At 71.4% G+C, this 55,988-nt stretch carries 55 protein-coding genes and 1 pseudogene (1 of these 56 running past the window's edge); 36 read left to right on the forward strand and 20 right to left on the reverse strand.

Annotated features, from left to right (window positions below):
- From BLS95_RS12130 to BLS95_RS12140, 3 genes are all read left to right on the forward strand, one after another.
- Positions 1–644: TCP-1/cpn60 chaperonin family protein (locus BLS95_RS12130; protein ID WP_281249984.1), on the forward strand; the 644-nt coding region annotated here is incomplete at its 5' end.
- Between the two features lie 148 nt (positions 645–792).
- A complete protein-coding gene (locus BLS95_RS12135; protein WP_090931057.1) occupies positions 793–1,179 on the forward strand; it encodes a nuclear transport factor 2 family protein in 387 nt (128 codons plus the stop codon).
- Between the two features lie 190 nt (positions 1,180–1,369).
- Positions 1,370–3,763, forward strand: coding sequence for an ATP-binding cassette domain-containing protein (locus BLS95_RS12140; protein ID WP_090931058.1), 2,394 nt, complete (start codon positions 1,370–1,372; stop codon positions 3,761–3,763).
- A 16-nt stretch (positions 3,764–3,779) separates the two neighbouring features.
- Here the strand turns inward: BLS95_RS12140 and BLS95_RS12145 are convergent, their stop codons facing one another.
- A complete protein-coding gene (locus BLS95_RS12145; protein WP_090931059.1) occupies positions 3,780–4,808 on the reverse strand; it encodes a winged helix-turn-helix domain-containing protein in 1,029 nt (342 codons plus the stop codon).
- A 622-nt stretch (positions 4,809–5,430) separates the two neighbouring features.
- Positions 5,431–5,889 carry a MerR family transcriptional regulator gene (locus tag BLS95_RS12150; protein WP_090931060.1) on the reverse strand — a complete coding sequence of 153 codons (459 nt, stop codon included), beginning with the start codon at positions 5,887–5,889 and terminating at the stop codon, positions 5,431–5,433.
- 94 nt (positions 5,890–5,983) lie between these two features.
- Between BLS95_RS12150 and BLS95_RS12155 the strand changes: the two genes are divergently transcribed.
- From BLS95_RS12155 to BLS95_RS12170, 4 genes are all read left to right on the forward strand, one after another.
- Entirely contained in the window at positions 5,984–6,712 is a 729-nt protein-coding gene (locus tag BLS95_RS12155; RefSeq protein WP_090931061.1) for a class I SAM-dependent methyltransferase, read from the forward strand.
- Positions 6,713–6,761: 49 nt separating this feature from the next.
- Positions 6,762–7,562: a MerR family transcriptional regulator gene (locus BLS95_RS12160; RefSeq protein WP_090931418.1), complete on the forward strand. Its 801-nt coding sequence runs from the start codon at positions 6,762–6,764 to the stop codon at positions 7,560–7,562.
- Complete coding sequence (locus BLS95_RS12165; protein ID WP_090931062.1) at positions 7,559–8,071, forward strand: hypothetical protein; 513 nt, start codon at positions 7,559–7,561, stop codon at positions 8,069–8,071. Before BLS95_RS12160 ends, BLS95_RS12165 begins: the two co-directional genes overlap by 4 nt.
- Before the next feature lie 76 nt (positions 8,072–8,147).
- Positions 8,148–8,936 carry a class I SAM-dependent methyltransferase gene (locus BLS95_RS12170; protein ID WP_090931063.1) on the forward strand — a complete coding sequence of 263 codons (789 nt, stop codon included), beginning with the start codon at positions 8,148–8,150 and terminating at the stop codon, positions 8,934–8,936.
- On the opposite strand, the gene BLS95_RS12175 is transcribed toward BLS95_RS12170, so the two are convergent.
- Together BLS95_RS12175 and BLS95_RS12180 are read right to left on the reverse strand one after the other, a co-directional pair.
- Positions 8,917–10,974, reverse strand: a complete 2,058-nt coding sequence (locus BLS95_RS12175; protein ID WP_245765001.1) for a SpoIIE family protein phosphatase — start codon at positions 10,972–10,974, stop codon at positions 8,917–8,919. The two genes, BLS95_RS12170 and BLS95_RS12175, sit on opposite strands and share 20 nt — an antisense overlap.
- A gap of 252 nt (positions 10,975–11,226) precedes the next feature.
- Positions 11,227–13,131, reverse strand: coding sequence for a cytochrome P450 (locus tag BLS95_RS12180; RefSeq protein WP_090931065.1), 1,905 nt, complete (start codon positions 13,129–13,131; stop codon positions 11,227–11,229).
- A gap of 267 nt (positions 13,132–13,398) precedes the next feature.
- On the opposite strand from BLS95_RS12180, the gene BLS95_RS12185 reads away from it, so the two are divergent.
- From BLS95_RS12185 to BLS95_RS12205, 5 genes are all read left to right on the forward strand, one after another.
- Positions 13,399–14,058, forward strand: a complete 660-nt coding sequence (locus tag BLS95_RS12185; protein WP_218135721.1) for a zinc-binding dehydrogenase — start codon at positions 13,399–13,401, stop codon at positions 14,056–14,058.
- Between the two features lie 77 nt (positions 14,059–14,135).
- On the forward strand, positions 14,136–14,882 hold the full coding sequence (locus tag BLS95_RS12190) for a group II truncated hemoglobin (protein ID WP_090931066.1): 747 nt from the start codon (positions 14,136–14,138) through the stop codon (positions 14,880–14,882).
- A gap of 63 nt (positions 14,883–14,945) precedes the next feature.
- Positions 14,946–16,115, forward strand: a complete 1,170-nt coding sequence (locus BLS95_RS12195; RefSeq protein WP_090931067.1) for a low temperature requirement protein A — start codon at positions 14,946–14,948, stop codon at positions 16,113–16,115.
- A 127-nt stretch (positions 16,116–16,242) separates the two neighbouring features.
- Positions 16,243–16,482 carry a hypothetical protein gene (locus BLS95_RS56790; RefSeq protein ID WP_090931068.1) on the forward strand — a complete coding sequence of 80 codons (240 nt, stop codon included), beginning with the start codon at positions 16,243–16,245 and terminating at the stop codon, positions 16,480–16,482.
- A gap of 56 nt (positions 16,483–16,538) precedes the next feature.
- Positions 16,539–17,084 (forward strand): hypothetical protein, encoded by a 546-nt coding sequence (locus tag BLS95_RS12205; RefSeq protein WP_090931069.1) that lies wholly within the window; start codon positions 16,539–16,541, stop codon positions 17,082–17,084.
- A gap of 119 nt (positions 17,085–17,203) precedes the next feature.
- On the opposite strand, the gene BLS95_RS12210 is transcribed toward BLS95_RS12205, so the two are convergent.
- The 5 genes from BLS95_RS12210 to BLS95_RS12230 form a co-directional block, all read right to left on the reverse strand.
- Positions 17,204–17,935, reverse strand: a complete 732-nt coding sequence (locus BLS95_RS12210) for an SDR family oxidoreductase (RefSeq protein ID WP_090931070.1) — start codon at positions 17,933–17,935, stop codon at positions 17,204–17,206.
- The gene (locus tag BLS95_RS12215; protein WP_143043677.1) at positions 17,932–18,570 is read right to left on the reverse strand and encodes a MarR family winged helix-turn-helix transcriptional regulator; all 639 of its coding nucleotides are present in this window, start codon (positions 18,568–18,570) and stop codon (positions 17,932–17,934) included. The genes BLS95_RS12210 and BLS95_RS12215 overlap by 4 nt, the downstream gene beginning before the upstream one ends.
- Positions 18,571–18,826: 256 nt before the next feature.
- A complete protein-coding gene (locus BLS95_RS12220; RefSeq protein WP_090931072.1) occupies positions 18,827–20,206 on the reverse strand; it encodes an OmpA family protein in 1,380 nt (459 codons plus the stop codon).
- Positions 20,207–20,570: 364 nt separating this feature from the next.
- Positions 20,571–21,728 (reverse strand): erythromycin esterase family protein, encoded by a 1,158-nt coding sequence (locus BLS95_RS12225; protein ID WP_090931073.1) that lies wholly within the window; start codon positions 21,726–21,728, stop codon positions 20,571–20,573.
- A 116-nt stretch (positions 21,729–21,844) separates the two neighbouring features.
- Positions 21,845–22,864 (reverse strand): ArsR/SmtB family transcription factor, encoded by a 1,020-nt coding sequence (locus BLS95_RS12230; RefSeq protein ID WP_176993154.1) that lies wholly within the window; start codon positions 22,862–22,864, stop codon positions 21,845–21,847.
- 66 nt (positions 22,865–22,930) lie between these two features.
- Here BLS95_RS12230 and BLS95_RS12235 point away from each other — a divergent pair, with 66 nt between their 5' ends.
- Together BLS95_RS12235 and BLS95_RS12240 are read left to right on the forward strand one after the other, a co-directional pair.
- Complete coding sequence (locus tag BLS95_RS12235; RefSeq protein WP_090931074.1) at positions 22,931–24,220, forward strand: MFS transporter; 1,290 nt, start codon at positions 22,931–22,933, stop codon at positions 24,218–24,220.
- Positions 24,221–24,246: 26 nt separating this feature from the next.
- Positions 24,247–24,732, forward strand: a complete 486-nt coding sequence (locus tag BLS95_RS12240; RefSeq protein ID WP_218135722.1) for a S26 family signal peptidase — start codon at positions 24,247–24,249, stop codon at positions 24,730–24,732.
- On the opposite strand, the gene BLS95_RS12245 is transcribed toward BLS95_RS12240, so the two are convergent.
- The 3 genes from BLS95_RS12245 to BLS95_RS54050 form a co-directional block, all read right to left on the reverse strand.
- Positions 24,715–26,559, reverse strand: coding sequence for an ABC transporter ATP-binding protein (locus tag BLS95_RS12245; RefSeq protein ID WP_090931075.1), 1,845 nt, complete (start codon positions 26,557–26,559; stop codon positions 24,715–24,717). The genes BLS95_RS12240 and BLS95_RS12245 overlap by 18 nt on opposite strands.
- Positions 26,556–27,092 (reverse strand): TlpA disulfide reductase family protein, encoded by a 537-nt coding sequence (locus tag BLS95_RS12250; protein ID WP_090931076.1) that lies wholly within the window; start codon positions 27,090–27,092, stop codon positions 26,556–26,558. The genes BLS95_RS12245 and BLS95_RS12250 overlap by 4 nt, the downstream gene beginning before the upstream one ends.
- A gap of 318 nt (positions 27,093–27,410) precedes the next feature.
- Positions 27,411–27,629, reverse strand: coding sequence for a hypothetical protein (locus tag BLS95_RS54050; RefSeq protein ID WP_143043678.1), 219 nt, complete (start codon positions 27,627–27,629; stop codon positions 27,411–27,413).
- Between the two features lie 593 nt (positions 27,630–28,222).
- Between BLS95_RS54050 and BLS95_RS12255 the strand changes: the two genes are divergently transcribed.
- The gene (locus BLS95_RS12255) at positions 28,223–29,659 is read left to right on the forward strand and encodes an AraC-like ligand-binding domain-containing protein (protein ID WP_090931077.1); all 1,437 of its coding nucleotides are present in this window, start codon (positions 28,223–28,225) and stop codon (positions 29,657–29,659) included.
- A gap of 135 nt (positions 29,660–29,794) precedes the next feature.
- On the opposite strand, the gene BLS95_RS12260 is transcribed toward BLS95_RS12255, so the two are convergent.
- Positions 29,795–30,184 carry a MerR family transcriptional regulator gene (locus BLS95_RS12260; protein WP_090931078.1) on the reverse strand — a complete coding sequence of 130 codons (390 nt, stop codon included), beginning with the start codon at positions 30,182–30,184 and terminating at the stop codon, positions 29,795–29,797.
- Positions 30,185–30,263: 79 nt separating this feature from the next.
- On the opposite strand from BLS95_RS12260, the gene BLS95_RS12265 reads away from it, so the two are divergent.
- The 3 genes and pseudogenes from BLS95_RS12265 (at position 30,264) to BLS95_RS12275 (ending at position 34,270) form a co-directional block, all read left to right on the forward strand.
- Positions 30,264–31,448, forward strand: a complete 1,185-nt coding sequence (locus BLS95_RS12265) for an MFS transporter (protein WP_090931079.1) — start codon at positions 30,264–30,266, stop codon at positions 31,446–31,448.
- Positions 31,449–31,813: 365 nt separating this feature from the next.
- Positions 31,814–32,085 (forward strand): annotated as a pseudogene (locus BLS95_RS57765) (GMC oxidoreductase); the annotation flags it as partial.
- A gap of 127 nt (positions 32,086–32,212) precedes the next feature.
- Positions 32,213–34,270: a SpoIIE family protein phosphatase gene (locus tag BLS95_RS12275; protein ID WP_090931080.1), complete on the forward strand. Its 2,058-nt coding sequence runs from the start codon at positions 32,213–32,215 to the stop codon at positions 34,268–34,270.
- A gap of 82 nt (positions 34,271–34,352) precedes the next feature.
- On the opposite strand, the gene BLS95_RS12280 is transcribed toward BLS95_RS12275, so the two are convergent.
- Entirely contained in the window at positions 34,353–34,784 is a 432-nt protein-coding gene (locus BLS95_RS12280) for a nitroreductase family deazaflavin-dependent oxidoreductase (protein ID WP_090931081.1), read from the reverse strand.
- A 471-nt stretch (positions 34,785–35,255) separates the two neighbouring features.
- Between BLS95_RS12280 and BLS95_RS55585 the strand changes: the two genes are divergently transcribed.
- The gene (locus BLS95_RS55585) at positions 35,256–35,435 is read left to right on the forward strand and encodes a hypothetical protein (protein WP_218135723.1); all 180 of its coding nucleotides are present in this window, start codon (positions 35,256–35,258) and stop codon (positions 35,433–35,435) included.
- On the opposite strand, the gene ligA is transcribed toward BLS95_RS55585, so the two are convergent.
- Complete coding sequence (ligA, locus tag BLS95_RS12290; protein ID WP_090931083.1) at positions 35,428–37,506, reverse strand: NAD-dependent DNA ligase LigA; 2,079 nt, start codon at positions 37,504–37,506, stop codon at positions 35,428–35,430. The two genes, BLS95_RS55585 and ligA, sit on opposite strands and share 8 nt — an antisense overlap.
- Before the next feature lie 265 nt (positions 37,507–37,771).
- Here ligA and BLS95_RS58970 point away from each other — a divergent pair, with 265 nt between their 5' ends.
- From BLS95_RS58970 to BLS95_RS12310, 4 genes are read left to right on the forward strand one after another with little or no spacing between them, the layout of a single operon-like run.
- A complete protein-coding gene (locus BLS95_RS58970) occupies positions 37,772–38,410 on the forward strand; it encodes a TetR/AcrR family transcriptional regulator (protein ID WP_090931084.1) in 639 nt (212 codons plus the stop codon).
- Between the two features lie 11 nt (positions 38,411–38,421).
- Entirely contained in the window at positions 38,422–38,688 is a 267-nt protein-coding gene (locus BLS95_RS12300; protein ID WP_245765002.1) for a DUF6204 family protein, read from the forward strand.
- 28 nt (positions 38,689–38,716) lie between these two features.
- Positions 38,717–39,283 carry a helix-turn-helix domain-containing protein gene (locus tag BLS95_RS12305; protein ID WP_090931086.1) on the forward strand — a complete coding sequence of 189 codons (567 nt, stop codon included), beginning with the start codon at positions 38,717–38,719 and terminating at the stop codon, positions 39,281–39,283.
- Positions 39,280–39,837 (forward strand): GNAT family N-acetyltransferase, encoded by a 558-nt coding sequence (locus BLS95_RS12310; RefSeq protein WP_090931087.1) that lies wholly within the window; start codon positions 39,280–39,282, stop codon positions 39,835–39,837. The genes BLS95_RS12305 and BLS95_RS12310 overlap by 4 nt, the downstream gene beginning before the upstream one ends.
- Positions 39,838–39,854: 17 nt before the next feature.
- Here the strand turns inward: BLS95_RS12310 and BLS95_RS12315 are convergent, their stop codons facing one another.
- Positions 39,855–40,850 (reverse strand): aldo/keto reductase, encoded by a 996-nt coding sequence (locus BLS95_RS12315; protein ID WP_090931088.1) that lies wholly within the window; start codon positions 40,848–40,850, stop codon positions 39,855–39,857.
- Positions 40,851–40,960: 110 nt separating this feature from the next.
- On the opposite strand from BLS95_RS12315, the gene BLS95_RS12320 reads away from it, so the two are divergent.
- Positions 40,961–41,515, forward strand: coding sequence for a TetR/AcrR family transcriptional regulator (locus BLS95_RS12320; protein WP_245765003.1), 555 nt, complete (start codon positions 40,961–40,963; stop codon positions 41,513–41,515).
- A gap of 110 nt (positions 41,516–41,625) precedes the next feature.
- Here BLS95_RS12320 and BLS95_RS12325 read toward each other — a convergent pair whose 3' ends face one another.
- Together BLS95_RS12325 and BLS95_RS12330 are read right to left on the reverse strand one after the other, a co-directional pair.
- Positions 41,626–42,297, reverse strand: a complete 672-nt coding sequence (locus tag BLS95_RS12325; protein ID WP_090931090.1) for a TetR/AcrR family transcriptional regulator C-terminal domain-containing protein — start codon at positions 42,295–42,297, stop codon at positions 41,626–41,628.
- A gap of 30 nt (positions 42,298–42,327) precedes the next feature.
- Positions 42,328–43,191 (reverse strand): alpha/beta fold hydrolase, encoded by an 864-nt coding sequence (locus BLS95_RS12330; RefSeq protein ID WP_090931091.1) that lies wholly within the window; start codon positions 43,189–43,191, stop codon positions 42,328–42,330.
- A 365-nt stretch (positions 43,192–43,556) separates the two neighbouring features.
- Here BLS95_RS12330 and BLS95_RS12335 point away from each other — a divergent pair, with 365 nt between their 5' ends.
- From BLS95_RS12335 to BLS95_RS12370, 8 genes are read left to right on the forward strand one after another with little or no spacing between them, the layout of a single operon-like run.
- Positions 43,557–44,165 carry a biotin transporter BioY gene (locus BLS95_RS12335; protein WP_342742699.1) on the forward strand — a complete coding sequence of 203 codons (609 nt, stop codon included), beginning with the start codon at positions 43,557–43,559 and terminating at the stop codon, positions 44,163–44,165.
- Positions 44,166–44,172: 7 nt separating this feature from the next.
- Positions 44,173–45,531: a class I adenylate-forming enzyme family protein gene (locus BLS95_RS12340; protein ID WP_090931092.1), complete on the forward strand. Its 1,359-nt coding sequence runs from the start codon at positions 44,173–44,175 to the stop codon at positions 45,529–45,531.
- Between the two features lies 1 nt (position 45,532).
- Positions 45,533–46,675, forward strand: coding sequence for a thiolase family protein (locus tag BLS95_RS12345; protein ID WP_090931093.1), 1,143 nt, complete (start codon positions 45,533–45,535; stop codon positions 46,673–46,675).
- A 1-nt stretch (position 46,676) separates the two neighbouring features.
- A complete protein-coding gene (locus tag BLS95_RS12350) occupies positions 46,677–47,351 on the forward strand; it encodes an energy-coupling factor ABC transporter ATP-binding protein (protein ID WP_090931094.1) in 675 nt (224 codons plus the stop codon).
- Positions 47,348–47,953: an energy-coupling factor transporter transmembrane component T family protein gene (locus BLS95_RS12355; RefSeq protein WP_090931095.1), complete on the forward strand. Its 606-nt coding sequence runs from the start codon at positions 47,348–47,350 to the stop codon at positions 47,951–47,953. The genes BLS95_RS12350 and BLS95_RS12355 overlap by 4 nt, the downstream gene beginning before the upstream one ends.
- A 60-nt stretch (positions 47,954–48,013) precedes the next feature.
- Positions 48,014–48,391: an ArsR/SmtB family transcription factor gene (locus tag BLS95_RS12360; RefSeq protein WP_090931422.1), complete on the forward strand. Its 378-nt coding sequence runs from the start codon at positions 48,014–48,016 to the stop codon at positions 48,389–48,391.
- The gene (locus BLS95_RS12365) at positions 48,391–49,005 is read left to right on the forward strand and encodes an SRPBCC family protein (protein ID WP_090931096.1); all 615 of its coding nucleotides are present in this window, start codon (positions 48,391–48,393) and stop codon (positions 49,003–49,005) included. Before BLS95_RS12360 ends, BLS95_RS12365 begins: the two co-directional genes overlap by 1 nt.
- A 2-nt stretch (positions 49,006–49,007) precedes the next feature.
- Entirely contained in the window at positions 49,008–49,406 is a 399-nt protein-coding gene (locus tag BLS95_RS12370) for a VOC family protein (protein ID WP_090931097.1), read from the forward strand.
- On the opposite strand, the gene BLS95_RS12375 is transcribed toward BLS95_RS12370, so the two are convergent.
- A complete protein-coding gene (locus BLS95_RS12375) occupies positions 49,393–50,610 on the reverse strand; it encodes an SWIM zinc finger family protein (RefSeq protein WP_090931098.1) in 1,218 nt (405 codons plus the stop codon). The genes BLS95_RS12370 and BLS95_RS12375 overlap by 14 nt on opposite strands.
- Positions 50,607–53,327: a DEAD/DEAH box helicase gene (locus BLS95_RS12380; protein WP_245765004.1), complete on the reverse strand. Its 2,721-nt coding sequence runs from the start codon at positions 53,325–53,327 to the stop codon at positions 50,607–50,609. Before BLS95_RS12380 ends, BLS95_RS12375 begins: the two co-directional genes overlap by 4 nt.
- 102 nt (positions 53,328–53,429) lie before the next feature.
- Here BLS95_RS12380 and BLS95_RS12385 point away from each other — a divergent pair, with 102 nt between their 5' ends.
- The 4 genes in view from BLS95_RS12385 to BLS95_RS12400 are tightly spaced (at most 57 nt apart) and all read left to right on the forward strand, a layout consistent with a single transcriptional unit that may run on beyond the window.
- Positions 53,430–54,047, forward strand: coding sequence for a DedA family protein (locus BLS95_RS12385; protein ID WP_090931100.1), 618 nt, complete (start codon positions 53,430–53,432; stop codon positions 54,045–54,047).
- On the forward strand, positions 54,031–55,131 hold the full coding sequence (locus BLS95_RS12390) for a sensor histidine kinase (protein ID WP_090931101.1): 1,101 nt from the start codon (positions 54,031–54,033) through the stop codon (positions 55,129–55,131). Before BLS95_RS12385 ends, BLS95_RS12390 begins: the two co-directional genes overlap by 17 nt.
- Complete coding sequence (locus tag BLS95_RS12395) at positions 55,122–55,766, forward strand: response regulator (RefSeq protein ID WP_090931102.1); 645 nt, start codon at positions 55,122–55,124, stop codon at positions 55,764–55,766. Before BLS95_RS12390 ends, BLS95_RS12395 begins: the two co-directional genes overlap by 10 nt.
- A gap of 57 nt (positions 55,767–55,823) precedes the next feature.
- Positions 55,824–55,988, forward strand: partial view of an SRPBCC family protein gene (locus tag BLS95_RS12400; protein ID WP_245765005.1) — the beginning only. Its footprint extends 261 nt past the window's final position; only the first 165 of its 426 coding nucleotides appear in the window; its start codon is at positions 55,824–55,826; the stop codon falls past the right edge of the window.

Below are 55,988 nucleotides of genomic sequence, written 5' to 3' on the forward strand. Positions count from 1 at the left end.
CCACGATCGTGGACGGCGCCGGTGACGCCGAGCAGATCTCCGGCCGGGTCAACGAGATCCGCGCCGAGATCGAGCGCACCGACTCCGACTACGACCGGGAGAAGCTCCAGGAGCGGCTGGCCAAGCTGGCCGGTGGCGTGGCCGTGATCAAGGCCGGCGCCGCGACCGAGGTGGAGCTCAAGGAGCGCAAGCACCGCATCGAGGACGCCGTGCGCAACGCGCAGGCGGCCGTCGAGGAGGGCATCGTCCCCGGTGGTGGCGTGGCGCTGCTGCAGGCCGGGGCCAAGGCGTTCGACAAGCTGGAGCTGTCGGGCGACGAGGCCACGGGCGCGGCGATCGTGAAGAAGGCTCTGGAGGAACCGCTCAAGCAGATCGCCGTCAACGCCGGCCTTGAGGGCGGTGTCGTGGTGGAGCGCGTACGCAACCTCACCCCGGGTGAGGGCCTCAACGCCGCTTCCGGCGAATACGTCAACATGTTCGACGCCGGCATCCTCGACCCGGCCAAGGTGACGCGTTCGGCGCTGCAGAACGCCGCGTCCATCGCGGCGCTGTTCCTCACCACCGAGGCGGTCATCGCCGAGAAGCCCGAGAAGACCCCTGCCGCTCCGGCCATGCCGGGTGGCGGCGGCGACCTGGACTTCTGAACGGATCGCCGGCGGGCATCGGGCGGGACCGCGAGAGCATCCTGCGGTCCCGCCCTGGCTCGGTCGGCGAGCGGGCCTTCGCTCTGAGCGGATTCGCCAAGAACGGAACGCGGACCGGCGCGGGTGGTCCAGCCGCCAAGGTGGGAGGATGCCGAACAACGACCACACCGAGAGCCTCCGCGCAGCCGAACGGCGCCTCCAAGCCGCCCAGCTCGCCTCCGACGTCGCCGCCCTCAGCGAGCTGCTGGACGACGCGGTCCTCTTCACCGGACCCGACGGAAAGCTCTACTCGAAGCAGGACGACCTGACGGTGCACGAAAGCGGCCGGCAGGTGCTGACCCGCGTCGAGGAGGAGGACCTGCGGGTGCTGGCCACGGCGCACACCGGTGTCACCTGGTTCCTCGGCACGCTGGAGGGCACCGTCAACGGTCAGCCGCTGACCGCTCGCATGCGCTACACCCGGACCTGGATCCACGACGAGGCAGGGTGGCGGATCATCGCGGCCCACGCGACGTTCCTCACCGACGAGGGCTGAGGCGGCGCTCGACGCCGGGGAGGGATCCGATGCCGGACCGGTCAGGATCGGAGAAGCGCGGGTCAGGGAGTCTCGCCTAGCCTGACTCGGGCGCGACGATTTCCGGTCTCCAGGCTCGACACCTACGAGTCGGTGACCGGTTCGTCGCGTCTGAGACCGCGAAGGCGACCCGCGTACAGATGGAGACACGATGAGCACAGCCACGAGGACGGACACGCAGTCGCCTGCGCTGCACGTTGCCGACAGCCACGACATGATCCGCGTGCACGGCGCCCGCGAGAACAATCTCAAGGACATCAGCGTCGAGATCCCCAAGCGCCGGCTGACGGTGTTCACCGGTGTGTCCGGGTCGGGCAAGAGCTCGCTGGTGTTCGACACGATCGCCGCGGACTCGCAGCGGCTGATCAACGAGACCTACAGCGCCTTCGTCCAGGGTTTCATGCCGACGCTGGCGCGGCCCGAGGTCGACGTGCTCGAAGGGCTGACGACCGCGATCATCGTCGACCAGCAGCGGATGGGGGCCGACCCCCGCTCCACGGTGGGCACCGCCACCGACGTCAACGCGATGCTGCGCATCCTGTTCAGCCGGCTCGGGCAGCCGCACATCGGCTCGCCCAACGCGTTCTCCTTCAACGTCCCTTCGGTGCGAGCGAGCGGCATGGTCACTGTCGAACGCGGCGCCGCCACCAAGGCCGTGCGACAGACCTTCACCCGCGCCGGCGGCATGTGCCCGCGCTGCGAGGGCCGGGGCACGGTCTCCGACATCGACCTCACCCAGCTCTACGACGACTCCAAGTCGCTCGCGGAGGGCGCGTTCACCATCCCCGGCTGGAAGTCGGACAGCTGGTGGACCGTACGCGTCTACGCCGAGTCGGGCTTCCTCGACCCGGACAAGCCGATCCGCGAGTTCACCAAGAAGGAGATGCAGGACTTCCTCTATCGCGAGCCGACCAAGGTGAAGGTCGAGGGCGTCAACCTCACCTACGAGGGGCTGATCCCGAAGATCCACAAGTCGTTCCTGTCCAAGGACAAGGATTCGCTGCAGCCGCACATCCGGGCGTTCGTGGAGCGGGCGGTGACGTTCACCACGTGCCCCGACTGCGGTGGCACCCGGCTCAGCCCGGCGGCGCTGTCGTCGAAGATCGACGGGATCAACATCGCCGACGCCTGCTCGATGCAGATCAGCGACCTGGCCGAATGGGTCCGGGGCCGGGCCGAGCCGTCGGTGGCGCCGCTGCTCACGACGCTTCAGCGCACGCTCGACTCGTTCGTGGAGATCGGGCTGGGCTACCTCTCGCTCGACCGGCCGTCGGGCACGCTGTCGGGCGGCGAGGCACAGCGTACGAAGATGATCCGCCATCTCGGCTCCTCGCTCACCGACACCACCTACGTCTTCGACGAGCCCACCACGGGCCTGCACCCGCATGACATCCAGCGGATGAACGACCTGCTGCTGCGACTGCGGGACAAGGGCAACACCGTGCTCGTCGTGGAGCACGAGCCGGAGACGATCGCGATCGCGGACCACGTCGTCGACCTCGGTCCCGGCGCCGGTTCGGCGGGCGGCACCGTCTGCTTCGAGGGCACCGTCGAGGGGCTGCGGGCCAGCGGCACCACCACCGGCCGCCATCTCGGTGACCGGGCCGCGCTCAAGGAGACGGTGCGCAAGCCCACCGGCGCGCTGGAGATCCGCGGCGCGAGGACGCACAACCTGCGCGAGGTCGACGTCGACATCCCGCTCGGGGTGCTGGTCGTCGTCACCGGTGTCGCCGGCTCGGGCAAGAGCTCGCTCGTGCACGGCTCGATCCCCGCCGGCGCGGGTGTGGTGTCGATCGACCAGGGCGGGATCCGCGGCTCGCGGCGGAGCAACCCGGCCACGTACACCGGGCTGCTCGACCCGATCCGCAAGGCGTTCGCGAAGGCCAACGGCGTGAAGCCGGCGCTGTTCAGCGCCAACTCAGAAGGCGCCTGCCCCAACTGCAACGGCGCCGGCGTCGTCTACACCGACCTGGCGATCATGACGAGTGTCGCCACCACCTGCGAGGAGTGCGAGGGAAAGCGGTTCGAGGCGTCGGTGCTGGACCACCACCTCGGCGGGCGCGACATCAGCGAGGTGCTGGCGATGTCGGTGACGGAGGCCGAGGAGTTCTTCGGCGGCGGCGAGGCGCGCACGCCGGCCGCGCACGCCATCCTCAAGCGGCTCGCCGACGTCGGGCTCGGCTACCTCGCCATCGGCCAGCCGCTCACCACGTTGTCCGGCGGCGAGCGGCAGCGCCTCAAGCTCGCCACCCACATGGCCGACAAGGGCGGCATCTACGTCCTCGACGAGCCGACCACCGGCCTGCACCTCGCCGACGTCGAGCAACTGCTCGGCGTGCTCGATCGGCTCGTCGAGTCCGGCAAGTCGGTCATCGTCGTCGAGCACCACCAGGCGGTCATGGCCCACGCCGACTGGATCATCGACCTCGGACCCGGCGCCGGCCACGACGGCGGCCGGATCGTCTTCGAGGGCACCCCCGCCGACCTCGTCACGGCCCGCTCCACCCGCACCGGCGAACACCTCGCGACCTACGTCGGCGCCTGACCCGCGGCCTCGGCCGTCACACCCGTTCGAGGGTGGCGTCCGGTCCTACGCTTCTACGGTCGCTGAGGATGTCCTGGCCCAGTTCGGTGGGGTAGTGCAGGACGAGGTTGGCCTGGCGGACACTGTCGATCAGGTTGGCCTGGCGCAGGACTCGGGCGTGTTCGCTGGCCGTGGCCAGGGGGACACCGGCGCGGCCGGCCAGTTCGGTGGTGCTGCAGCCCGGGGTCATCGCGACGCAACGCAGGACGTCGGCCCTGGTCCGGCCCAGCAGGGCGGCCAGGGCGTCGGTGCTGGTGACCGCCAGGCCGGATCGGTGCGGCGCGGGATAGACCAGTACGGGCGAGAGCGCCGGGTCGGCCAGGGAGATCGGGGTCCCCCTGCAGAAGTAGGACGGGATGAGCGTCAGCCCTCGCCCGCCTAACTGGATCTCCCGGCTTCCGGCGGGATAGTCGACCTCCAGTACGGGGAACCGCCAGCGCATGTGAGGCGAGAGGGTGGACAGCACCTGCTCCACGCCGCCGTCGGTGAGACCGCGCAGCACGACGGCTCGTTCCCTGGCCAGGGCGCGTTCCACGAACACCCAGTGCGGGGTGAGGACCGCGCGGCAGTAGTCGCTCGCGGCGCGGCTGAGCCGGCGTATCGCCTCGGGGTTCCCGCGGGCCAGGTCGTCCAAGGTGGCGGGCAGGTGGACGTGGGTACGTAGCAGCTCCAGCTCGTCGCGGACCCGGGCTCGGGGGGTGTGCGCGAGCGCCTGGATGGCCTGGTCGGGGCCGCCCTGGGCTTCGATCGGGGTGAGGAAGTCGGGGAAGTACCGGGCCCGGGGGGCCAGCGGGATGAGCGTGGTGCGTACCTGGGTGAGCAGGCCGGCGTCGATGAGTTGCCTGCGGGCCTGGTGCCGCCACTCGGTGATGATCGGGCCGCCGTCATGGGCCTGCAGGCGGTGCAGGCTCCCGACCATTTCCCACGTCAGATCCGCCCGGGGCGCGATGCGGACACGCGCCAGATCCTCCGCGGTGAAGACTATTTTCAGGATCCCCCTGGCCATGTGCCGTCTCCTGTCGTCGTCGCCTTGCTGAATGGCGGTTCGGGTGCCGCCTCGTACGTTGTTCACGCCGCTTTCCCGGCCGGAATGGCGCAGGCCGGGAAAGCGGCTTCCAGGAAATGCGACATTCCTGGGGAAGAGCGCGCGATCACAGCGTCGACTTTCAACGCGGAATGGCAGGGCACCGAATCTCATCAGGCAGGCTTGACCGAACGGTCCGGCCTTCGAGAAAGGCGCCAAGCGGAATAGGGCGGGCTTCTCCTTGCATCAGACACCCCGTCCGAGAAGCACCGTGATCAATGCTGGCACCGGCCCGTTCCTCGCAGCAAGGCAGACCGTCCGGGTGGGACGCTGGGATGACTTCACCCACCGAAGCTGCGGATTCATCACCCCCGCGGGATACGCCGGGGACGTCGCCCAGGGTCGGGCCCGCAGCCGGCGCAGCACGGCGAGCGCCCGGCGGTGGTCGTTGACCGGCGGAGGCGGCCCGAGTCGCGGCGTTCTTCGGGAGTGAGCTTGTCGGTGATTTCCGTGCGGCGGCCGGCGCCCATCATTTCGCGTGACGAGCTCGGGGTCAAAAACGCGGTTCCGCCGTCAGGCGCGAAAGATCCCGCCGAATTTCATATTATTCCGAAATCGGTGGCGCCCAGAGCTGGTCGGCGTCGCCGGCGGCGAGCCGGCCCCGGTAGACGTCGATCTTGTGATCGATGAGCCTGAGGTTCTCCTGCACCTCGGCGAGCTTGGCGCTCACGTCGGCGCGGTGGGCCTCCAGGAGGGCCAGCCGTTCCTGCTCGTTGCCGTGGCCTGCGGAGATGAGCTCGGCGTAGCACCGGATGGTCTTGATCGGCATGCCGGTGGCCCGCAGCTTGGTGCAGACGACGATCCACTGGAGGTCGAACTGGTGATAGCGGCGCCGGCCGCCGGCGGTGCGGCCGACGGGGGTGACGACCAGCCCGGCGCGCTCGTAGTAGCGCAGGGTGTGCACGCTGACCCCGGTGCGGCGAGCCGCCTCGGCGATGCTCAGCCCCGCATCGGGGTCGGAGCCGGCGGGCCCGGAATGCGGCTGGGGCTTGACCTGGAGCATGCTCTAAATCCTATCCTCCGAGCTCACGGGACGTCCTCCTCTCGCCGGTCACGGCCCCCGCGGCCCGATCAGCGGGCCGTGCCATCATGACTTGATGAATGAGACATTTCACCGTCAGCGTTTGTCCTTCGGCGAGGTCGCGGACGCCTATGACAAGGTCCGGCCGTCCTATCCGGCGCAGGCCATGGAGTGGGCGCTGGGCACCGCGCCGGTCAAGGTGATCGATCTGGGGGCGGGGACGGGACTGCTCACCCGGCTGCTGGTGGGGTTGGGGCACGAGGTGACAGCCGTTGAGCCCGATCCGAAGATGCGGGAGAAACTGAGCGAGCGGGTGCCGGGATGCGTCGTCCTCGCAGGGTCGGCGGAAGAGATCCCGCTGGCCGACGGTGTGGCGGACGCCGTCGTCGCCGGCCAGGCGTACCACTGGTTCGACCCCGAGCCCGCGCATGCCGAGGTCGCCCGGGTGCTCCGGCCCGGAGGCGTGTTCGCGCCGCTGTGGAACCTGCGGGACGAGTCGGTCGAGTGGGTGGCCCGGCTCTCCCGGCTCATCCACGAATTCCGGCAGTCGGAGATGGACCGGGTCCTGTCCGGCACGGAATTCGGCGACGCCTTCGGGCCCGTCGAATGCCGTGAGTTCCAGCACAGCCGGCCGCACACACCGGCCTCGCTGCTCGCCCTCGTCCGCTCCCGCTCGTGGTACCTCACCGCGACGCAGGATCGTCGGCAGCAGATGGACGACGCCGTCCGGACCCTCACCGAGGACCTCCCGCCCGCCTTCGACCTGCCGTACGTCACCCGGGTCTACCGCGCCGCCCGGGGCTGACCGCGGGGGAGTGGACTCTGCCCTTGTGGGAGAGTCCATGCTGGTGGGCGTGGACGAAGATCTGCTGCCGATCGGGCAGTTCGCCAGGTTGAGCCGGTTGAGCGTCAAGCAGTTGCGGCACTACGACGAGTTGGGGCTGCTGGTGCCGGCGCACGTGGACGCCCATTCCGGCTACCGCTACTACCGGCGCGCGCAGGCCAGGCAGGCGTTGTCGATCGGGTTGCTGCGCACGCTGGACGTGCCGCTGCCGGTCATCGCCGAGGTCCTGTCCGGTACGGCGGGCGCCCTGGACGGGGTGCGCGCCGGGCTGGAGGCGGAGCTGGAGAGGCGGCGGCGGACGCTGGCGGCGCTGGAGCGGGTGATGGCCGACGGCTTGCCGGCCGTTCCCGTACGGGTGGTCACCGAGCCCGCCAGGACGGTGGCGATGACCGGGGAGAGCGCGGCCGGGCTCGCCGACGTGGCCCGTGCCACCTCGGCGGCGATCGCCCGGCTGCTGCACGCGCTGCCCCCGGCAGGCCCGCCGCAGCTCATCGGGCTGTTCCCGGTCGACATGGACGACACCTTCGAGGTGCGCGCCGCGCTCGTCACCGACCGCGACGGCCCGGCGGAGCCGTGGCAGCGGGCGGGCCTCGACCTGGCGGTGCTGCCCGGCGGGGCGTTCGCCTGCGTGACGCACGTCGGCCCGTACGACCAGATCTCTCTCACCACCCATGCCGTACTGGCCTGGTGCGCCGAGCGGGGGCACCCGCTGGTCGGACCGATCCGCGAGGTGTACGTCTCCGACCCGGCCACCACCGAGCCGGACCGGCTCGTCACCCACCTGATGATCCCCTTGGAGGACCTCCCATGACCCCGACGATCACCACCCACGGCCCCGTGACCTGCCTGAACGTGACCGGACTCGGCGAGCCAGGCGGCAGCGAGCACCTGTCGGCCGTCCGCGCCCTGCACACCGTGGCCGCCGCCATGGGCGCCACCGCCGGCCCGCTGACGGGCCAGTGGTGGGTGGAGGACGAGCGTCCCGGCCTCCAGGTCCCGCGCGAGCAGTGGCGCTGGCACCTGCTGCTGCCGCTCACGCAGGAGCAGCCGGAGGGTGCGCTGGAGCAGGCCCGCGAGACCGTCCGCGCCTCGTGCCCGGCCGTGGACCGGGTACGCCTGGTCACCGTCACCGAGGGCCGCTGCGTGGAGTTGCTGCACGAGGGACCGTTCAGCGAGGAGCACCTGTCGCTGAAGGTCATGGAGGAGTTCATGGCCGAGCACGGGCTGGTCGTCAACGGCCTCCACCACGAGATCTACCTGACCGCCTGGGACGACCCGGCGCCCCGCACGCTGCTCCGCCAGCCGGTACGCCCGGCCTGACCCGGCCGGACAGCCGGTCAGGAAGGCAGAGCGTAAATCGTTTGGCGGCGCGGCGGCTCCGCGGCGATGATCAGGTATGGCAGTGACTCCGGCGGTGCGAGCCTACTACGAACAGGACAGGGAACACGATCGGCTACGCCAGGGCCGTGGCCGGTGGGAGCTCTGGCGGACGCAGGACGTGCTGCGCCGGAGGTTGCCCCCGCCCCCGGCGCGGGTGCTGGACGTGGGCGGCGGCACCGGCGTGCACGCCGAGTGGCTGAGCGCCGACGGTTACGAGGTCGAGCTGCTGGACCCGATCCCGCTGCACGTGGAGCGGGCCTCGCGGGTGGCCGGGGTGACCGCCCGGTCGGGCGACGCGCGGCGGTTGCCGGTTCCGGACGCGAGCGTGGACGTGGTCCTGCTACTGGGCCCGCTCTACCATCTCGCCGAGCGGGCCGACCGGGTGCGGGCGCTGGCGGAGGCCCGGCGCGCCGTACGGCCCGGCGGCCTGGTGGTCGCGGCCACCATCAACCGCTACGCGGCCGTGCATGACACCGTCTACCTGGGTCACTACGTGCGGGAGCCGGAACGGCAGGCGGCGCACGCGGCCCTGGCGGACGGGATCATGCTTTCTCCTGGCCGGGGCTTCAGCGCCTACCTGCACGACCCGGCCGAGGTTCCGGAGGAGTTCGCCGACGCCGGGCTCCCCGAGGCCGAGCAGTACGGGCTGGAGGGCGCCTTCTGGCTCATCGGCGACGTCGAGGACTGGCTCGACGACCCCGAGCGCCGCACGCTCATGCTCGACGCCCAGCGCTCGCTGGAATCGGTGCCGTCCCTGCTGGGGGTCAGCAGCCACCTGCTGACCGTCAGCCGGCGGGATGACTGACGGCCCTGGGCAGCCGTACGGCGATCATGGCGATGTCGTCCTGCTTCGCCACGGGCATGCGGGCGAGCAGCTCGTCGCAGAAGACGTCCAGGGAGACGCGGGACAACGCGGCGGAGTGCCGGCGCAGCCGTTCCAGGCCCATGTCGATGTCCTCGCCGGGCACCTCCACCAGGCCGTCGGTGTAGAGCAGGAGCGTGCTGCCCGGAGGCAGGCTCGTGACGGCGCTCTGGCGCGGTGCGTCGTAGCCCACGCCGAGCAGCGGGTTGCGGCCGCCGTCGAGGTAGTCGGCGTCTCCGTCGGAGGTGACCAGCAGCGGCGGCGGGTGCCCGGCCAGCGAGTAGTTGACCAGCCATTCCCCGTCGTCGCGGTTCTCCAGGCGGGCGAGGATGCAGCTCGCCGTGCCCTCGCGGTGGAAGACCTCGGTGGCGATGTTGAGGCGGCGCAGGATGTCGCCGGGTGGTTCGCGGCGGTCCATGGCCAGCCCGCGCAGCATGTTGCGGAGCTGGCTCATGGTGACGGCGGCGCCCAGGTCGTGCCCGGCGACGTCGCCGATGGTCAGGATGGCGGAGCCGTCGGGGTGCAGGAAGGAGTCGTACCAGTCGCCGCCGATCTCGGCGGTGCTGGCGCTCGGCCGGTAGCGGGCGGTGATCTCCAGCCCGGGCAGCTCGGGCGGCTCGGGGAGCAGGTAGTGCTGCAGCGCCAGCGCCACCCGCTGGGTGCGCTGGAACCGCATGGCGTTGCTGAGGTGGGCGTGGGCGTGCTCGAGCATCCGGCTCAGCAGGTCGACGTCGGCGGTGCTGATCGGTTCGCGGCACCCGGAGACCGTGGCGTCGACGATCGCGGCCACCGTGCCGTCCACGAGCACCGGCACCAGGGCCATGCTGTTGACCCGGGCGGTGGCGAACCACTCCTCGGCGCCGGTCGGCACCACGTCGGCCGGCGGCGATCCGCAGGGAAAGGCGAAGCGGACCGGGCGGCGGCGCCTGATCACGTCGGCGAAGACGCTGTCGGGCTCGAACCGTTCGGTACGCAGCATTCGCGACGGCGGCATGCCGTCCCGGTTGGTGGTCACCACGCGCTCGGCGATGAACGGCTGGACGATCGACTGGTCGTCCTCGAACTGGGGGAGCAGGTAGATGCCGACCCCGTCCGCCAGGGTGGGGACGATCACCTTGGAGAGCATGCCGAGCACCTCCTCCAGATCGGCGACGTCCGCGGTGGCGGCCGCGGTCTGGTCGAGCAGCGTACGGAGCCTGGACTCCTGCCACTCGTCCTCGATGTCGGCCAGGGCGCCGATCCACTCGACGACCTCGCCGTTCTCGATGACGGGCGCGGCGCGCGATCGGATGTGCCGGTAGGTGCCGTCCGGCATCGCCAGCCGGTAGATCTGCTCCAGATGGCTCTGCCGCAGCATGGCCTGGTAGGCAGCCTCCTCGGAGAGTTCGCGGTCGTCGGGATGGATGACCGCCAGCCACCCGTTGCCGCGGTATTCCTCGAAGGTCTGCCCGCTGAGCCGCTGCCATCCGGGGCTCGGCTCGGTGATCCGGCCCAGCCCGTCGCCCACCCACAGCGCCTGCGTGTCGATCTGCAGGAGGCTCTGGTAACGCAGGATGGCCCTGCTGCTCCGTACGGCTCCGAACTCCGCTTCGGGGCCGACGTGGTCGGTGACCTCGGCGATGATGATCAGCACACCCACCTCGCCGGAGGCCAGCGAGATCCGCGACATGCTCGCGGAGGCGTAGCGTTCGCGCCAGGGCGGGCCGCTGTCACGGAACTCGAACGGGACCTCCCGCAACGTGATCGTCTGCCCGGTCTCCAGCACCTGGTCGAGTTGGGCGACGAAGCCCAGTGGGCGCAGGTCGCTGAACACCTCGCGGCCGGGCAGGCTGCGCGTGCGTTCGCCGACGATCTCCTGGTAGGCATGGTTGGTGTAGACGAGCCGATGGCCGGGACCGCTCGTGACGGCTATCCCGACGGGGACCGGGTCGAAGACATCCAGTGACAGGCCCCCGGACAGCTGAGTCTCCGCATTGCTCACCCTTGCCGTCCCCCGCCCACCAGCACCCCCTTGAACGTGATTCGTTCCTCCCAGTCGCCAGAATGATGGCCATCGCATCGACCATCCCTGTGATGACGTGATTATGTACGTATTCGGGTAAATACCGGCCCAAGTGGGCGGCATCAGCTCATAAGTTGCCATGGCCGGGTGGCTTCGCGCGGTGTTTGCGCAGGTCAGTGATGGATTCCCAAGCTACCCGACACGTTCACCGTCGCGTACGGTGGGAGGTCGTTACCAGGTGACTGGGAGCGCTACGGGGCCTCTGTCGGTCGTGCCGTGGGTCCACTCGATGTCGGCCACCGGCACGCCGAGCCGCAGGCCGGGCAGCTGCCGGGCGAGGGCGGCGAGCGCCGCCGCGACCTCCATGCGGGCCAGCGGCGCGCCGAGGCAGTAGTGCAGCCCGTGCCCGAACACCAGGGGCGGGCTGGAGTTGCGTGCCGGGTCGTACCGGTCGGGGTCGGCGAAGTGGGCGGGGTCGCGATGGGCGGCCTCCAGGCGGACGAGCACCAGGTCACCGGCGCTGATCGGCACCCCGGCCAGCTCCAGGTCCGCCTGGGCGTAACGGGGGAACGGCTCGGCGGTCATCCCCGACTGCAGGCGCAGCACCTCGTCCACGTGCTCGGGCACGAACGCGGCCAGCCGCTCCTCGGCCAGCAGGCGCAGCGCGGCCGTGGCGACGGCGTTGCGGACCGACAGGTAACCGGCCGCCACCAGGGTCGTGACCATGGCGCCCAGCTCGCCGTCGCTGAGCCGCCCGTCGGCCGTGTCACGTACCGTGATCAGGCCGCTGAACAGGTCGTCGCCCGGCCGCCGGCGCGTCTCCGTGACGAGCTCGGCGGCGAAGGCGCCCAGCTCCTCCCAGGCGCGCCCGGCCGCGGCCACGTCCTCGGCCGGGCCGAAGGTGAAGTCCACGCCGCCGGTGGCGTCGGCCAGGCGCAGGAAGCGGTCGCGGTCCTCGATCGCCACCCCGAGCAGCTCGCCGATCACCGTGATCGACAGCGGCGTGGCGAGCCCCGCGACGAGGTCGGCGGGCCGTGACAGGCCGCTGACGAGCTCGTCGGCCAACTGCTCCACCCGCGGGCCCAGCAGCGCGATGCCGCGCGGGTTGAACGTCTTCGACACCAGGCGCCGCAACCGGGTGTGCGCCTCGCCGTCCTGGAACAACGTGTCGTTGCCCGGGGTCTCGTCGCCGGGCGGCGCCAGCCCGAACCGGCGGTCGGCCAGCACGGCGGCCACGGCGTCGTACGAGGTCACCAGCCAGGCGCGGCGGCCGTCCGGGGTGCGCACCGGTGCGACGGGGGAGGACTCGCGCAGCTCGGCGTAGGCGGGCGGGGGCCGCAGGGGGTCCGGGCGGTCGAACGGCAGCGTGGCCGTCGGGACGCTCCCGGCGATGAGCGCGATCGTCCGCCGTACGACGTCGGCCTGGGCGGGGGCGAGATCTTCGAGGAAGGGCTCCATCGCCTCCGGGTCCCACTCCGGCGAACCCGGCGCCGCATCGACCGGCAGGTGCTTCATGCTGTACTCGGCGAGCGCGGCGGCCAGCGGCGCGATCCTCGGGTCGCCGGGCTCGGCCTCGGCCAGCTCGTCGAGCCTGCGGTAGAAGTCGTGGCCGCGGGCCGTCGCCTCGGGGTCGGCGGCCATCGACTCGAACATCTCGAAGAACCGTCCCTTGCCGTGCGCCGCGGGCATGCTGTCCATGAGCACCAGCAGGTCGCGGTCCCACGCGGCGGCCTTCGACGCGGGCATGCCGACCACCTGCAGGAAGTCCACGAGGTCGGGCGAGGCGGTGTCGTCCGGGCCGAGCGTGCCGGCCTGGAACCGCTCCCGCATCGTCGCCAGGCGCGCGCGCCTGGCCTGGATCTCCCGCTCCTGCCTGGCCAGGTCGGCGTCGATCTCCGCGAGGATCTCGGGCAGCTCCCTGGAACGGTCGTCGGCGACCACGTCACGGACCTCGTCCAGGCTCAGGCCCAGCTCGACGAGGCGGCGGACGCGGGCCAGGGCGATGGCGTCGCGCATGCCGTACTCGCGGTAGCCGTTGGCCAGGCGCGGCGGCTCCGGCAGGACGCCTTGATGGTGGTAATAACGCACCGTACGGGTGGACACCCCGAGCAGCGCGGCGAGTTCTCCGATCCGCATGCCCTCAGTAAAGACGTTGACGCCGCGTCAAGGTCAAACCTGCCGGGCCGCGTAATGTGGGAAGAGAGCGGTGCGGCTGGTGCGTGGACCGGTTCGGGGGATCTGCCGCAGCTCGCCTGGAGGCCGTGATGCGTGCCATCGTCATCGAGAAATTCGGCCCCGGCGGGGAGTTCCCGGTCGGCGCCAAGGTGGCGGCGCTGATGGGCGGCCTGGGGCGGACCATCAACGGCAGCTACGCCGAATACACCCGGGTTCCGGTCTCGAACCGTGGCCCTGATCGAGTCGGACCTGCCATGGGCCGTGCTCGCGGCCGTCCCGGAGACGTACGCGACGGCTTGGACCTGCCTGTTCCGTAACCTGGAGATCGTTCCCGGGCAGCTGCTCGTCATCCGCGGGGGCACCTCCTCCTTCGGGCAGGCCGCGATCGGGCTGGCCGTCAACGCCGGCGCGCGGGTCATCGCCACCACCCGCGACCCCGAGCGGTTCGGGATGCTGACGGCGCTCGGCGCGCAGCGCGCCGAACGGGAGGAACCACACCTTTCCGTACGCATCGCCGAGGCCAAGCGGGTGGACGCGGTGCTGGACCTGGTGGGCAACAGCACCATCCTCGACTCCCTGGCGATGCTGCGGCGTGGCGGTCGCGCCTGCCTGGCGGGCTGGCTGGGCGGCCTCGATCCCATCGCCGACTTCAACCCGCTGCTGCAGATGGCCAGCGGCGTCTACTTGACCTTCTTCGGCAGTTTCGTCTTCGGGACCCCGGGCTTCCCGCTGTCCGACGTGCCCCTGCAGGAGATCGCCGAGCAGGTGGCGGCGGGCCGGTTGAAGGCCGAGCCGTCGCGCGTCTTCGGTTTCGAGGAGGTTCGCGAGGCCCACCGCGTGATGGAGGCAAACCAGGCCAAGGGCAAGATGGTCGTCGTCAACGCCTGAGGGCGTATGGTCACATATCTCACCTAAATCCCCTAAGGTGCATACGTATTTGATTACTTGATTACAAGGGGAGCGCCTTGATCGTTGAGTACATCCGCTATCGCGTCCCGGCTGCGGCGGAGGAGTTCGAAGCCGCCTACCGCCGAGCCGTCGTCCCCCTGGGCAAGGCGCCCCAGTGCTTGGACTACGAGCTGTCGCGATGCGTTGACGAGCCCGAGTGCTACATCCTGCGGATCGCCTGGACCTCGGCCGAGGACCACCTGAAGGGCTTCCGGAACAGCGCCCACTTCGCCGAGTTCTTCGCGGAGATCAAGCCGTACGTCGCCGGCATCGAGGAAATGCGGCACTACGAGCAGACCATCGTCAGGACCGAGCCGACGTTGTTCGACTGGGCGGGCGGCGCGGAGGCGTTCGAGCGGCTCACTCAGGTGTTCTACGACCACGTGATCGCCGACGACCTGATCGGCCCGCTCTTCGCGCACATGAGCCCCGACCATCCCCAGCACGTCGCGATCTGGCTGTCGGAGGTCTTCGGCGGCCCCGACCGCTACACCCGTGAGCTCGGCGGCTACCCCCGGATGCTCGCCCACCACCTCGGCAAGCAGCTCCGCGAGGACCAGCGCCGCCGGTGGGTGTCCCTGCTCATGGACGCGGCCGACGAGGTGGGGCTGCCGGGCGACCCCGAGTTCCGGGCGGCCTTCGCCGGTTACATCGAGTGGGGGACCCGCATCGCGGTGCAGAACTCCCAGCCGGGCGCAACTCCGCCGGCCCAGGCGCCGGTTCCGCGCTGGGGCTGGGGCGTCGCCCCGCCGTACCAGCCCTGAGCCCTCAGCCATGCCCTGAGGCACGCCGCCGCCCGCCGTCCCCCGGAAAGGTTCCCCCCCGCCATGCGGCTCCCAGCCTGGTTCACCGAGCGGCCCGTCTCCGCCGCTCCCGAGACCGAACTGCGCGTCTCGACCCTGGAGCTCTTCTTCGACCTGGTCTTCGTCTTCACCATCACCCAGCTGACCGCCCTGCTGGTCGTCGGCCTGGACGTGGCGCAGCCCGGACACCGGGCGGTGGGCATCGGTGAGAGCGCGCTGCAGGTGCTGCTGGTGTTCGGCGTGATGTGGTGGATGTACTCCGGCTACGTCTGGCTGCTCAACTCCGTCCCGCCGGTCCGGCCCGCCCGCCGGATCCTGGTCCTGCTCGGCATGACCGGATTCCTCATCATGGCGCTCGCGATCCCCACCACCTTCAGCGGCGGCGGGGTCGCCTTCGCCGTCGGCTACCTGCTGCTGATCCTGGTGCACGGCGCCCTCTACCTGCAGGCCACCAGGGCGATCATGCGCGTGGTGCCGTTCAACCTGGCCGCGACGGCGCTCATCGGCGCCGCCGGGTTCCTCGACCCGCCCTACGCCTACCTGCCGTGGGCCGCCGCGCTCGTCCTGCTGTGGGGCAGCCCCTACTTCATCGGCCAGCAGGGATTCACCTTACGAGCCCCGCACGTGGTCGAGCGGCACGGCCTGCTGGTGATCGTGGTGCTCGGCGAGTCGATGCTGGCCATCGGGATCGGCGCCGCCGACCTGGAGGTGGGCCTCGGCCTCGGCGTGGCGGGAGCGTTCGGCCTGTGCCTGGGGGCGTGCCTGTGGTGGGCGTACTTCGGCGGCGACGACGAGACGGCCGCCGAGCACACCCTGGCCGCGGCCGAGCCGGTGCGGCGGACCAGGATGATCCTGGGCGCGTACTTCTACGGGCACATACCGCTGCTGCTCGGCGTCGTCGCCGTGTCGGGCGGGATCAAGAAGGTCATCGGGCATCCCTTCGACCCGCTCAAGCCGTCCGCGGCGATCATCCTGGCCACGGGCGTGGCCCTCTACCTCGCCGGCGACTTCTGGTTCCGCCGGGTGCTCAAGCTGTCCTGGGCTCGGCTCAGGGGAGTGGCCGCGGTCCTCGCCCTGGCCGCCGCCGTGGCCGGACTGTGGGCGGCGCTGGCGGAGCTCGCGATCCTGGTGCTGCTCCTCGTGGCGGTGCTGCTCGTCGAGCACAGGCGCCGGACGCCGCATGTGAGCTTGTGAAGCCCTCAGAACGCGCTGGCACGAGGCCGGGCGTCATGCTGCTGAAACGGCAGGTGGTCGCCGGACGAGTCGGGGTGATCCCGACGACCGGTGGGCTAACCACCGGCTGGTAGCCCGGGCCGACGCCGTGTCCGCCGAGGACCTACGCGCCGTCGTGATCAACGAGGTGTTCTCGCCGAATCCCGACGAGCTCGCCCGCTACGAACGGCTGATCGCCGCCGTGGACCGGGCCCGGGCGAGCGGAGCCGGCGCGGTCACCTTCGAGGGCGCCATGGTGGACGAGGCGTGTCTGCCCCGCGCACTGGTACGAGCCCGACCAACAGCCGCTCTGGCCGGGCAAACCCCGCCGAATACCAAGTTTCGGTAAAAGGCTGTCTCTTCTATCTTTACCGTGACCATGTGTCGCGAAGGAGATGTTGGATTGTGAAGATACGTTTCGAAACCACGCGCCTGAGAACGGGCGTCATCGCGGCTGCCGTCCTGGCCGGTGGTCTGCTGACCGCCACCCCGGCCGGCGCCAGCACCGTGAGCGGCCAGAGCGCGGCGACCTCGGTGACGCTGTCGGCCGAGACCGCCGCCGCGGCTCGCCCGAGCAACGGCAGGATCCTCTATCACCGCTTCGCCGGCGGTCCGAACAGGCTCAAGATCAAGAACGGCACCTCGAGAGACGGCGTCGTGGCCCTGGTCAAGGGCAAGTCCAAGGCGATCAGCATCTACGTCCGCGCGAAGTCCACCGCCACGATCAAGGACGTCAGGGACGGCACGTACCGGATCTACTTCACCACGGGCACCCAGTTCAGCGTGTCGAAGGGCAGGTTCGGCCGCGGCGCCGTCTACCAGCGCTTCGACGACCAGGTGAGGTTCCGGTCCTCCGCCACGCAGTACACCATCTACACCCTGACCCTGAACCCGGTCCGCGGAGGCAACGCGCACAGCAGCGCGGTCAACCCGAAGGATTTCCCGGCTTGACCGCCGGGGTCGGTCGCCGACCCCGTACAGGAAAGAGGCCACGTCGTCGGCAGACGGCGTGGCCTCTGCCTCGCAGTGGTGTCCCGTGCGGTGGCGCTTCTTGGGCTGCCGGTCCGGCGTCAGGCGGCGGCTTCGGCGAGGGGACGGACGACGATCTCGCTCACGTCGATGGAGGCGGGCTGCTCGATGGCGTAGGCGATGGCGTCCGCCACGGTGCCCGCCGGCATGTTGAGCTTGTCCGCCATGGTGCGTACCCAGGCCATGGTGTCGGGGTCGCCGCCCAGGGTGTTCAGTTCTGATTCGGTGAACGACGGGCTGACCACGGTGACCCTGATGTCCTGTTGCTCCTTGCGGAGCCCTTCGGCCAGCGCGCGGACCGCGAACTTGGTGGCGCTGTAGACGGCGGAGTTGGGGACGACGTCGTGGCCGAGGGTGGAGGACACATTGATCACGTGGCCCGACCGTTGCGCGCGCATCAGGGGAAGTACGGCCGCGATGCCGTGCAGGACGCCGCGGAGGTTGACGTCGATCATCTGGTTCCACTCCTCGACGCGCAGCGCGTCAAGGCGTGACAAGGGCATCACGCCGGCGTTGTTGACGAGGACGTCGATGCGCCCGTGCCGGCGGTGAGCCGCCTGGACGAACGCCTCGACGCTGTCCGGGCTGGTCACGTCGAGCGCCGCGTACTCGGCGGCGCCGCCGTCGTCGCGGATGGCGGCGGCCAGGGCGGCGAGCCGGTCGGTACGGCGGGCGCCGAGCACCACCTGGTGACCCGACGCGGCGAGGCGCCGGGCGGTGGCGGCACCGATGCCGCTGCTGGCACCGGTGATGAGGACGATCTTCTTGCTCACTTCATGTCCTTCGGTTCGTGGGTCATGACTACAGGTCGTACGTGGCCGTCCGGGTCGGGAGAGCCGACGGAGGGGTCCAGCACGGCCAGCACCCGTTGCAACATCGCGATGTCCTCGTGCGCCTCGGTCCTGTCGAGGGCCTCCAGCCCGGCGTGCACTGCGCACATCCGCCGGACCGCCTGCTCGGCGACGTGCCGTCCGGCCGGTTCCAGGCGGACCAACTGACCGCGTGGCGTCTGCGGGTCGAGATGCCTGCTCACCAGGCCGCGTTCGCACAGCCGGTTCACCTGCTTGGTCACCGCGCCGGAGGTGACCATGAGGCGGCGGAACAGCTGGGTCGGGCTGAGCGCGTAATCCGGCGGGGAACGGCGCAGGGCCAGCAGGATTCGCATCTCGGAGGGCAGCAGGTCGTACTCCTTGGCCAGTGCGGTGAAGTCCTGTTCGAGGAGTTGCGCGATCCGGTGGATCGCTGATGCCAGCACGATGTTGGTGACGTCGAGATCCGGCAGCTCCCGTTGCCAGAGGGCGGCCACCCCCAGCGGGTCGGGGCCGCTGACACGAGGGGCGCAGGACGGCGTCCCGTCGTCGGGGTCGCTGCGATCCGGGAGACCGGAACTGAAGTCTGTATCGCTCACAAGCCTGTGACCACTGTTTCTTCCTGGGAAACCATCTTCCTGGGAAGATAACGAGGAAGTCGGCTACGCGCAAGCGGCAGGCTGACGGAGGAGCGGGGCGGCGGTTGCCCGGATCTTGCTCACGGCCGCTGTCGCGAACACCGTGCCGACGAGCCCGTAGGAGTCGCTCGCAGGAACGCCGGCCACCGCAGGCGGCGCTGGCGTTCCTGCTTCGGGTGTTTCCGCCGGCATGCAGCGAGGCGATCGGTCACGACCCTCAGGTGACGGGCACGTCGTTCATGGGACGGAAGCTGAACAGGTTGACGTCCACGCTGCGCACGTCCGGGGGCGGCGCGCTCACCAGGGCGAACATCCGGATCTGCTGGCCTGGCGCCAGCTTGAGCAGCGTGGTGGAGGTGCACACACAGTCCAGGGTGCCGCCGGCGCCGGGGGCGCTCAGCGCCACATACCGCGTCTGAGCGGCATCGGTCAACGCGAGCCAGAAGAACTCGATCAGCATGAAGGGTGCCGTGACGCCCAGCCTGTCCCGATCCTCGTCCAAGCCCGGAGCTCCCAGGTCGACCTCGGCACTACCGGTGTTGCGGAAACCGACCGAGACCAGTACGGAGTCCGGCCCCAGCCGGCGCAGCTCCAGCAGGTCGGCGGTCACTCCGGCCATCTTCCGCAGTCCCTCGGCGGTCGTCACGGGCTCGCCAGGCGCCCTCGGCTCCGGGGCCGCGGTGGGCATGGCAGGGGACGGCGTGACGGCGCGTTCGAAGACCACCTCGACCCGGCGGTTGGCGGCCCGGGCCTCCTTGGACGTCCCGGAGACCCTGGGCAGGCTCTCACCCTTGCCGTCCACCTGGAACGCCAGGTCGGCGTCACCGGTCAGGGTGCTGAGCGCCTGTTCGACCGCCTGGGCGCGGCGCCGTGACAGGTCCAGGTTGTAGGTGTCGGAACCCACGTCGTCGGTGTGGCCGACGACGGTCACGGTGCCGGTGGCCTTGGCGCGGATCTTCTCGGCGGTACGGCGTAGGCGATCCCGGGCCGCGGCGGTCAAGGTGGCCTTGTCGAAGGCGAACAGCACGTCGGTGTTGAGGGCGATCTCCACCTTGTCCGGTGATTCGACGACATTTTCGGTGGTGCCGATGGTGTTCGTGGCCAGCCCGACGGTGTTGGGGAAGGCGGCGGCGACGGTGGCGGCATCCGGTTCGCCGTCGAGCTTGAGGGAGCCGGCACCCGGTTGGATGATCGGCACGGGACTGCTCACGCTGGCGCTGGCCAGGCCGACCGCCACGCTGGTGGTCTGCGCGGGCACCCGGTAGACGGCCCAGACCAGGAGCGGCTCGGATGTGACTTCGAGGGTGCCCTCGGCAAAGCTGCACAGGCACCGAGCGCCCATGCCCTCCTTGTCGCGCATGGGGAAGTAGACCGAAAGGCGCGGGTCGTCGTACAGGAAGATCCCGGCGACGGTGCTGCGGTAGTCGTAGGCGACCTGCCCCGCGAGCGACGGGGCGCTGAAGCCGGACAGGTTGCTCCCGCCGCGCTCGACGGTGATGCGCAGCCGCGCGGTCACCGTGTCCGGGGCCGTCCGCTCGATCGCGAGCACGTCCGTACGGGCCGCGCCGCTCTGCTCGCTGTGTCCGTTGCCGTACAACGTGGCCAGGGCCGGAGCGCTCTCCGGCGCGCCCGTCGTCTGATGCGTCGGGGGGCGGCCGGGCGGCTACTGGTCGGCGTGTCTGGGGTGACCGGTCCCTCGCCAGGCCCGGCGCATCCGGCGAGGGGGACGACGGCCACGATGACCGCGGCGATCAGCCGCCGGCGTAAACCGCCGGCACCGGACCGGCTGCCACCCGCAAACAACATGTAACCCCCAGAGAACTCGTTTCCCGTCGTCGGTGAGGTAGACGGTTCTGGGGTGGTCCCGCGTGACATTGCTCCGAGAAGGCGGTTGCCGCTGTGCCGGTCAGGGCGGGGGCCGCCTTCCCTGCCTCCCGGAGGCTCCGGTGGCATCCACCCTGTCAATCGATCCTGACAACCTGCTTGAGGTAGACGATGCCGTCGATCAGGTCGAGCTGGGCCGGGTCCAGCGGGAAGTAGGCGAAATCGTGGGAGATGCGCGGGGCGGGCTTGGTGATGGCCTCGGCCAGGCGGTGGGCGTCGATGAGCGAGTGGTCCCAGGGGAGCGTGGACAGGATGCCCTCGACGGTGTCCGGGGGCGGGGCGTGGTCGCCGGTCGTGCCGAAGGCCGAGGCGAGGAAGGCGTACCGGTCGCCCAGGTGCGCTCCGGCGATCGCCCCGGCGCTCCACCACTCCAGCTCCTGGTCCCCGAGCGACATGAGGCTCCTGTTCCGTTGCAGGTGGAGGTTGTGGGCGAAGACCAGGGCCGGGCCGTGCTCCGCGATGGCACGCAGGTTGGCGGCCATCATCGCGTCCCGCAGGGCCGACAGGTGCGGCCACCGCACCGGGGACGTGTCGGCCATCCAGTAGTGGTAGCGGAGCAGGCCGGTGGCGGTGCGCCCGTACAGTGCCGCCCGATCCCTGTCCTCGGGGCTCAGCCGCGGCACCTGCGTGTCGAGCAGCGCCACCAGGTCGTCGGCGATCAGTCGCAGCCGCTGGGCGTCGGCGGACTGGCCGATCGACTGGGACGGGTCCATGATCGTGGCCTCGTTCGTCCACCGGTCGTCGGGGCCCAGCAGCGCGTCGAGGGTTTCCCTGGTGCAGGAGAACGGGCCGTCGAGCAGGTCGTAGAGGGCGGTGAGCGCCTGGCGCGGACTCTCGGCCCAGTATTCCAGGGGGCCGTCGAACCCGAAGAACCGGAGCTTTTCCTCATGCTCCTCGTTGTACGCCCGCATCCAGCGTACGAGCTCGCGGTTGGCCGGTGGTGTGCCGAAGCGGTGGCTGAAGCCGCGTTCCATGACGTCATCGAGCGTGCCCGCGCCCGTCGTGAGGTAGTCGTCCACGACGAGGCCCTTGAGGCAGTCGCTCTCGATGGCGAACGACCGGTAGCCCTCGTGCTCGACCAGATGCCGGAAGAGCTCGTTGCGCAACTCGCCCAGTTCCTCCACGAAGTGCCTGGCCTCGCCCAGGCCGAGCAGCAGGGGCTTGGCGGGAAGCGACCGCAGGAACGCCGAGACGCCCGCGCCATCGAGCGGCCGTGCCATGTCCTTGATATCCATACCTTCAACGGTATCGTTGAACACCCAGTGTAAACTTTGCCCTGGAAACCCCTGCTGCCACCGCGATGAACCTTCAATCGGTGATGCACAGTGGGCCTGGCGCGCGGCTCGGCCACTTATGGCACGAGGTTCCCGTCCATACGATGGGTTTCCCGGCAACCGGTCAGAGACGCCCCGAGGGCAGTCGTCACGTACAGGACGTTACGCCCGGATCGTTCGCGCGCGACCAGCCCGCTCTCGCGCAGTACGCGGAGGTGCTGGGACACCGCGCTGGGCGTGACACCGAGCGCGCGAGCCAGGTCCGTCGTCGTCGCCGGGGACCGCAGTGCCTCCAGCAGTTCAGCTCGCGCCCGGCCGAGCAGCCGGACCGCGCTGCCGGCGGGAGCCCGCGTTCCCGCGGTCCACAATGCTCCGACGCCCCGAGCCGGATAACGCACCGTGGTCTGCGTGGACGTCCTCTTCTTGATCAGCACGTACGGTGAGCCGAGAACGACGGGCATGAGGACCAGTCCACCCGGACCGAGCTCCACGATGCGCTCGTCCCGCCAACGCGCTTCGGCAAGCCTCAACCGGCCATCACACCAGCGCAGATCCGGATGTAGGCCGGTGAACAACCTCTGGGCACCGCCCGCGGCGATCTGCTTGGCGCGATAGGCGACGTCCGCGTCGAGTACGGCGTGGATCCGTGGCCAATGCGGCGCGACAAGCCGGTCGTGTGCCACGCGCAGTTCCTCTGCTATCGCATCCAGTCCCGCCGCGGGCCGCTCGGCGAGCGCGGTGACCGGGCCGGGGAGTTCTTCGCCGAACACGCGCCGCAGGCTGCTCCGTACGTAAGCGGCAGGTGTCCTCCGCAACGCCGCCAAGTCGTCCTCGATGGATCCCCCCGAGCCGGACGGGGCGGGAACGAGGAACCCCGGCCAGCTCGGCCGGTTGCCCACGATCAGTGGCCACGTGTTCGAAAGGTCGAGTGGGTTCCTGGCCAGCTCGTCCGCCGCCCACCGCAGCCACCGCAAGTTGATGGGGTTTCGATCAAGACCGCCCAGTTGCTGCAGGGCGGACACGGTCTCCGACAGCGGCGAGACCGCGAACCGGGTCGACGCCAGCTCGGCGACGCCGAGCTCGATCGTCAGAGCCATGACCCGATTATGTAGCACCGACCTACATGCTGGCATGACGATAATCCCGCGCCGGAAGATCACGGCATGACGCAGAGCGAGGTCGAACCGCGATTGAACGCGGGCTACTGGCGGTTGTGGTGGGCGACGGGTATCAACAGCGTCGGTGACGGGGCGTTCGCCGCGGCCGTTCCGCTGCTGGCCGTCACGGTCACGCACGACCCCAGGCTCGTGTCCATCGTTTCCGCGGCGACGTACCTGCCCTGGTTGCTGCTGTCCCTACCGGCCGGCGCAATCGTCGACCGGTACGACCACGTCACCCTCATGTGGCGCGCGCAGGCGAGCCAGGCGGTGATCGTCAGCGTTATCGCTGTTCTCGTCGCGCTCGGCCACATCGGCATTCCGGCTCTCGCGATCATGACCTTCGGGCTGGGAGCGTGCGCTGTCGTCTTCACCAACGCGGCGCAGGCGGTATTGCCGGATCTCGTCGCCAAGCCGCTGCTGCACAAGGCGAACGGCCACCAGCAGACGATCACCACGATCGGCCTGCAGTTCGCCGGACCGCCGCTCGGCAGCCTGCTCTTCGCGGTGGCCGTGGCGTTGCCGTTCGGGTTGGACGCCGCCTCATTCGCCCTGTCCGCCGCGCTGCTGGCGACGCTGCCCGGCCGTACGCGCGGGCGGATCGGCCGTACGGCGGGGCAGATCGAGCACCCGCCGATGCGTACGGCGATCGCGGACGGCGTGCGCTGGCTGGCCCGGCACCGGCTGCTGCGCACCCTGGCGATCCTGCTCGGCGTCAACACCTTCTGCTGGCAACTCGGTAACGTCACACTCGTCCTGCTGGCGACCCGGACGCTGGGCCTCGACGCGCCCGGTTACGGCCTGCTGCTCGCCGGCGCCGCGCTCGGCAGCCTGCTCGGCGGTCTGGTCAGCGCGCGTGTCATCAAGAAGATGGGCGCCCTTCCCGCACTGCTCACCGCGCTCGCCACGAACGTCGTCGTCTTCGTCGGAATCGGGCTGAGCCCGAACGCGATCGTCCTCGGCGTCCTGCTGGCCGTCAACGGCTTCCTCGTCACGCTGTGGAGCATCGGGACGGTCGGTCTCCGGCAGCACATCGTGCCGTCCGAGCTGCTCGGCCGGGTGAACAGCGTCTACAGGATGCTCGGCTGGGGACTCATCCCGCTCGGGGCGCTGGCCGGCGGGCTCGTGGCGCATACGTTCGGGTTGCGCGCGGCGTATCCCGTCGCGGGGGTGCTGAGAGGGATCGCCCTGGTGGTCGCGATGCCGATGCTGATCCGTGCCCTGCAGCACCGCCCCCGGCGGCCGGCCACGTTGGTCAACGATGCCTCGAATCCGCAAGGTCGGTTACTGTGGTGACCACCACGGGGAAGGAACGTCACAAGGTGGATGAGCATCGGGCTCGCCCTTCTCGGCGACTGATCGGCACAGGTTTCCTGATCCTGGGAATCGCGCTGGCCGTGATGGCCGCCCGGAGCCGGTTCGTGATCGTGACGGTCACGGGGGAGAGCATGGCTCCCACCTTCCGGCGGGGAGATCGGGTCATCGTACGGCGGGTGCGCCCGTCAGTCCTACGGCCCGGTCAGGTCGTGGTGTTCCAGCGGCAGGGCCCCGGCGGGCACTGGGGCACGGCGCCGCTGTCGACCCGGGCCGCCGCGCGTCAGCCGTGGTACATCAAGCGGATCGCCGCCGTCGCGGCCGACCCGGTCCCTGACCTGGTGGCCGCCACCGTCGGGGAATCGTTCGTTCCGGAGGGCAAACTGGTCGTCCTCGGAGACTCGGACCAGAGCAGCGACTCCCGTAGCTGGGGGTTCGTCCCGGCCGACCGCGTTCTGGGAATCGTGGTGCGCCGGTTACGGCCGCGACAGTGAGGCGTCCGGTTCGCCCGCGCGGTCACGCCGGTAGGCGGCGGCCTGGAGGGTGAACAGCCGGGCGTACTCGCCGCCGACGTCCATGAGCTGGGCGTGCGTACCCTGCTGGATGATGCGGCCCTCGTTCAGGACGACGATCTGGTCGGCGTCGAGCACCGCGCTCAACCGGTGCGAGATGAGCAGACTGGTACGACCGGTCCGGTGCCGGCGCAGCGCCTCGTGCAGCGCGTGCTCGGCCTCCGCGTCCAGGCCGGAGCTCGGCTCGTCGAGAATGAGCAGGTCGCGCCGGTCGCGCAGGTACGCCCTGGCGAGCGCGATCCGCTGCCACTGCCCACCGGACAGCAGGACCCCCGTCGCCGGGTCGTCGTGCGCGTGGTCGACGAAGATCCGGCTGAGCATCGTGTCGTACCCCTGGGGCAACCGGGACACAACCTCGTCGACCCCGGCGTGCGAGGCCGCCCGCCTGATCCGCTCCTGGTCGGTGAGCGCCCGCAGATCGCCCACGGCGATGTTCTCCCCGGCGGTGAGCTCGTAGGCGACGTAGTCCTGGAAGACCGCCGAGATGCGGCGGCGCAGGTCGGCCGGGTCGAAGTCGCGCAGGTCCACGCCGTCCCAGCGGATGGCACCGCGCTGCGGGTCATAGAACCGGCACAGCAACTTGACCAGGGTCGACTTGCCCGCGCCGTTGAGCCCGACCAGGGCGACGGACCTTCCGGCCGGGATCTTCAGGTTCACCCCCCGGAGTACCCAGGGATGGGATTCGTCGTAGCGGAACCAGACGTCGTCGAACTCGATACAGCGGCCCAGATCCGGGACCGGCTCGGGGTCGGGCGGCACCGGCAGGTCCGGCTGGGCCCGCACCACCGCGAGATAGTGGCCGAACAGCAGCAGCGCCTGGAAGATCCCCGCGACATGCCCCACCAGCGCGCCGAAAGCGGCCTGCAGGCCCGCGACCGCCGCGATGGAGACCGCCACGTCGCCGACCGACAGGTGGCCGGAGACCGCGCCGGTCACGGCCCAGATCAGGCCGAACGCGGTGACCATGGCGCCGAGCAGGGACAGGAGTCCCTGGACGGCCAGGGTACGGCGGTCCAGCGCGCGTTCGGCGTCGTTGGTCGACCGCAGCTCCGTCAGCAGGCGCTGCCGGAGAAACGAGCCGAGACCGAACAGCCGTACTTCCTTGGCAGTGCTCACATCGGTCAACAGCCCGGCGTAGAACAGCTGCCGCCGGATGTTGGGATTGATCGTCCACACCAGCTGGGCGTGTCGGCGGCTCAGCGAGAACTGGGCGACGACCAGCGGGACGACGGCGACCAGCACCAGCGCGGTCACGACCGGGCTGAGCACGATGAGCGTGGCGACGAATCCGGCCGCGGTGACCGTCCCCTGCACGCACCTCAACATGGGGATGACGATCTGGCTCGACGCCGACTGGCTGGCCTGCTGGGCCAGCTGCAGCCGGTCGTGAAAGTGCGGGCTCTCGAAGGGGGCCAGGCCGGTGAACCGGTTGACCGCGGTGAACAGCCGGTCGCGGGCCCGTACGTTGACCGCCCGGCCGAGCTGGGCATCGACGTACTGCGAGACCTGCGGCAGCGTGCCGACCAGCAGCCCGGTCAGGCCGAGCCCCACGGCGAGGCCGATGACCTTGCCGGTGTCCAGTGTCCCCCTCGCGAGCTCGTCCAGCAGGAACTTGGTCAGCCACGCGGTCGTCACCGGCCAGATGCCGGCGGTGACGGCCAGCGCGAAGGAGGTCAACGTGGCCGGTGCGCCGGCTCGCCACACCAGCTCCCAGGCAGCCGCGGCCCGCCTGAGCAGTTCGCCGGTCACGCCATCGCAGGCGCCGCCAGGCCGGCTGCGGCGACGGTCCCGGCCTGGATGATTCCGTTCTCGTCCACCAGGTAGAAGGTGGGGAAGATGCGCGCGGAGAAGGCAGCGCCGACCGGTCCGTCCAGCTCCTCGCGGACCACGGTCGCGGTCCCGCGCAGGCTGTCGAGGAGCTCCAGGCCGTCGGGGGAGTCCGCGCCGACGACGACCGCCAGCACCCGGTCCGGCCGCTGGTCGGTTTCGCGCAGGTAGCGGAGGAACTCGGGGAGCTGCTCCTTGCAGGCCCGGCAGGTCGTCGAGAAGAACGCCAGCACCCCGGGCCGCAACTCCTGGCCGGTCATGACCTCACCGTCCAGGCCGGTGGCGGTGAAGTCGGGAACCGCCGTCCCGTCGGGGAGCAGGTCGGGGGTCGGCACCGAGATGGCGTCCAGCTTCAGGGTGTGCACCCGCAACCGGCGGATCACCGCGAGGGTCAGCACCAGGTCAAGGGCGCACAGCACTCCGACGAAGACGACAGCGGCCACGAGAAACGCCATGGGGATCCTCCAGTATCAGCGAGACGATTCGGGGAACGAAGCAGCGCGCCGATGTCCTCGAAGGCGAGGATCACCACGCTGAGCACGGCGGCGGCGGGGAGGCTGAGGGTGCGACGGGACAGGTGCCCCCGCGCGCTGCCGGTGGCCACGGCCCGCAGCGTCGGTTCCGCGGCAGGTGAACCGCGCTCAGCGGGGCGGCCTGGCCACCGGGACCAGATCTTGTGGCGCGGGAGAGAACGCCTCAGGGGCCGATCGACTGCGGACCTCGCCGGTCAGGCAGCGGCAGGCCAGGAGCGCGTACTCCGTGAGCCGGAACGGTCAGCAGCAGCAGTCGTGGCACAGTTGCTCGCAGCTGGTCGCCCAGTCGCAGGACCGGTAGTACGTGCAGCGGCTGGGGCTCCACTGGCGGCAGTAATAGCAGCACGATCCGACGCAACTGCGTAGGGTGCCCTGGCAGGGAGGGGCGGCCGCGGCCGAAGCCTTGGGCAGGAGCTGGTCGAGCATCCAGTTACCGAGTGAGTTGATTTTGTTGATCATTTGCTCTCCTCCGGAGATGGGCCTTGCTTCTACTGCGTCCTTCGCATGAATATGGGCCCTTTCTCAGCGGGCCGATGAGAATGGGCCTCTGATGCATTCCGGCATGCAACCGGAGGCATGATCGAACATCACCGGATCATCGTGGCATGGCAATGGCACGCATCCTTGACTGTCCGTGCCAGGTCGGTGTTCCGTCCGTGCCGAGGGCGCGGGCCTGGTCGGTTTCAGCCGCGCGGCGTGCTACCCGCTGCGACCGCGGACTCCTCAAGCCGTCCACTGACGAGCGTCGCCCTGCTCTATCCGGCCATCCGGCTGTCGATCGCCGGGGACGTTGAGCGGGTCGTGCATCCGCTTGGTGGGGAGGGCACCTGTCGCGTGCGATCATAGTGTTCAGGTATGAATGCGACGTTTTCCTTGGCTCCTGATCTCGGCCGCCACGATCATCCGTGGCGCTGTCTGTGGCTGACAGGTTGCCGTCCGCCTCAACCGCAGCCGGCTCAAGCAGGCTTGGCCGCCACGTCGCTCATCGTCGGAACTCGGCCATCGGCGTTGCCGCCTCTAGGCGTGCATGAGGGGGATCAGTGCAGACGCTTGTGAGTACCAACGACATGCCGCCCGCCGAGCGGTTCGACCGCTGGTCGGACCACCTGTGGAAAGTGATCGCGCCGATGCGGGTCCGCTGCGACGATCCGCAGACGTTTCAAGGGCACATCGCTGGAATGGATCTCGACACCGTCCAAATCTCGTCCGTGACGTCGACGCCGTGCGACGGCCGGCGTACCAGGCAGATGATCCGCCGGTCCGATCCGGAGAGGTTCCAGCTCGCGTTCGACCAGTACGGCAGCACCACCATCTCGCAGGACCGCCGGACGGCGCAGGCCAGGCCGATGGACCTCGTACTCTTCCACACCTCACGGCCGAGTGAGGCGGCGACTTTCGACGTCGGCACCCGCGGCATCATGGTGGTATTCCCGGGGGACTTGCTGCCGCTTCCGTCGCGGAAACTGGAGCGGCTGACCGCCACGGTGCTGCCCGGAGGGGGCAGGGTGGGCAGGCTGCTCACCGGTTTCCTGTCCAGCCTGGTCGCCGGCGGCCCGGCGTACGGGCCGGCCGACCGGATGCGACTCGGCGTTGTCGTGGCCGATCTGATGACGGCGCTGCTCGCCCACCACCTTGACGCGGAAGACAATCTGCCGAGGGAGGTCAGGGAGCGGAGCCTGCTCCTGCGAGTGCGCGCCTTCATCCAGCAGCACCTGGCCGATCACGACCTCTCACCGGCCACCGTCGCGGCCGCCCACGGTCTCTCGGTGCGTTCACTCCACCGGCTGTTCGCGGAAGAGAACGCCGGCGTCGCGGCGTTCATCCGTGCCGAGCGACTGGCACGCTGCCGACGCGATCTCGCCGACCCGGCCCGCGAGGGCGTGCCGATCCATGCTGTCGCCGCACGCTGGGGGTTTTTCGAGTCCGCGAGTTTCACCCGTGCCTTCCGTGCCGCCTTCGGTGTCACCCCCCAGGAATTCCGGCGCGCGGCGGCCCAGGGCCGGCTACCTGAAGACGGCGCCCGACCTGTCGGCACGCGACAGGACTCATCAGCGGACCATCCACCGCTGGCCCCAGTAAGTGCCGCAGACGTACTGCCGCAGCGCAGCAACCAGGAGCTGACCAGAGCCAACCGGGACCTGACCAAGGACCTGGCCGTCGCCCGCGCCCAGGCGGAAGCCGCCGAACAGGCCGCGGCCACCGCCGAAGCCGCCGCCGGCCAAGCACGCGCCGAGCTGGATCGCGAGCGTGAGCAGCACGCCGGCGAGGCCGACCGGCTGCGCCAAGAATTGGACCGGGCCCGCACTGAGCTGGCCCAGGCCCGCGAACGGCACACGGCGGAGACCGACCGGCTGCGTGAGGACCTGGCCGCCGTACGGGAGCAACTCGGCGACGTGCGCGGGCGGCTCACCGCCGCCCAGGCGGAGGCGAGGACCGTCCGGCAGCAGTCCGCAGGCACGCTACCGGCGACTACACCGTCGCCGAACTGATGGGGGGTGTTCTCCGCTGGCCGCGCCACCGTCTACCGGGTCCTTGAGCGGGCGACAGGCGTCGAAGAAAGCACGCTGATCCGCTGGAACCCGTGGTGGCGGACAACGGCCTCGGGAAGCGGACAGACACCTCGTTCAGCCGTCGAGTGCGGCGAGTGCGCGGCGCGTGACATGGGGCGGGGCTGCCGCGATGACCCTGTCGAGTGCGCCCAGGGACGTCTGCAGGTCTGCGATCGACTGTGTGATCCTTTCTCGTTCCCGGTGAAGGTCGCCGAGCAGGTCTGAGCAGGTGGGGATCAGCCGGTCGCCGTCATCGCGCAGGCAAGGGAGGATCGTGGCGATTGCGGAGGTGTTCAAGCCGGCGGCCAGGAGGCTACGGATACGGCGGACGGTGTCGATGTCCGCGTCGCTGTATTCCCGGTAACCACTGGGGAGCCGCTCGGGATGAAGCAGGCCCTGCTCCTCGTAGTAGCGCAACAGGCGCTCGTGAACGCCGGTCCGCCGTAACAGTTCGCCGATGCGCATATCCCCTCCTGGTCTGCCCTGAGGAAGTCGCTGACACGACTTGACTCTCACATCCATGTGAGACTTTAGCGTCCTCACCATGAGTAGGACTTTCGTGACGCTCGCTGCCCTATGTGTGAGCGTCTTCGTCGTCGGGACGTCGGAATACTTGATCTCCGGGCTGCTGCCCCAGGTCGGAGCAGACCTGAAGGTATCCGTGGGCATGGCCGGGCAAGCGGTCACCGTCTACGCGCTCGGAGTTGTGGTCGGTGGGCCCCTCGTGGCCGCACTCACCGCCGGGATGCCGCGTAAGGGGCTGGCGCTCGGTCTGATGCTGGTGTTCGCGGCGGGCAGCGCGATCAGCGCTCTGGCCCCCTCCTACGAACTGCTGCTGGTAGGGCGCCTGGTCTCGTCGTTCAGCCACGCCGCTTTCCTCGCCCTGGCGCTGGTGATGGCGACCAGTGTGGTGCCGACGGACAAGACCGGCACGGCGATCGCCACGGTCGCCTCCGGCTTCACCGTGGCGACCCTGCTCGGTGTGCCTTTGGGTGCGCTGCTGGGGGAGAGCGCCGGATGGCGCGCCCCGTTCGCCGTACTGACCGCACTGGCGTTGGCAGGGGTCGCGCTGCTCGCGGTCGTCCTGCCCGAACAGCCGGCCCCGGCCACGCGGCTGCAGGACGAGGTCCGCGTGGTGACCCGCCGCCCGGTCCTGCTGGCCATCGCCACCACCGCGGTCGGATTCTCCGGCGTCGCCATGGTGTTCACCTACATCGCCCCGCTGCTGACGCGCGTGTCGGGCTTCTCCTCCACGGCGGTCTCGGGGCTCTTGCTCACGTACGGAGCAGGCGGCTTTCTCGGCAACCTCCTCGCCGGCCGACTGGCCGACAAGTCCATGAGCGCCACTGTACGCGGCGTCTTCGGCGGGCTGACCGGTGTGCTCCTCCTCATTCCGTTCGCCGTCGTCTGGCAGCCTTCCGCAGTGGCGGCGGTCCTGGTGCTCGGCCTGCTTGCCACCGCCACCATCGCGCCGCTGCAGGGGCTGATCCTGCGCCACGCGGGCGATGCGCCCACGCTGGCCGTCTCAGCCAATGTCGGCGCCTTCAACCTCGGCGCAGCCACCGGCTCGGCCATCGGCGGCGTCATCGTCTCGGCAGGTGCCTTGCGCTGGACCGGCCTGGCCGGCGCGGTGCTGAGCCTGGCGGGCCTGGCCCTGACCTACCTCGTCCTGCCCCGCACGTCCTCGGCCACGCGGCCGGCCGACGACGACGTCCCGGCCGCCGGCTGACTCGCCACCGGTCGCTCCACGAAGGACGCCACGCCGGTCCGGATGTCCTGACCGTCCGAGAGGTTCCCGAACCTGTTCCTGAGGCCGGCGAGGTCCTCATCCGTTCGACGGCCAGCAGCCTGAACCCGCGCCTCCAACTACGCCGAGGCGATGGCCCACCTGTCGTGACGGCCGGCGCCTCCCGGCCGGACATCCAGCTGACCGGCGGCCCGGCCGCGTTCGTCCTCAGCGGGCAGGAGATGCCGGGCCGGCCGATGTCGACGATGAACGCCACGCAGTTGCGACCCCGCAGCCCGCTACATCGCTCGACCTTATCTGTCGGCGGGCGCCGTTCTCTCGCCGATCACCTCCGTGCCTGGGGCGGCACCTGCTACCACCCGGTGCGCACCTGCGCCATGGGCTCCGACGACGCGGTCGTGGTGGACCCCGAGTTGCCGGTGCGGGCGTGACGGGGCTGCGGGTGGTGGACGCCTCGGTGATGCCGACGATCATCAGCGGCAACACCAACGCCCCCACGATCATGATCGCTGAGAAGGCCGCCGCCTTGCCATGCCAGCCGGGCCGGCGTGGTCATCGGCGGTTCCGACCTTGCAGACAGGCCCTCACCCAGGACGCGGGAGCAATATCGATATGTTGATGCCTTTTTGCGCTTTACGTGTTGTTTGTCTGGTTGACCAAGTGATGGTGTGAAGGAATTCGCCCGCGCCGAGACTCGGAGCGGGCCGGTCAGGACGGGGACGAGGAGAAGTCGGCAGGGGCGCTTGATGGGAGGCAAAGCGGAGGACAACGCCTCCAGTGTCGTGTTGGTGGGTGTCTTCGATGTTGCTCCGGCGGGGGTGGCCGTAACCAGCGGGCCGGATCACCGGCTCGTCTACGTCAATGACGCCTACCGGGCCATCTTCGGCGAGCGTACGCTCGGCGTGCCCTTCCGTGAGGCGTTCGGCGATCTACTCCAGCGCGGTTACTTCTACCAGCTCGATCGCGTGTATACGACCGGGGAGTCGCTCTCCCTGCGGGAGATGCCCTTCCAACTGGGCGACGGCGTCCGCGAGCGCTACGCCTCCATCAGCATTTCGAAGGTCCCGTTGAGCGACGGTGTGCAGGGCATCCTCATGGTCGTCGCGGAGGTCACCAGCAACGTCGACTCCGCCCGCATGATCGACGAGTCGATCGCCGTGAGCCGGCACCGGTTCCTCCAGCGCTACCAGAGCCTCCTGCAGATCGAGACCGACGTCGTGTGGGTGATGGACCCCGCCGGTCAGGCGATCGAGCCGAGCCCCGGCTGGCAGCGGATGACCGGCCAGTCCTGGGACGAGTTTCGTAACGACGGCTGGCTGCAGGCCGTGCACCCCGACGACCGGGACGGGATCAGGCGGTTGTGGGACACGGTGAGACGCACGAGGGACTACTTCGACAGCGCCTACCGGCTGCGGATGGCTGACGGAACCTACCGGCACGTCCGCACTCGAGGCGCACCGGTGATCGACTGCGGGGAACTGATCGAGTGGGTCGGCACCTGCTCCGACGTCGAACAGGAATGGCAGCAGGAACGGCGCACCAGGCTCCTCGACCAGGCCGCCGCCGCCACCGCCAACATGGCCGACCTCGACGAGGTGCTGACCATGCTGACCAGCGTGATCGTGCCCAAGGTGGTCGACGGATGCGGGATCTACCTCGTCCCCGATTACGAGGGACGGCCGCCCTCCCCACTGGTCGTCGAGCGGATCGTGAGCATCGTGCGGGAGGACCTGCCGCGGGCACCCGAACCTGGCACGGTCGTCCTGGACGGACGGGGTTGTGCCTTCGCCCAGGCGGTCCGCACCCGGCGCCCGGTGCGCCGGGTCTTCCCAGCCGGCGACCCGCCGCCCGGCATGGCTCCGCCCGGGGCCGAGGAATGGTTCGCCGCCAGCGGCGCCAACAGCGTGGCCATGGTGCCGGTGATCGTCGACGATTCCGTGGCCGCCGTCCTCGAAGCGGTGATCTGCGGCGACCGGGAGCCCATTGGCCAGGCCGACGTGGAGCTGCTGAATCAGCTGATCGAGCACGCGCACGCACATCTCAGCAACGCCATGCGGTTCCAGCGCACCCAGCGCGTCGCCCTCGCCCTGCAACACAGCCTGCTCCCCGACCCGCCCCAGGTGCCCGGCCTGGAGATCACCGTCCGCTACCGGCCCGGCACCACGGCGGCCGAGATCGGCGGCGACTGGTACGACTGTTTCCTCCTGCCCGGCGGCGCGGCCATCCTCACCATCGGCGACGTCGCCGGGCACGAACTGGCCGCCGCAGTGACCATGAGCCAGATCCGCAACATGCTCAGAGGGCTCGCCATGGACCGCGACGAGCCGCCCGGCGACATCCTGCGCCGTCTCAACGTGGCCACAGAATCGCTGTCCGGCGAGGTCACGGCCACCTGCGTGCTCGCCCGCCTGGAATCATCCGCGCACGGCGACTGGCGGCTCACCTACTCCGTGGCCGGGCATCCACCGCCCCTGCTGGTCACCCGCGAGGGCGCGGCCCGCTATCTCGAAGGCGCCGTGGAGCCTCCGCTCGGCATCGCCTCCGATCAGCCTCGCGCCAGCGCGGTGGCGTCCCTGCCCCCGGACAGCACCCTGCTCCTCTACACCGACGGCCTGATCAAGCACCCTGGCGAGCACCTCGACCATGGCCTGACCCGCCTTCTGGGCAACGTCGCCCCGCTGGCCCGCGAACCCCTCGACGTCCTGTGCGACCAACTCCTCGCCCAGATGAACACAACGAGGAAGGACGACATCGCGATGATCGCACTACGGCAACCCGACAGCCTCATGCGACCCGCAACCTGATCAGCCCCAACGGCAGGCGCAAGGCTCACAACCCCTCCCTCGCCAGCGTCCACCGCGCCCCCGCAACTATGAGGCGGCTCGGTCAGGTGCGCTCCAGGACGACCACGGGGATCTGCCTGCGGCTCCTGGCCTCATAGGTCCGGTAGAGCGGCGCGAGCTCGACCATCATGCGCCAGAGCCGCTCCCGCTCCGGCCCTTCGGCGGTACGGGCTCGGGCGATGAACCGCTCGCCGAGGATCTGCACGCCGACCTCCGGGTTGGCCACCACGTTGAGGTACCACGCGGGGTGCGTGCGAGTCACGGCCGAGCCGGACGCGATCAGGACATAGCGGTCGTCGTCCTCGCCGAAGAACAGCCCTGTACGCAGCCACCGGCCCGACTTCCTGCCCTTGACGGTGAGGACGAGGTTGGTCACGCCTCCTTCCAGGTAGCCGTCACGGCCGTTCGTGGCCAGATAGCGGCGAACGTGCTCGGCGACCGAGGGATCAGGGCTGTCGGCGACGTCGTCCCACATCAGTGCTCTCCCGCACCTGACGTCTTGGGTACGGAGGGCGGAGCCGCGTGCCGTTGAGCGGTGGAGGGTCGAGAAATCATCTGAGCGCCTTTTCCGTTTCTGGTCCGGCGCGTGCAGGGTGATGCGAAGGTCTGCGTCCGTCCCGCGGTGAGGAAGAACGAACTGGCCTCGGCTGTAAGTGAGCCGGGGCCTGAGTCGGGGAATGCGTGCGTGTGGTGCGCCCGTTCCGACCGACACACACAGAGTGCGGGCCTGGACTCGCGGTTTTCTGTCGGTCCGCTTTCGGCGCGCTGACACACCGGGCAATGACCACGCGACCGTACGGCGAGTCCACGGGTGTTGGGTCCGCTTGCCGCCTGGCCGGCAGACGGTGGTGCCGGGGGGTCTTCGCCGACCGGGCCGCGCGCCTGCTCGGTGCGGCGTCCGCAGCCCGTGCCTCGGTGGGCGCGCCGCTGCCAGCGGCCGAGCGCGGTGACGTGGACCGGAGCACCCCAGCGCTGCGGGCGGGCGGGCTGCGAAGCCGGGCTCGGGCGGGCGGGCTGCGAAGCCGGGCTCGGGCGGGCGGGCTGCGAAGCCGGGCTCGAACTGGGCACCGCCCTGAGCCTGGGGACCGACGCGGAGTTGTTCGACGCGTCGGTCGTCGTCAGATGAGCGGGCCGACGAGGGTGGCGAACTCCTCAGGGTCGACGATCCGCACGCCCAGGCTCTCCGCCTTGGTCCGCTTGGAGCCTGCCTTCTCGCCCGCCACCAGCAGCGACGTCTTCGCCGAGATGCTGGAGGACGCCTTACCTCCCGCGCGCTCGATCAGCTCGTTCATCTGGTTACGGGTCAGCGCCTCCAGAGCGCCGCTCATGGCGCCGGTCACCACGACGGTCATCCCGGCCAGCGGCAGCTCGGAGGTGTCATCTTCCGCCGCCGCGACGCCGGGGTCGGCGGCCGGCGTCCACCCCGGCTCCGTCATGGTGACGCCGGCCTTGACCAGCTTGTCGATAAGGCCGGCGAGCTCGATCAGCTCGGCCACCACCACCGGGGCCTTCTCCGGGCCCATGCCCTCCACCGCCTGGATCGCCTCGGCGTCGGCCTCGCGGATGGCCTGCATGCTGCCGAAGTGCCGGGCGATGCGGCGGCTCATGGACCGGCCGGTGCCACGCACGCCCAGCGCGCAGAACACCCGGCTGAGCGGCTGGCCCTTGGCCCGCTCGAAGGCGGCCAGCAGGTTGTCGGTGCTGGTCTCGCCCATCCGCTCCAGACCCAGGATCTGCTCGCGGGTCAGGAAGAACAGGTCGGCGAAGTCGGCGATCAATCCCGCGTCCAGCAACTGCTGGATGCGGTTTTCCGCCAGGCCCTCAATGTCGAGCTGGTCGCGGCCGACGGCGTAGCCGATGGAGGCGATCGCCCGGCAGGCGCGCCCGCGCACGCACCGCCACCGCTCCTGGGAGGTGTCGATCGCGTCACCGCAGGACGGGCAGGCCTGCGGGATCTCGATCGGCTTCTCGTCGCCGGTGCGCAGCGCCACGACCGGGGCCTCGACCCGGGGGATCACGTCGCCGGCCTTGTAGACGACCACGCTGTCGCCCAGCATCAGTCCCCGGCGGCGGATGTCGGCGGCGTTGTGCAGGGTGGCGTAGGTGACGGTGGTGCCGTCAAGCTCGACCGGCTCCAGCACCGCGCGCGGGGCGATGATGCCGGTGCGGCCGGTGTTCCACTCCACGCTCAGCAGCTTGGTGATCCTCTCGGTGGCGGGCAGCTTGTAGGCGACCGCCCAGCGCGGCGCCCGCGAGCTGAACCCGGCCTCCGCCTGGTCGGCCGCCAGATCGCACTTGATCACGATGCCGTCGATGCCGAACGGCAGCTCGGGACGGGCCGCCGCGATCTCCTCGACCCGCTCCTGCACCCGCTCCAGGGACTCGGCCACCATCCCCGCCACCGGCGTCGCGGCGGTCGTCTGCACGGTCTGCGCCGCCATCCACTCCATGACCTCGCTGTGTGGCAGCTGGCGCAGCCGCACAGCCAGCTCGGAGTCGTCGTCCGGCGGCGGCAGCACCCCGTAACCGAAGAAGGTCAGCTCGCACACATAGGGACGGTCCTGCGCGCGCAGCGTGCCCGCGGCGGCGCTGCGCGGGTTGGCGAACGTGGTGCCGTCGTGCGCCTGCCGCTTGGCGCACGCGTCCTCGAACTGGGCGGCCGTCATCATGACCTCTCCGCGCAGCTCCACCGTGACCGGGTCGGCCAGCCGGTCGGGCAGGCCGACGACGGTGCCGATGGCGTGCGAGACGTCCTCGCCCGCGATGCCGTCGCCGCGCGTGACGAGCTGCGTCAGGCGGCCGTGCCTGTAGCGGGCCGAGATCGCCAGCCCGTCGAGCTTGGGCTCCACGCTCCACGCCGTGACCGCCCGGCCGAGCCTGCGCTCCAGCCCAGCCGCCCAGTCGGCCAGGTCCTTGGCGCCGAACACGTTGTCCAGGCTGAGCATGGGCACGGTGTGCGGCACGTCCCCCACCACGGCCCCGCCGGCCACCTTGCCGGTGGGCGAGGACGGCAGCACCGACTCGGGGTGTGCCTCCTCGTAGGCCTGGATGCCGCGGACCAGCTGGTCGTAGGCCTCGTCGTCGAGCGCCGAGGTGGCGTCGGTGTAGTAGGCCGCGGCGGAGTCCACGGCCAGTTGCACGGCTTCGGCGTAGGCCGCGTCGTCGGCCAGCTCGGTGTGAGGGAGTGCGTCGCTCATGGCTTCATCATGCAGGTCGCCACCGACAATTGCGCCCCGCGAACCGGCCTCGGGCCGCAAGGGTGCGAGTCCGCCGATCGAACGCCTGAACTGGGGTGTCGGCCGGCCACCACCGCCTGGTCCGGGTGGAGCGGGGGCGACCCGCCGCCGTCCGAAGCGCACGCCGACGACGGCCCGCCGGGTGCCGAGACGTACGCGCTCACGTTCGGCTGACTTGCCACGGGAAAATGTGCAGTCGACTTAAAGTTTGCAGTAGGCTCCAAACATGATGGAAGGGCTCCGGGAGCGGAAGAAACGGCAGACCCGGCAGCGCATCTCCGACGTGGCCATCGGCCTGTTCGTGGAGCGCGGGTTCGAGCACGTCACGATCGCCGAGGTCGCGGACGCCGCCGAGGTGTCGGTCAACACCGTCTACAACTACTTCCAGTCCAAGGAGGACCTGGTCCTGCCGCCGGAGGAGGCCTCGCCGGAGCGGCTGGCCGACTTCGTGCGGCAGCGGGCGGCGGGGGAGTCGGCGGCGGTGGCGGTGCTGGCACGGCTGCGCGCCGAGGTGCGCGGGCGCGAGCGGCGGGTGGGGTTGAGCGCGGGGTTCGGGCGGGTGCTGGAGATGATGCGGGCCGCGCCCACGCTGACCGCCCGGCTGGACGAGCTCGGCCACCAGATGACCGACGCGCTGGCCGCCGTGCTGGCCGAGGAGACCGGCGCGGCGCCGGACGACCCGCTGCCGCGGGTGGTGGCCTGGCACCTCGGATGCCTGCACGCGCTGGTGCTGACCGAGATCGCGCGGCGCACGGCGGCCGGGGAGGAGCCCGGCGCCATCGCCGGGGCGGTGCTGGAGTTGCTGGATGCCGCGGAGAGCGTGCTGGGCGAGCGGGTGCTCGCCTATGCCGTACGGGAGGGATGAGCGTGTTCCGGGTGACGATCAGGGGAAAGTTCGCCGGGCTGGACGATGCCGGCCGGGCCGCCGTGCTGGCGGCGGGCGGGACCGCCTTCACCGAGGCCGGGACGTTCACCCACGACCAGAGCGTGTCGGTGTTCACGTTCCGCTGCCAGGTGGCCGGCGAGGACGAGGACGAGGCCGCTCTGGCGGGACTGGAGGCGCTGGAGGCGCACGGGCACCCGCACGAGGTGCTGCGGATCGCGGCGACGGACATGAGCGCCATCAAGATCCGCCGCCGGTAGTTTCCATATGTGAGATAACATCCCGAATATGGGAAGCACGATGGAGGTGTCGGCCCGGCTGGCGGCGCGGCTGGCGGAGCTGCGCGTCGAGCGGGGCTGGTCGCTGGAGGAGCTGGCGACCCGGACCGGGGTCAGCCGCTCGACGTTGTCGCGGCTGGAGCGCGGGGAGATCAGCCCGACGGCCGCCCTGCTGGGCAGGTTGTGCACGGTCTACGAGCGGCCGATGTCGCGCCTGCTCGCCGAGGTGGAGTCCGAGCCGCCGCAGGTCGTCCGGGTGGCGGCGCAGGAGGTGTGGCGGGACGAGTCGTCGGGGTTCGTCCGCCGTTCGGTGTCGCCGCCGCATCCGGGCCTGCGCGGCGAGGTGGTGGAGGCGACCCTGCGCCCGGGGACGGACATCTCCTACGACGCGCCGCCGGTGCCCGGCCTCGAACAGCACGTCTGGGTGCTGGAGGGGACGGTGGAGATCACCGTCGACGGGCACGCGCACATCGTCGAGGCGGGTGACTGCCTGCGCTTCCGGCTGTGGGGCGCCTCCCGCTTCCGCTGTCCGGGGCCGGGCCAGGTCCGCTACGCGCTCGTGGTGGTCCTGCCATGACCCCGCCCGGCGAGGGAGCCGCACTCACGCACACCATCGCCCGGCTGTCGGCCGCCGACTTCGGCGACAGTGTCGAGGACCTGGCCGCCCTGCTGGTCGACGCCGTGGACAGCGGCGCGTCCGTGGGGTTCGTGACGCCGTTCGGGCAGGCGGAGGCCGCCGCCTGGTGGCGGGCGCAGGCTCCGGCGGTGGCCGACGGCAGCCTCATGGTGTGGGTGAGCCGCGACGGCTCCGGCCTCCAGGCCACCATCAGCCTGGCGCTGGCCGCCAAGCCCAACGCCCGCCACCGGGGCGAGATCGTCAAGCTCATGGTCCACCGCGACTTCCGGGGCCGGGGCCTGTCCCGCGCCCTGCTGGCCACCGCCGAGCACGCCGCCCTCGCGGCCGGGGCCGACCTGCTGCTGCTGGACACCGAGACCGGCAGCACCGCCGAGCACGTCTACCTCACCGGCGGCTGGACCCGCTACGGCATCGTCCCCGACTACGCCGGATCCCCGGACGGCACCCTCCGCGACTGCAGCTTCTTCTACAAGCGGCTCACCGCGACCGGGTGAGCGGCGTGCCGTCCGCCTCAGTCGCCCAGGTCGGGCGGCGGTGGCATGCGGTCGCCCTTGACCTGGGCGGCGATCGGCTCCAGCGCGGCGAGTTCGGCGCCGGTCAGCGTGAGGTCGAGCGCGCCGACGTTCTCCTCCAGCCGCCGCCGGCTGCGGGTGCCGGGGATCGGGACGACGGTGATGCCATGCGCGTCGGAGCGCTGGAGCACCCAGGCCAGGGCGACCTGCGCCATGGTCACGCTGCGGGCGTCGGCGATGCTGCGGACGGGGTCGAGCAGGGTGGTGTTGTGCCCGGCGTTGGCGGAGTGGAAGCGGGGCATCTGGTGCCGCAGGTCGTGGGCGGCGAGCCCGTCGGTGGAGGTGATCCGCCCGGTGAGGAAGCCGCGGCTGAACGGCGAGTACGCGACGTAACCGATGCCGAGCTCGGCGCAGACCGGCACCACCGAGTCCTCGAACTCCCGGGTGAACAGCGACCACTCGTTCTGCACGGCGGTGATCGGGTGCACGGCGTGCCCGGCCCGCAGTTGCTCGGCAGTCACGTTGGACAGGCCGATGTGCCGTATCTTGCCCGCGGCCACCAGCTCCGCCATCGCCCCGACCGTGTCCTCGATCGGGGTCGTGAAGTCGGGGTGGTGCAGGTAGTACAGGTCGATGTGGTCGACGCCGAGGCGGCGCAGGCTCGCCTCGCAGGCGTCGCGGACGTACTCCGGGTCGCTGCGTACGCCCACCAGCTCGCCGGTCCCGGGCTTGCGGATGGCGGCGAACTTGGTGGCGAGGCTGATGCCGTCGCGTCCGTGCTCGGCCAGGAAGTCGCGGATCAGCAGCTCGTTGGCGAAGTCGATGCCGTAGAAGTCGGAGGTGTCCAGGAAGGTCACGCCGAGTTCGGCGGCCCTCCGCAGGGTGTCCAGGGGCTGCTCGGGGCCCGTGGCATCGTAGAACTCGCTCAGTCCCATGCAGCCGAGACCGAGCGCGGGCACCTCCATGCCGGTGTGGCCGAGTTTGACCGTACGCATGGCAAAGCCTTCCGTCCAGGGATAGGGGTAAAATACGGGACGACCGTCCCGGTTAATCGGAAATATACGGGACGGCCGTCCCGCTTGTCTATCGACCGGAGCACATCTCGATGAGCAGGCCATTGCGCGCCGACGCCCAGCGCAACAGGGCGCGGGTCCTACAGGTCGCCGCGGAGACCTTCGCCAAGGAAGGGCTGTCGGTGCCGGTGCACGAGATCGCCCGCCGGGCGGGCGTGGGCACCGGCACCGTCAGCCGCCACTTCCCCACCAAGGAGTCGCTGTTCGAGGCGGTGCTGCTGGAGCGGATGGCCCAGCTCGTCCGTACGGCGAGCGAACGGGCCGGCGATGACGAGCCCGGCGAGGCGTTCTTCGGCTTCTTCTCCCGCATGGTCGAGGAGGGCGCGGCCAACAAGGGACTCGTCGACGCGCTCGCGGGCGCCGGTTACGACTTCCACGCCACCGCCGCCGACCCCTCCCATGACGTCATGGGCGCCTGGGGGCGGCTCCTCCGGCGCGGCCAGGACGCGGGCGCCATCCGCGCGGACGTCGACATGGCCGACGTCAAGGCGCTGCTCGCCGGCTGCCTCGACCGCGAGCGCGACGCCCTGGACCCGGCCGCCCGCGCCCGCATGCTGGCCATCGTCCGCCGCGGCCTTGGGGCATGACCCCGTCGGCAGTCGCTCGTAAAGCCTGAGCGAGGGCGTCGAGCTCGGCGGCCGGCATGCGCGGGGTGCGCTGAAGCCGAGTCCGTGGCCGTCCGATCAGGCTGCCGTGGCTAGGGGTTCGAGGTTCGGGCCAGGGCGGCCGCGGTGCCGTCGATGAGGACCTGGAGGCCGTGTTCGAAGGTCTGCTCGCCGCCCGAGCCGCCGCCGTCGAGGAGGGCCGCGCGCAGGGTGCCGGTCTCGCGGACGGCCGTGACCAGGGTGCTCCGCCCGGCGTCCTCCAGGAGGGCGGACGGAGGCACGGCAGGGGCGTCCGGCGCGCTCTGCTCCTGCAGGACGAACCCGTTGACATACTGGCTCAGCGTCGCCACCGTGCGCAGGGCGAGCACCGGGGTGAAGCCCCGCTCGACCATGGCCGTGAGCTCCTCCTCGAACGCCTGGATCGTCGCCGGGCTCAGCGCCCGGGCGTTGGTGACGACGCGGGCGCCGTCGCGGTAGGCGGCCAGCGAGGCGCGGTAGGCACGGGCCCGGCGGGCGAGCCAGTCCTGCCAGGGCTCGCCGTCGCGCGGCGGTCCCATCCCGGCGGCCTGGACGATCGAGTCGGCCATCCCGTCGAGCAGTTCCTGCTTGGTACGGATGTGCCAGTAGAGGGCCGGCGACTTGACACCGAGCTCGGCCGCGAGACGCCGTACGGTGAGGCCGTCGAGCCCCACCTCGTCAAGCAGCCGCAGGGCCGTGTCGATCAACGTCTGCCGGGACAGACCGGGCCGCTTGCTCACATCCATCGCTGACACCTTAAACCGGCGAAGGCCGGTCTACGAGGGCCGTCCGAAGAAGGCGCGCAGCTCGTCGGCGACGAGGGGAGCGCCGGCGGTGCTCAGCGGGGCTTCGTGGCCGACGCCTGCGAGCGTGACGCGTTCGGCCCGTGGCAGGGTGGCGTGCAGCGCGTCGATGGCGTTGTGCACCGGCGGCGGAGTCCTGACCCCGTCCAGCAGCAGGACGTCCGCGCGCAGGTCCGCGAACCCGTCGCTGGAGGCCATCTCGTTGAAGATCTGCACGTCGAGCCGTTGCAACGGGAAGAGCTCGACGAGGCTTTCCTCATCGGGACGCTCTCGTTTCGAACGCCGGCGGAAGTAGCGGTCGATCGCGCGTACGAGCAGCCACCGTGGCAGCAGGGTCATCCACCGGTTGTTGCTCACTCCCTTGGAGAAGGTCACGAGCGCCTCGGCCGGCCGGCCCCGGTCCAGCTCGCGCTCGAACCGTGCCCGCCAGGACAGGTCGAAGGCGCCGTACATCGACAGTGCCGGCTCGTAGACCGCGACCTTGGTGATGGCCGGTGACTCGAGCGCGGCCTGCAAGGCGATGAGCCCGCCGGAGCTGTGTCCGAACACCAGGCGCGTGCCGGTCCCGGCCAGCAGTGCCGCGACGTCCTCGCACTCCCGCGCCATGCGGTACCTCTCTCCGGGCGGCCCGCTACGGCCGCGGCCGCGCCGGTCCATGACGTACACCGTGAACGTGCTGGACAGCGGACGCGCCAGGGCCATGTAGTGCTGCGCGGCCAGGTAGCCCCCGCTCACCAGGAGGAGACCGGGACCGGCGCCGAGCTTCCGGTAGCCGATCGTCGTGCCGTCGGCCGAGGTGACCGTGCCGGTCGTGTACGACGCCTGGGCGGTCGCCATGATCGAACCCTCCTTAGCACTGCTAAGTCGCTGTCGGCACCACCCTGCCTTAGCACCGCTAAGGAGTCAATCCCGGCGCTGGAGGCGTCGTTGCACCACCCCGACAAACGCCGGCCGTGCCCGAGGGGGCGAGGTCGCCCCAATGTCCGGATGCGGCAGGGCCGCGCTCGCCCGCCCCGCCTGCCAGGGCCATCCCCGCTGAACAGTACAAATCCGGACGCAATAGGATCGCCACGGCATTCTCGGCGGCCGGTCGTGACAGGGACGGCCGCCGGCGGCGGTATCCGTCGTCGCAGATGATCGCGCTGAAAGTTGTTGGATACCTACATGTCAGCGCATGGCGGTTCTGGTGTGAGATCGACCCCATGATGGATGAAGGCAAACGACGCAGGTTCCCCACGGGCGACCTGGCAAGAGTGGCGGTGTTCGCCGCCCTGATCGCGGTGCTCGGGCTGCCCGGCTCGTTCAACGTGCTCGGCAACGCGGTCCCCATCACGCTGCAGACGCTGGGCGTGATGCTGGCGGGCGCGATCCTCGGCACGTGGCGGGCCGCGCTGGCCGTCGTGGTGCTGCTCGTGCTGGTCATCGCGGGCCTGCCGTTGTTGTCAGGCGGGCGTGGCGGGCTGGGGGTGCTGGCGGGGCCGTCGGCGGGGTTCCTGCTGGGCTGGATCGCCGGGGCGGCGGTGACCGGCTGGCTGGTCGAGCGGGCGGGCCGCAGCCCGAGCTTCGTCCAACTGCTGGTGGCGTGCGTGGTGGGCGGCATCGGGGTGGTCTACCTCTTCGGCATCCCCGTGCAGGCCGCGGTGACCGGGGTGTCCCTGGGCAATACCGCGTGGCTCACCATGATCTTCCTGCCGGGCGACGCGGTCAAGGCGGTGCTGGCCTCCCTCGTGGCCAGGGGCACACAGCGGGCCTACCCGGACGCGGTGCCCGCCGTGCACCGGGAGCGGCTGCGCGCCGGCGGGGAGCATTGAGCACGCGATGCCGATAGCCGAACACGTGCTGCGGCACGCGACCGACCGGCCCCGGCACGTGGCGGTGCGCGGCCCGGCCGGCGACCTGACCTACGCCGAGCTCGCCGCGCACATCAGCGGCGCCGCCCGCCACCTGCTCGGCCTGGGCGCCGGCCCCGGGACGCTGGTCGGGGCCGGTCTGGCGGACCCGGTCGCGCTGCTCACCGCCGTGCTCGCCGCCGACCTGGCCGGGGCGACGCCGCTGGTGGGCGAGCACACCTGGGACCGCGCCCGGTGGCTCGGGGCGGCCGGTCCGGTGGACGTGCTCGTGGACGCGCCGCTGCCGACCGTGACGGGCTCGCCCCTGCGGTACGAGCCGCGGCCGGACGACCGGGCGTGGGCCTGCTTCAGCTCCGGCAGCACCGGCCGGCCCCGCGCCGTGGTACGCGGCCGGGCGTCGTGGACGGCCTCCTTCCCCCATCTCAGCGACCTGGCGGGCATCGGCCCCGACGACACCGTTCTGATCCCTGGCCCGCTGGTCTCCTCCCTGTACGCCTTCGCCGCCATGCACACGCTGGCCACCGGCGCGACGGCGCTGCTGCCCGGCCGCTGGCCCGGCAGTTCCCTGGCGGCCCTGCTCGGCCAGGCCACGGTCGTGCACCTGGTCCCGCACCGGCTGCCGGACGTGCTCGGCCGTCCGGGCCCGTTGCGCACGGCCGTCGTCGGCGGCGCGGCGCTCCACCCGGACGCGCGGGCGGCGGCGGCCCGAGCGGGCGTGGACGTCGTGTCGTACTACGGCGCCACCGAGCTGTCGTTCGTGGCCGTGGACACCGACGGCAGGGGGCTGCGGCCGTTCCCCGGCGTCGAGATCGAGGTCAGGGACTGTGACGGGCCGGCCGGGCTCGGCGAGGTGTGGGCGCGCTCGCCGTGGTTGTCCGACGGCTACCTGGGGGAGGCGGCCGGGCCGCTGCGGCGCGACTCGGCCGGCTGGATGACGGTGGGGGACGTGGCGGAGCCGTACCGGGCGGGACAGGCGCTGCGGGTGCGCGGCCGGGGCGGCGGCGCGATCCAGACCGGCGGCGCCACCGTGGTGCCCGAGGACGTCGAGGAGGTGCTCAGGAAGGTGCCCGGCGTCGGGGACATCGTGGTGGTGGGCTCGCCGCATCCGCGGCTCGGCGCGGTGGTGACGGCGATCGTCGAGTCCGCCTCGCCGCCGCCGCGCTCGCTGCTGGAGGCGGCCGCCAGGAGCGGCCTGGACGGGGTGCAGCGGCCACGCCGCTGGTACGCGATGCCGAGCCTGCCGCGCACCGGGACGGGCAAGCCCGCCCGCGCCCTGGTGGCGGCCCGGCTGGCGGACGGCGCCCCGGACCTGCGGCGGCTGATCTGACATGCGGAGTGAGCTCACCAATGTGCCGGTCGTCGTGGCGGCCCGGCGCACGCCCATCGGGACGGCCGGGCACGCGTTCAAGGACGTGGGCGTCGATCGGCTGGCCGCGCAGGTGATCGGGGCAGTGGCCCGCGACGTGGCCGGGCGGCCGGTCGAGGACGTGGTGCTGGGCAACTGCATGGGCCCCGGCGGGAACGTGGCCAGGGTGTCGGCGCTGGCGGCGGGGCTGGGGCAGGAGGTGCCGGGCCTGACGGTGGACCGGCAGTGCGGCAGCGGGCTGGCCGCGATCCTGGTCGCCGGGCAGGCGGTACGCGCCGGGGAGATGGACCTGGTGATCGCCGGCGGGGCGGAGAGCGCCTCGACGGCGCCGCTGCGTACCCACCGGGGGGCGGCGGAGCCGTACGGGCGGGCGGCCTTCGCGCCGGATGGGCACCCCGACCCGGACATGGGACCCGCCGCCGAGGCGCTGGCCGCGGCGTGCGGCGTCAGCCGGCTGCGGCAGGACGCCTACGCCTGCCGCAGCCACGCCAGGGCGCTGGCCGCCCGCGACGGCGGCCAGTTCGCGGCGGAGATCGTCCCGGCCGGCGGGCGGACCCAGGACCAGCGGCCACGGCCGCTGCGGGCGGCCTCGCTGGCCCGGCTGCCGGCGGCGTTCGTGCCCGGCGGTACAGTGACGGCCGGCAACTCCTCCCCGGTGAGCGACGGCGCGGCGGCGGTGGCCCTCGTGCCGGAGCGGCTGCGCGCCGGGCTCCCGGGGATGCGGCTGGTGGCCGGGTCCGTCGTCGGCTGCGATCCGGCGCTGCCGGGATGGGGACCGGTGCCCGCCGTGCGCCGGGTGCTCGCGCGGGCGGGGGCGGACCTGGGACGGGTGGCGGCCGTGGAGATCGTGGAGGCGTTCGCGGCGCAGGTGCTGGCGGTGACCGACGCGCTCGGGCTCGACCCGCTGGGCGCCGACGATGAGCGGGTGTGCCCGGACGGCGGCGCGCTGGCCCTGGGCCATCCGTGGGGCGCCACCGGCGCGGTCGTGGTGACCAGGCTGTTCACGAGGCTGGTACGGGCGGGCGCCCCGCCGGGAACGCTCGGCCTGGCGGCGGCCGCGGTCGGCGGCGGCCTGGGGGTCGCGGCCCTGTTCGAGGTGGTGTGAGGTGATCGAGTTCGCCGACGTGCACGTGAGGCTGGGGCAGCGGGACGTGCTGCGCGGCATCACCGTCGCGCTGCCCGAGCGCCGCGTGGGCGTGGTCGGCGCCAACGGCTCGGGCAAGAGCACGCTCGCCCGCCTGGTCAACGGGCTGGCGCTGCCCACCGCCGGCAGCGTCACGGTGCTGGGGCTGGACACCCGGCGGCACGCGGCCAGGATCAGGCGCGGGGTCGGTTTCCTGTTCACCGACCCGGACGCGCAGATCGTGATGCCGACGGTGGCCGAGGACGTGGCCTTCTCGCTGCGCCGCCGGGGGCTTTCGCGCGAGGAGGTCGAACGGCGCGTACGTGAGGTGCTGGACCGGTACGGTCTCGGCGGCCACGCCGACCACCCGGCCCACCACCTGTCGGGCGGCCAGAAGCAGTTGCTGGCCCTGTGCTCGGTGATGGTGCTGGAGCCGGACATCCTGGTCATGGACGAGCCGACCACGCTGCTGGACTTGCGCCATTCCCGCCAGGTCGCCGGCCTGCTGCGCGAGTTGCCGCAGCAGGTGCTGGCCGTCACCCACGACCTGCCGCTGCTGGCGGACTTCGACCGGGTCCTGGTGCTGGACGAGGGGCGGATCGTGGCCGACGGAGCTCCGGCCGAGGCCATCGGCCACTACCGGAAGCTGATGTCGTGAACGGCCTCAACGGCGTCTACGTGCCCGGCACCTCGCCGCTGCACCGCCTCCCGGCCGGCGTCAAGCTGGCCGGGCTGGCCGTGGCGTGCACGGTGCTCGTGCTGGTGAGCTCGCTGGTGGTGCTGGCCGGGGCGGCGGTCGTGGTGGCCGCCCTGTACGCGCTGTCGCGGGTGGGGACGGCGGCGGCCTGGGCGCAGGTCAGGCCGGTGCGCTGGCTGGCGCTGGCGTTGTTCGCGATGCAGTGGGTGTTCGCCGGTCTGCCGGGGGCGGCGGCCACGACGTCGCGCGTGGTGCTGGTCGTGGCGCTGGCCGGGCTGGTGACCATCACCACCCGCACGTCGGCCATGATGGCGACGCTGGAGCGTTGCCTGAGGCCGGCCAGGTTCGTGGGGCTGGACCCGTTCCGGCTGTCGTTGCTGCTGTCGCTGACCGTGCGCAGCGTGCCGGTGATGGCGGCGCTGGCCACCCGCGTCAGGGAGGCGCAGCGGGCCAGGGGCGTCGAGCGCAGCCTGCGCGCGTTCGCGGTGCCGCTGGTGGTGAGCGCGCTCCGTCACGCCGACGCGCTGGGCGAGGCGCTCAGCGCGCGCGGCGTGGACGACTGACCCGCCCCCCCATGAATCCCACGTTTGACTTATATAAGCGTTGCCTGAAAGGCTGTGGTCGTGCACGCATTCGACGTTCTCGGTGACCCCGTCCGGCGCCGGATCCTGGAGCTGCTGGCCGGTGGCGAGCAGAGCTCCGGCGAGGTCACCGCTGTCATCCAGCGCGAGTTCGGGATCTCGCAACCGGCCGTCTCCCAGCATCTGCGGGTGCTGCGCGACAACGGCTTCGCCAGCGTGCGGGCCGAGGGCACCCGCCGCCTCTACGCGGTGGAGCCTGCCCCGTTGCGTGAGGTCGACCAGTGGCTGGAGCGCTTCCGCGGCTTCTGGACGCAGCACCTGGACGCGCTGGCCACCGAGCTGGTCCGCGGCAGGCGCGAACGCCGCGCGCGGGACGACCGGACGAAGAATGACCCGACAGACGATCCGAAGGACACCTGATGGACATACTCGACGCGATCACGCGAGCGCGGCGTGAGCTGTCCGGCGACACGCGCAAGCGCCTGGTGCTGCGCCGCCGTTACGACGCCGAGATCGAGGACGTGTGGCAGGCCTGCACCGACGCCGAGCGGCTGGCCCGCTGGTTCCTGCCGGTCAGCGGCGACCTCAAGGTCGGCGGGACATACCAGCTCGAAGGCAACGCCGGCGGCGAGATCCTCCAGTGCGAGCCGCCGGAGCTGATCCGGGTCACCTGGCTCTATGGCGACAATCCCGGCTTCTCCGAGGTGGAGGTGCGCCTGTCCGCCGACGGCGAGGGCACCGTCTTCGAGCTGAGCCACACCGCCGACGTCCCGGAGGAGATGTGGTCGCAGTTCGGCCCCGGCGCGGCCGGCGTGGGCTGGGACCTGGCCCTGCTGGGCCTGGGCCTCCACCTGTCGGGCGGCACGCGGGTCGCCGAGAACACCTTCCACGAGACCGAGGAGGGCCGGGCGTTCATCACGGCCAGCAGCCGCGCCTGGGGCGAGGCGCACCAGGCCGCGGGCGGCGCGCCGGACGAGGTCGCCGCCGCCGTCACCCGGACCACCGCCTTCTACGCCCCCGAACAGGAGTCCTGACCATGTCCCAGAAAGTCGCGACATTCCTCATGTTCCAGAACGGCGACGCCGAGGAGGCGATGACGTTCTACGTGTCGCTGTTCGACGACGCCAAGGTCGTGACCCTGACCCACTACGGTCCCGGGGAGGACGGGGTGGAGGGCAAGGTCAAGCAGGGCCTGTTCACGCTGGCGGGCCAGGAGTACATGTGCTTCGACAGCGGCCCGCGCCACGGCTTCACCTTCACGCCGTCGATGTCGCTGTTCGTCACCTGCGACACCGAGGCCGACCTCGACCGCCTGTACGCGGCGCTGGCCGAGGGCGGCGGGGAGCTGATGCCGCTGGGCTCGTACGGGTTCAGCACGAAGTTCGGCTGGGTCGCCGACCGGTTCGGCGTGTCCTGGCAGCTCAACCTGCCGTGAACGCGGGGCCGGCGGTGTCCTGGCCGGTCAGGGCCGCGGGGTCGCGTTCGGGCGGGCCGGCCGGCCACCAGCGGCCGTCGCGTTCGGTGAAGGGATACCAGCGGCCGTCCCTGCCGTAGCGGAGCTGGAGGGCGCCGAGGGTCCAGCGGTTGCGCCAGGACTTCACCGGGAGTGGCGCCTCGCCCTCCCAGCCGGCTTCGAGCAGGGCCTGTGCCCTGGCCAGGTCCCGGCGGGGCGGGGTCCACGCGGTCTCCAGTACCTCCAGGCCGGTGGCGCCGCCGTACCGCCAGGCCTGGACGGCGGCGTCGAGGCCGGGCTCGGCGCGGGGATCGAGGTCGTGGTCGGCGGCCAGCCGTACGCGGTCCTGGTGTTCGGTCAGCTCCGGCAGCCGCCCGCGCAGCAGCAGCTCGCGGGCCCGCCAGGCGGCGGAGGCCGCGAGCACCCCGAGGGCGGCCGTGTCCACGACAGCGCCGTCCACGGCAGGGACTGTGGCCATGGCGGCTGGGCCCGACCCTGTGCCCGCCTCGGGGGCCGGGTCCAGGGCCGGCGGGGTGAAGGGCACGTCGAACGGCGGCGGCTCGGGCAGCGGCGGCACCCCGATCGCGAACGCCTCCCCGGCGGGCACCCCGGCGGGGGCGGCAGCGGCGGCGGGGGCGTCGCGGTGCTGCAGCGCCTCGATCAGCTCCCGCTCGCCGCGCCCGCGCATCAGCAGCAGCACGAACGGGTCGGCGTCCAGCAGCCACGAGGCCTGGTAGCACAGGGCGGCGGCGTGCTTGCAGGGGTGACCCCAGTCGGGGCAGGAGCATTCCGGTTCCAGGTCGCCGACGGAGGGCAGCAGCGGCACGGCGGCGTCCTCGGCCGCTTCGACCAGGTCGTGCGGCATGTCGCGCTCCAGCAGGGCGGCGATGTGCCCGGCCTTGGCGGCGACCTGGGCCAGGAAACGTTCCCAGGCGGGGTCGGTGAGCTGCTCGACACGGACGACGGTGTCGTATTCGCTCTCGGTGACGGCGGCGATCCGGCCGGGGCTGACGGTGATCGGCCCGACCTGCCCGGTCTTGGCGTACGCGCGGCCCTTGCGCAGCAGCACCTGGTCCAGCGAGGTGTCCTCCATGGCCTTGACCCAGGCACGGCCCCACCAGGAGGTGGCGAAGCGGGCGCCGGCGCCTTGCGGGGGGAAGGCGGGAAATCCACGGGCGGCGGTCATCTGAGCTCCACGAGGGCGGCGAGTTCGGCGTCGGTCAGCTCGGTGAGGGCGGCCTCGCCACCGGCGAGCACGGCTTCGGCGAGCGAGCGCTTGGCGGCCAGCATGCCGGCGATGCGGTCCTCGATCGTGCCCTCGGTGATCAGGCGGTGCACCTGGACGGGTCTGGTCTGGCCGATGCGGTAGGCGCGGTCGGTGGCCTGGTCCTCGACGGCGGGGTTCCACCAGCGGTCGTAGTGGATGACGTGATCGGCGCGGGTGAGGTTCAGGCCGGTGCCGGCGGCCTTGAGCGAGAGCAGGAACACCGGCGCCCGCCCGTCCTGGAAACGCTGGACCATCTCCTCGCGGCGGGGGACCGGGGTGCCGCCGTGCAGCAGCTGGGTGGCCACGCCCCGGGCGGACAGGTGGCGTTCCAGCAGCCGGGCCATGGCGACGTACTGGGTGAAGACCAGCACCGCGCCGTCCTCGGCGAGGATCGTGTCGACGAGCTCGTCGAGCAGCTCCAGCTTGCCCGAGCGGCCGGTCAGGCGCGGGGCGCTCTCGTGCAGGTATTGGGCGGGGTGGTTGCAGATCTGCTTGAGCCCGGTCAGCAGCTTGACGATGAGGCCGCGCCTGGCCATGCCGTGGGCGTCGGCGATCTGGGCCATGCTCTCGCGCACGACCGCCTCGTACAGGCCGGCCTGCTCGGTGGTGAGCGCGACCGGCCGGTCGGTCTCGGTCTTGGGCGGCAGCTCCGGCGCGATGCCGGGGTCGCTCTTGCGGCGGCGCAGCAGGAACGGCCCCACCAGCCGGGACAGCCGCTCGGCCGCCTGACTGTCGCCGGATTCGACGGGTTTGGCCCAGCGTGCCCTGAACCTGGCGAGCGGGCCCAGCAGTCCGGGCGTGGTCCAGTCGAGGATGGCCCACAGCTCCGACAGGTTGTTCTCCACCGGGGTGCCGGTCAGGGCGACCCGGGCGGCGGCGGGGATCTCGCGCAGGGCTTGGGCGGTGCCGGAGGCGGGGTTCTTGACGTGCTGGGCCTCGTCGGCCACCAGCAGGCCCCACGGGCAGGTCGCCAGCCGGGCCGCGTCCAGTCGCATGGTGCCGTACGTCGTCAGCACGAACCCCTCCGCCTCCTCCGGCAGGGTGCGGCCGGTGCCGTGGTAACGGCGCACGGGCACGCCGGGCGCGAACCGGTTGATCTCCCGCTCCCAGTTGCCCAGCAGCGAGGCCGGGCACACCACGAGCGCCGGGCCGGTGCCGGCGCGGTGCAGGTGCAGCGCGATGAGCGTGATCGTCTTGCCCAGGCCCATGTCGTCGGCCAGGCAGCCGCCGAGCCCGAGCGAGGTCATCCTGGCCAGCCAGCGCAGCCCGGCGAGCTGGTAGTCGCGCAGCGTGGCGGCCAGGCCGGGGGGCGCGGGCACGTCCTCCGGGTCGGTCAGGCGTTCGCGCAGGTCGCGCAGCCAGTCGGTGGGCTCTGCGGTGATCTGCTCGCCGTCGACCTCGATGGTGCCGGTCAGGGCGGCGCCGAGGGCTTCGAGCCCGGTCAGGGGTTTGAGGTCGCGCTGGCGGGCCTTGCGGGCCAGGTCGGGGTCGATGAGCACCCACTGGTCGCGCAGCCGTACGACGGGGCGGTGGGCCTCGGCGAGCTGGTCCATCTCCGCGGCGGTCAGGCGCTCACCGCCGAGGGCGAGCTGCCAGTCGAAGCTGGTCAGGTGCTGGCCGCCGAGGAATTTCGGCAGGTCGGAGGGGGCGCTGTCGCGCTCGCCGATGACGGCGCGGGCGCTCAGGCCGCGGACCAGCGCCCTGGGCCAGTGCACCTCGACACCGGCGGCGGCCAGCCGCTCGGCGGCGCCGGCGAGGAGGTCCTCGACGTCGCCGTCGGTCAGGGCGAGTTCGTCCGGCACGGCGCTGTCGAGCAGCGGTTCCAGGCGGGGCCAGACGCGGGCGGCGCGGCGCACGGCCAGCGTCGCCTCGATCCTGGCGCCGGCGCCGAGGCCGGGGTCGTGCCCGCGCCACAGGTCGGCGGCGTCGACCACGAGGGAGGGGTCGGCCAGGCTGTGCAGCTGGACGATCGCCCGGAAGTCGGCGGCGGCCAGGTCGTCGGCCTCCAGGCGGAGCGAGAGCCGCACCCCGGAGTCGAGGCCGGCCGACACCTCCTCGGCCCAGCGGCGCAGGTGCGGCACCTTGACGGGCTCGGCGGCGGCGTAGGCGGTGGTGCCGGTGGCGCGCACGGCGCCGGGGGAACGCGGCATGGTGTCGGCGACGGCGTCGAGGAAGGCCCGGACGAGCGGCTCGGCGTCGGGCAGCCGTGCCTCCCCGTCCGGCACGGGGCCGACGGGGATGGCGCGGGCCGTGGCGGGCATGGCACCGGCCAGGTCGCGGACGCGCTGGACGTCGGCGGTGTCCAGCGGCCCGGCCCGCCAGGCGTCGTGTTCGGCCTCCGTCACGCCGGGCAGCACGCGCCCCCGGGTGACGAGCTGCAGGCCCAGCAGCGCCGCCGCGCCCCAGAAACGCGCCGCCGGGTGGGCGGCGGGGTCGGTGCGTGCCCGGGCCAGCGCCGCCACCGCCTCGCCCACGGGCACGAGGGTGGCCGCGGTCTCGCGGGTGCCCCCGTGCTCGGTGGCCACGGTCACGACGGCCTCGCCCGCGGGGTCGAGGAAGGCCACGCGCCCGGAACGGGGCGGGTCGCCGGGTTGGAAGATCGCCGGGTGCCGGGCCAGATCCGTGGTGAGCCTCACGACCGTACAGTGTACGGTACGATGTGGGTGGGGTTTACCGCAGCACGCTTCGGGCAGCCACCTCATTCACGCGCACTTCCGATCTTCCATAGCCTTGGAACCATGACTGACTGGCTCGTAGGACTGATGGAGACCCTCGGGGCCCCTGGGGCGGGGCTCGCGATCGCGTTAGAAAACCTGTTCCCGCCCCTGCCGAGCGAGGTGATCCTGCCCATGGCCGGCTTCACGGCCAGCCAGGGCGACATGGACCTGCTGGACGTGCTGGTCTGCACGACGCTCGGCTCCGTCGTCGGCGCGCTGGCGCTCTACTGGGTGGGCGCGCTGCTCGGCCGCGAGCGCACCCTGGCCATCGCCGCCAAGCTCCCCCTGGTCAAGGTCTCCGACATCGAGAAGACCGAGGCCTGGTTCCAGCGCCACGGCCGTATGACCGTCTTCTTCGGCCGGATGATCCCCATCTTCCGCAGCCTGATCTCCGTCCCGGCGGGCGTCGAACGCATGCCGCTCCCCATGTTCACGCTCCTGACTACGGCCGGCAGCCTGATCTGGAACACCGCCTTCGTCCTGGCCGGATACTTTCTGGGAGAGAACTGGGAGCTCGTGGAGGGCTACGTCGGCATCGGCACCAACGTCGTGATCGGCCTGGTGGTGCTGGCGGTCGTGGTGTTCGTCGTGGTCCGGCTGTCGGAGAAGCGCAAGGGGAGGCATGCGGCTCGCCGCTGAGGGGCTGAGGCTGCTGGGCGCGGTGGCGCTCGGCGCGCTCACCGCGCTCGCCGGGCTGGTGTTCCTGCTGCTGGTGCTGCCGTTCCTCGGCAATCCGAACGTCGGCGCGACCGCCCGGCGGCTGGCCCGCCTGGAGGCGCGCCGCCTGCGCCTGGACCGTGCCACCCTCGACGCCCTGACCGGCGACGACAACCGGCCGCTGGGCTATCTGGCCGCCCGCGCGGGCCTGGGCGTGCTCGGCGGGCTAGTGATCGTGGTGCTCGTGTACGGGGTGGGCACCGGGGCGGGGCTGGCCGCGGCGTGGGTGCGGGGCGAGCCGTTCGACGGGATGAGGCCGACGGTCCCCTTGGCGGCCTACCTCCTCGTCGTGGGAATCCTCGTGCTGTTCCTGGTTCTGTCGGGCGTGGCGGGGGTGCATGCCCTGGAACGCCGCCTCGCCACCCGCATGCTCGGCCCCGACCCGACCGAGGCGCTGCGCCACCGGATCGCCGAACTGGCCGAGAGCCGCGCCGGCGTGGTGACCGCGGTCGACGCCGAGCGCCGCAGGATCGAACGCGACCTGCACGACGGGCTGCAGCAACGCCTGGTGGCGCTGTCGATGCTGGTCGGGCGGGCCAAGCGGGGCCGGGCCGAGCTGCTGGAACAGGCCCACCTGGAGGCGCAGCAGGCGCTGGCCGAGCTGCGCGAGGTGGCCTGGCGGGTCTACCCGAGCGGGCTGGACTCCCTCGGTCTTGGCGAGGCCCTGGCCGGGGTGGCCGAACGCGCCGGCGTACCGGTCAAGGTGACCTGCGACCTGCCGCGCCGGCCGCCGACGGCGGTGGAGACGGCGGCGTACTTCGTGGTGTGCGAGGCGGTCACCAACGCCGCCAAACACGCGGGCGCCGGCCTCATCACCGTCGAGGTGCGCGAGCGGGACGGCGGGGTGGACGTCCGGGTGCGCGACGACGGTCCCGGCGGCGCCGATCCCGCCGGGGGCGGCCTGTCGGGGCTGGCCAGGAGGGTGGCCGCGCTGGACGGGCGGTTCGAGGTGGACAGCCCGCCGGGCGGGCCGACGACGATCGTGGCGGTGCTGCCGTGCGGGTGATCCTGGCCGAGGACTCCACGCTGCTGCGCGAGGGCCTGGTACGGCTGCTGGCGGAGGAGGGTCACGAGGTGGCGGCCGCGGTGGGCGACGCCGGGGCGCTGGTGTCGGCGGTGGCCGCGCACGAGCCGGACGTCGTCGTGGTCGACGTACGCATGCCGCCGACCCACACCGACGAGGGGCTGCGGGCCGCGCTGGAGATCCGGCGGCGCTGGCCCGCGGTCAGGGTGCTGGTGCTGTCGCAGTACGTGGAGAAGCGCTACGCCGCCGAGTTGATGGGCGGCGACATCGAGGGGGTCGGCTACCTGCTGAAGGACCGGGTGGCGCAGGTCGGCGACTTCCTGGACGCGCTGGAGCGGGTGGGCGCCGGGGGAGCGGCGTTCGATCCCGAGGTGGTGCGCCAGCTTCTGGCCCGCACCAGCCACGTGGACCCGCTGGCCCGGCTGACCATGCGCGAGCGGGAGGTGCTGGAGCGGATGGCGCAGGGCCTGACCAACGCCTCGATCGCGCAGGCCCTGCACGTGTCGCAGAGCGCCGTGGAGAAGCACGTCAACTCGCTCTTCGACAAGCTGGGCCTGTCCCACTCCACCGGCTACAGCCGCCGCGTCCTGGCCGTGCTGCGCTTCCTGGAGACCTGACCCCGGCCGCCCGGGGTATGGGAGTCCGTACATACGCAGCAGATCGGGGGTTTTCTGGTGAGACCGGTGTACGCGGCCGCGGCCGTGCACGTCCCGGCGCCGCAGGAGCAGGTGTTCGCGCTGATCACCGACTGGCCCCGGCACCGGGAGTGGATGTTCCTGACCACCGCCCGGCAGGTGGGCAGGGACGGCGTCGAGGCCTTCACCGGGGTGGGGCCGCTC

It is taken from the genome of Nonomuraea jiangxiensis (genome assembly GCF_900099965.1).
Taxonomy (GTDB): domain Bacteria; phylum Actinomycetota; class Actinomycetes; order Streptosporangiales; family Streptosporangiaceae; genus Nonomuraea; species Nonomuraea jiangxiensis.

Coding starts and splice junctions, on each gene's coding strand:
- BLS95_RS12135 (WP_090931057.1), top strand. CDS start 793: ATGCCGAACAACGACCACACCGAGAGCCTCCGCGCAGCCGAACGGCGC.
- BLS95_RS12140 (WP_090931058.1), top strand. CDS start 1,370: ATGAGCACAGCCACGAGGACGGACACGCAGTCGCCTGCGCTGCACGTT.
- BLS95_RS12145 (WP_090931059.1), bottom strand. CDS start 4,808: ATGGCCAGGGGGATCCTGAAAATAGTCTTCACCGCGGAGGATCTGGCG.
- BLS95_RS12150 (WP_090931060.1), bottom strand. CDS start 5,889: ATGCTCCAGGTCAAGCCCCAGCCGCATTCCGGGCCCGCCGGCTCCGAC.
- BLS95_RS12155 (WP_090931061.1), top strand. CDS start 5,984: ATGAATGAGACATTTCACCGTCAGCGTTTGTCCTTCGGCGAGGTCGCG.
- BLS95_RS12165 (WP_090931062.1), top strand. CDS start 7,559: ATGACCCCGACGATCACCACCCACGGCCCCGTGACCTGCCTGAACGTG.
- BLS95_RS12170 (WP_090931063.1), top strand. CDS start 8,148: ATGGCAGTGACTCCGGCGGTGCGAGCCTACTACGAACAGGACAGGGAA.
- BLS95_RS12180 (WP_090931065.1), bottom strand. CDS start 13,131: ATGCGGATCGGAGAACTCGCCGCGCTGCTCGGGGTGTCCACCCGTACG.
- BLS95_RS12195 (WP_090931067.1), top strand. CDS start 14,946: ATGCGGCTCCCAGCCTGGTTCACCGAGCGGCCCGTCTCCGCCGCTCCC.
- BLS95_RS12225 (WP_090931073.1), bottom strand. CDS start 21,728: ATGGATATCAAGGACATGGCACGGCCGCTCGATGGCGCGGGCGTCTCG.
- BLS95_RS12230 (WP_176993154.1), bottom strand. CDS start 22,864: ATGGCTCTGACGATCGAGCTCGGCGTCGCCGAGCTGGCGTCGACCCGG.
- BLS95_RS12235 (WP_090931074.1), top strand. CDS start 22,931: ATGACGCAGAGCGAGGTCGAACCGCGATTGAACGCGGGCTACTGGCGG.
- BLS95_RS12250 (WP_090931076.1), bottom strand. CDS start 27,092: ATGGCGTTTCTCGTGGCCGCTGTCGTCTTCGTCGGAGTGCTGTGCGCC.
- BLS95_RS54050 (WP_143043678.1), bottom strand. CDS start 27,629: ATGATCAACAAAATCAACTCACTCGGTAACTGGATGCTCGACCAGCTC.
- BLS95_RS12260 (WP_090931078.1), bottom strand. CDS start 30,184: ATGCGCATCGGCGAACTGTTACGGCGGACCGGCGTTCACGAGCGCCTG.
- BLS95_RS12265 (WP_090931079.1), top strand. CDS start 30,264: ATGAGTAGGACTTTCGTGACGCTCGCTGCCCTATGTGTGAGCGTCTTC.
- BLS95_RS12275 (WP_090931080.1), top strand. CDS start 32,213: ATGGGAGGCAAAGCGGAGGACAACGCCTCCAGTGTCGTGTTGGTGGGT.
- BLS95_RS12280 (WP_090931081.1), bottom strand. CDS start 34,784: ATGTGGGACGACGTCGCCGACAGCCCTGATCCCTCGGTCGCCGAGCAC.
- ligA (WP_090931083.1), bottom strand. CDS start 37,506: ATGAGCGACGCACTCCCTCACACCGAGCTGGCCGACGACGCGGCCTAC.
- BLS95_RS58970 (WP_090931084.1), top strand. CDS start 37,772: ATGATGGAAGGGCTCCGGGAGCGGAAGAAACGGCAGACCCGGCAGCGC.
- BLS95_RS12305 (WP_090931086.1), top strand. CDS start 38,717: ATGGGAAGCACGATGGAGGTGTCGGCCCGGCTGGCGGCGCGGCTGGCG.
- BLS95_RS12310 (WP_090931087.1), top strand. CDS start 39,280: ATGACCCCGCCCGGCGAGGGAGCCGCACTCACGCACACCATCGCCCGG.
- BLS95_RS12315 (WP_090931088.1), bottom strand. CDS start 40,850: ATGCGTACGGTCAAACTCGGCCACACCGGCATGGAGGTGCCCGCGCTC.
- BLS95_RS12320 (WP_245765003.1), top strand. CDS start 40,961: ATGAGCAGGCCATTGCGCGCCGACGCCCAGCGCAACAGGGCGCGGGTC.
- BLS95_RS12325 (WP_090931090.1), bottom strand. CDS start 42,297: ATGGATGTGAGCAAGCGGCCCGGTCTGTCCCGGCAGACGTTGATCGAC.
- BLS95_RS12330 (WP_090931091.1), bottom strand. CDS start 43,191: ATGGCGACCGCCCAGGCGTCGTACACGACCGGCACGGTCACCTCGGCC.
- BLS95_RS12335 (WP_342742699.1), top strand. CDS start 43,557: ATGATGGATGAAGGCAAACGACGCAGGTTCCCCACGGGCGACCTGGCA.
- BLS95_RS12340 (WP_090931092.1), top strand. CDS start 44,173: ATGCCGATAGCCGAACACGTGCTGCGGCACGCGACCGACCGGCCCCGG.
- BLS95_RS12345 (WP_090931093.1), top strand. CDS start 45,533: ATGCGGAGTGAGCTCACCAATGTGCCGGTCGTCGTGGCGGCCCGGCGC.
- BLS95_RS12365 (WP_090931096.1), top strand. CDS start 48,391: ATGGACATACTCGACGCGATCACGCGAGCGCGGCGTGAGCTGTCCGGC.
- BLS95_RS12370 (WP_090931097.1), top strand. CDS start 49,008: ATGTCCCAGAAAGTCGCGACATTCCTCATGTTCCAGAACGGCGACGCC.
- BLS95_RS12375 (WP_090931098.1), bottom strand. CDS start 50,610: ATGACCGCCGCCCGTGGATTTCCCGCCTTCCCCCCGCAAGGCGCCGGC.
- BLS95_RS12385 (WP_090931100.1), top strand. CDS start 53,430: ATGACTGACTGGCTCGTAGGACTGATGGAGACCCTCGGGGCCCCTGGG.
- BLS95_RS12390 (WP_090931101.1), top strand. CDS start 54,031: ATGCGGCTCGCCGCTGAGGGGCTGAGGCTGCTGGGCGCGGTGGCGCTC.